The following is a 57,534-nucleotide window of genomic DNA, read 5'->3' on the forward strand; positions in this document are numbered from 1 at the left end:
CATGCAAGGTTCGCCTCAAATGGCCCAAAATGTCCAATCAATCGTCCAGCCGGGATTCGGAACGAATCCTCAGCAGGTGAGACAGGATATCGCCAGGGATTTAGCCTATGGAAGCCAGCAGCAAGGTGGTATGATGGCTGGAGGCTTACAGGGCGGCATGATGGCGGGCGGCTTGGACGGTTCATATCAAATGGCCGGCGGCATGATGGACGGCTCAGCACCGATAAGACGCGGCATGCAAGGTTCAAGTCTGATGGCGCAAAATGCTCAATCAATCGTTCAGCCTGGTTTCGGAACAAATCCTCAGCAGGTGAGACAGGATATCGCCAGGGATTTAGCCTATGGTAGCCAGCAGCAGCAAGGTGGTATGATGGCTGGAGGCTTACAGGGCGGCATGATGGCGGGCGGCTTGGACGGTTCATATCAAATGGCCGGCGGCATGATGGATGGCTCAGCACCGTTAAGACGCGGCATGCAAGGTACATGGCAGATGGGGCAAAATGCTCAATCAATCGTTCAGCCGGGATTCGGAACAAATCCTCAGCAGGTGAGACAGGATATCGCCCGGGATTTAGCCTATGGTAGCCAGCAGCAACAAGGTGCCGGCATGCAGATGTACGGCTTGGGCAGCTTATCGTAGTTTGCCACCCAGTTAGTATTTCTATAGCAGCAGCCCTCTTTGGAGGGCTGTTGTTATTTTATAGGGCATAACGGGAACTAACAGCGAATTGTATATCTGAATTAAATCTATTCGGCTTAATATTTCCCCAGAAAGGCTTACACATTAATAATCAACAGCAAGTGCCTTCCAGCGAACCTGATGGAAGGCACTTTGATTTAAGATTTTCTTGGGATTTATGGATTACTTGTCACGATTTACACTGCTACTCACAATTTGATCATTTCTATATAAGTTGAATTATTGATTTACGGGCTTTGATATTTTAGAAATAGAGAGCTTTTCTCGCCAATTATTAATCTTTCCATATATCGGACTCATAAGGACATTTTTCTCGTATTCCCTATAAGTTTTGGCCTTCACAGCCCTATGAAGACCGCTTTTTCTATTTTCCAAATGAGTTTTGTCCTTCATGAGCCCTATGAAGACCACTTTTCCTATTTTTCAAATGAGTTTTGTCCTTCATGAGCCCTATGAAGACCACTTTTTCTATTTTTCAAATGAGTTTTGTCCTTCATGAGCCCTATGAAGACCGCTTTTTCTATTTTCCAAATGAGTTTTGTCCTTCATAAGCCCTATGAAGACCACTTTTTCTATTTTCCAAATGAGTTTTGTCCTTCATGAGCCCTATGAAGACCACTTTTCCTATTTTCCGAATGAGTTTTGTCCTTCATGAGCAATAAAAGCACCCGCTCTCTTTAGCCCATCTGAAGATAGCTGGAAAATGTTAAATTCAAGTTATATAGCTAAACTTTTATAGGAGTAAATATGCAAGCGGAGTGACAAAAATCAAAGTTAAAATCGTACGCTCCAGCCAAATAACCAGAAGCTGCGGTATACTGATTGGAATTTCGGTAGATAAAATACATGGGATAGTGGCCGAAAAAAATAAAATAGAAGAAACAGATACAACCGCAATAATGAACTTTGTTACCAATGGTGCTTCTACTACTAAGAGAGCCGGTAAAAACATCTCAGCTATTTCAATAGCCGAAGCCTTGGCTGCCAACAGCGGTTCCGGTATTTGTAAAGCCCATGTAACAGGATAAAAGATATAACCAAGCCAATCAAAAAAAGGTGTAAACTCTGCCAGGACTAAACCAATTAGTCCAACAGACAGGATAGATGGCAAAATACTCATCGTCATAATAAAACCATCTCTAAGGTTTTCCCATACATTTCTTCGAAGATTTAACGAGTTGTTTGCCGCTTCCATTGCGCTTTTCCAGGCATTTTGCAGGAATTTTTCCTTAACGATTTCTTCCGGATCGCCTTCTTTTCTATAATAGTCATCACTCATTTTATTAAGAGGATACATACGGACAGTCACAGCTGTCACAAGAAAGGTGACGACAAGGGATACCCAGAAATAAAGATTCCAACGATCCATAATTCCAAGCGTTTTTGCAATAACGATCATGAAAGTCACGGAAACAGTAGAAAATCCAGTTGCGATAATTGCTGCTTCCTTAATTGTATACTTTCCTTCTTTAAAAACACGGTTGGTAATCAGCAAACCGATCGAATAACTGCCGACAAAGGAAGCGACAGCATCAACCGCAGAACGTCCAGGCGTTTTCCAGATCGGACGCATGATGGGCTGGACGAGAACACCAATATATTCCAATAATCCATAACCTACGAGCAATGCTAAAAAGACTGAACCAATTGGTACAAGAAGGCCTACAGGGATAACCAGTTTTTCAAACAGGAACGGTCCCATATTCGGTGCCAATAGCCATGCCGGGCCGGTTTTCGTAAAAATCATCAATGCGACAATGACCCCTAAAACCTTCAAGAAAGAAAAAACTGTGCTTACTTTGTCTTTCTTCCAGCTTTTGGTGACAAATGGGTATACTGCACCAAGTACAATGACGATCAGAACATAGATAGGGACAACAGAAGGTAATGCCAGCCTGAGTGATGTCACCATATGATCAAGCATGATCGATGAAACCCCGTTTATCGTAATCGGGATAAAGAACATAAAAATACCGATAAAACTGAAAACTATAAATTTCAAAGCGTTTGCCATTGAGTATATAGTAGCTTTTTTCGTTTCCAAGTTTGATCCTGAATCTGGAACAATTATGGGCAGTCCTCCCCTAATAGTCTATTGTCCGATACACTAAATATTGATTCTTTGTTTGTAACCTGTTAAAAAGGAAAGCATTGTATGAACTGCTGTTTTCACCGTTATTTCTCCATGATCTTTGTATGGATCGAGACAAACAATGTCGATGACTTTCACTTTAGGACTTTTTCCTGCTAAATAAACAGCCTCAAACAGCTCGGTACTGAGCATACCCCCTGGTGTAGAAGCCGGCACTCCAGGCCCGAAGCCCATATCCAAAACATCCATATCAACAGTCAAATAGATTGTATCGACTTTGCGGCAGAGTTTCTCCAATGCTTCATTGATCGCAGTTTCAATCCCTTGTTTCCGCGCATTTCTCATTGTTGTATAGTTTAATCCGACTTCATCAGCATACTCTTTTAAGGACCTGGCATTAAAAAACCCATGCAGACCGATATTGTACACATCTCCCCCTTTTACAGTACCACTTTCAATCAAATTACGAATCGGAGTGCCGTTGCTCGGTCCGTTGTCTTTCAAATCCCTTAAGTCGAAATGAGTATCGAGCTGAAGAATGCCGATCCGCTCATTAAAATGAACTTCTTTCCACCCTTTCACCAGCATTGCAGTGATTGAGTGGTCACCACCCATCACAATAGGGAGCACTTCTGGATGATGGGTTCGCATACTGATCATTGCTTCTTTTATATTGTTGTGACATACCTCTATATTCGTCACATGCTGGCGGACATCACCAAGATCGACGACGTTTAAGCCGGAAAGGTCCTCATCATGATCGAGATTATAGGTCGTAAAGTATTTCCAGGCTCTGCGCAGTGCGTCCGGATTTTCACTTGCAGCTGATGCGGAGATGGAAGATCTTGATAACGGCACTCCGATAATTGCAGCATCAAAAACGGTCCAGTCCACTTTCTCAGCGTCCTTCGAATGAAGCGTCTTGATCCATTCGTTTACTCCCGGCTCATGACTGACTGTGCTTCTGTCCCAAGAAAACGCCGGCCGTTTTAACTGTGGATACGGGTATTGCTGCAAACCAATCTCCCTCCCTCAACGACCACTTCGCCATTTTTGAGGACAGTATGGACATGGTTGACGCCGTAACGATATTGTAGCGACACATAGTTCGGCACATCAAAAATGGTGATGTCTGCTTTTTTTCCTTTCTCGATACTGCCGATCTCTTTGCTTTTGTTGATCGCATGTGCAGCATTAATTGTGACGGCTGCAAGTACCTCAGCAGGAGTCATACCCATCTTCATGCAGCCAAGATTCATCATAAGAGGCGATGAAACTGTTGGCGATGAACCCGGATTACAATCAGTAGATAAAGCGACAGGCACTCCTGCATCGATCATTTTTCGCCCGTTTGCCGACTCTGCCATCAGGAAGAATGCTGTTCCTGGCAAAAGAACGGCAATCACACCCTTTTCGGCAAGTGCTGCGATCCCTTTATCCGATGCCTTTAACAGATGGTCGGCAGATATCGCACCAATGGAAGCCGCCAATTCTGCGCCTCCGTAAGGTTCAATTTCATCGGCGTGGATTTTGGGAAGCAGACCGTGCTCAAGTCCTGCTTGAAGAATGCGTTTTGACTGCTCGGGTGTAAAAACACCGCGTTCGCAAAATACGTCATTAAACTCTGCAAGCTTTCGCCGCGCCACTTCAGGGATCATGTCGTCAATAATGTGATTGACAAACTCATCAGGGTTTGCCCTGTACTCAGAAGGGACAGCATGTGCCCCCATAAACGTTCGGACAATATCGACCGGATGGCTTTCATGAAGAGCTTTGGCTACTTCCAATTGCTTTATTTCGTGCTCCAGTGACAGTCCGTAACCGCTCTTTGCTTCTATTGTCGTTACACCGTGCAACAAAAATTGATCAAGACGTTTTTTGCTTTCATTAAATAGCGTATCGTGACTTGCTTCCCTTGTGGAGGAGGTCGTGGCATGGATTCCTCCGCCGCTGTTCATAATTTCCATATACGTAGCGCCTTGGAGTCTCATGTTAAACTCATTTTCACGGCTTCCGGCATAAACAAGATGGGTGTGCGGGTCAACTAAGCCCGGGGTGACAAGCTTATCGGCAGCATCGATCAGTTCCGCTTCATTTATCCGGTCATTGTAGATTTGAGCCACTTCTTCATTTTTCCCAACATATTGGATGACGCCGTCCTCAAGCCAAACGCTGCCGTTTTCGATTATATGGAGCTGCTCCACTTGCTTTCCAGTTAACGGCGCCTCACTGCTTCCTGTTAGTGTGACCAGCTGGCTGGCGTTGCGAATAAAAACTGGTTTACTGTTCATGTCGTCTCCCCTCTCACAATGTTGGCCAAACAGGTTAAACTAGCATGCTTGAACTGTTTTTTGGCAAATCGCCTACTTTTTCAACATTGGAATATGGATGCCTGCTTCTTTTGCTGTCTTGATTGCGAGCTGATAGCCAGCATCGGCATGGCGTACAATACCCATTCCTGGATCCGTCGTAAGTACTCGTTCAAGGCGTTTTTCTGCTTCCTTTGTTCCGTCTGCGACAATCACCATACCGGCATGCAGGGAATATCCCATTCCAACACCACCGCCCTGGTGCACCGAAACCCAACTCGCTCCGCCAACGCTGTTGATCAGGGCATTCAAAATGGGCCAATCTGCCACAGCATCACTTCCATCCTTCATGGCTTCTGTTTCACGGTTCGGTGACGCAACAGAGCCTGAATCCAGGTGGTCACGGCCAATCACAATCGGCGCCTTCAACTCGCCACTAGCAACCATATCGTTGATCATTTTTCCGAATCTTGCCCGTTCTCCGTAACCTAACCAGCAAATACGGGCCGGAAGTCCCTGGAACTTGATTCTGTCCCTGGCCATTTTAATCCAGTTGCAAAGATGCGTATTGTAGCTGAATTCGCGAAGAATGACCTCATCTGTTTTGTAAATATCGTCTGGATCCCCGGAGAGCGCAGCCCAGCGGAACGGGCCTTTACCTTCACAAAACTGTGGCCGAATATACTCAGGTACAAAACCAGGGAAATTAAAGGCAGCTTCAATGCCTTCATCCTTTGCGACCTGGCGGATGTTGTTCCCGTAATCAAACGTAACCGCACCCTTTTCTTGCATTTTCAACATCGCACGCACATGCTCAGCAATGCTTGCTTTTGATTTCAGCTCATAAGCTTTAGGGTCTTTATTGCGCAGCACTAAAGCCTCTTCCAGGCTCATGCCAATTGGAATGTATCCGTTAATCGGGTCATGGGCAGATGTTTGGTCGGTCAAAACATCCGGAATAAAACCCTTTTCAAGCATCTCGTTTAACACTTCACCGGCATTGCCCAGCAAACCGATGGAAATTGCTTTTTTATTGTGTTTTGCTTCCAAAGCCAAATTCAGTGCTTCATTAAGGCTTTCTGTCATCACATCAAGGTATTTTGTATCCAGGCGGCGCTGGATACGGCTTTGGTCAACTTCTATAGTGATGCTGACACCGCCGTTTAATGAAACCGCAAGCGGCTGTGCTCCTCCCATACCTCCAAGTCCAGCCGTTACGGTAATCGTTCCTTCAAGAGTACCGTTGAAATGCTTGCGTGCACATTCAGCAAACGTTTCATACGTTCCTTGGACAATTCCCTGGCTGCCAATGTAAATCCAGCTGCCAGCTGTCATTTGTCCATACATCATCAACCCTTTTTTATCAAGCTCGTGAAAGTGATCCCAGTTTGCCCATGCCGGTACGAGGTTGGAGTTGGCAATCAGCACTTTCGGGGCATCTGTGTGCGTTTTAAATACAGCTGCCGGTTTTCCTGACTGAATCAACAGCGTTTCGTCATTTTCGAGGTTTTTCAGCGTTGAGACAATCGCATCAAAGCTCTCCCAATTGCGGGCCGCTTTTCCGATGCCGCCATATACAACCAAGTCTTCCGGGCGCTCTGCGACATCGACATTCAAGTTGTTGAACAACATCCGCAATGCCGCTTCCTGGATCCATCCTTTCGCATGGAGTTCACTACCTGTGTAGTTTTGAACTACTCTTTTTCCTGTTTGCTTTACAGACATGCCCTCACCCGCTCTTTCAGTATTTTTAAGATGCAAAAGGATGGGACATTTTCGGTAAACCCATCCTTTTGTACATTTTTTATACTGTAAGTGTAGACAAAGTAAGCAGCCGGAAATAGAGGTTCATTTTTTGAATTTTTTAAATTTTTTTCGAATTTACTATCTACTTAAAGCGCTTACATAAAAAAGTCTGTAATTATTTTAGTTTTCTATACTTTTTTTCGATCTCTAAATGCGCGGGGGGTTATCCCGGTTTGTTCTTTAAAAATTTTGCTGAAGTAATTTGCATTAATAAATCCCGTTTGCTCCGCTACATCTTGAATGGATATTTTAGTTTCAAGTAAAAGACGCTGTGCTTTCTTTATGCGATTTTTCGTTAATAACTGCCGGAAAGAGATTCCTTGTTTTTTGGTGAGGAGCGAGCTGAAATAAGCCGGGCTTCTGTCTACATGATTCGCGACATCCTCAAGCTTTAAACCGGGATTGTCAAAGTGCTGTTCAATATACTGGATACCCTGTTCGATCACATCTGTACGGGCATGCTCTTGATGAGTGGCAGCACGGTCAAGAACCTCGTAAAGGAATAACAATAACTCCTGGACAATCCGGTACAAAATAGGATTGTAGAGAATAGTTTCAAATATTTGATGATAACGGACCTCAAGCGTTCCTTCGTCAAGGTAAAATGACTTCATAAAGCGGCGCACCTGGGCTAATAAGCTTGTTAATCGCGTCCGTAATAAACCTGGCTCGGGATATGGTTCTTTCATATTTAAAAATTCTTTATACATCCACTGCTTAATCTTTTTCCTGTCATCCTCATTTAGCATATGGATCCATTCCCTCTGTTCTGACGGAGTCAGAAACGGATCGATCATTACCCAGTCCACTTTATCTTCAATGACGGAAAGCTGCCGATATCCTTTAAAAAAACGGAGTTCAAGCCCTTGCTTCGCACGAAGATATTTTTCATTTAATGAAAGAAACGGATCATCGGAGTCATATAAAACAAGCGAGATCGGTTCTGAAAACCGTTCTTCCCACTCTGTTAAAATCCGGTTGCCTGTCTGTTTTAGGTGTGTGAATGGAAGCTTGTTGGCGAATGAAAAAACAGAAACGATCATATCGCTTAGCGGCAGTAAAACCGGCTGGTATTGAAAAGGATATTCCTGCAAAAAAGAAAGCAGCAAAGGCAGTTTTTTCGGGTTTTCCAACTGCATCAGCATCAATCGGTAATTGACGTCTGGCGTTTCTTCATGGACGAATAAACAGCGGTAAGAGATGGAGGATTCTTCGGTTTGAGCCGATGGCTTTTGTTTTTTCTCAACTTCGGAAGCAGCCTTGCAGCAATGGGTTAATACCCGTTTGATATGGTCAGGCGAATGAGGTTTTACCCATAAATCAAAGGCATGTAGTTCAATGCCTTGAAGCGCCCGTTCAAATGTGGCTTCTGCAGTCATGACGATGACCTTGGTCCTGTACCGTTTGATCAGCTCCTTAAAGCTGTCCCAGCTATCCTTTGAAATCATATCGAGTTCAATGCAAATAACATCGGGCAATTCAGCCTCAATAATATCAAATACCTCTGATACAGAGCCTGCCGTAAGTACATGATCAAACGGAATTGAATACGAAGACAACAGCCAGCCAATCCCTGTTCGTTCATTTTGATCACGATCGCCAATTAACAATTTAACCATACAGGCCCTCCTTTATCGCACGTTTTCCATACCTGTATTGTAAACTATATTTAGCTTCCGCTTATTATTTTTCCTGCTTAAAGTCCAGGATTTCAAAAAAAAAGAGCTGCCAAAACGACAGCTCCAATCATGCAAAGTAAATCATTAATTGATTTTTTTATTTTTATAGTCACCCTTGTTAGCAGTAATTTCGTTTAAGTTACTGTTCCTTCGCCCGTATGAAAAATAAATCACTAATCCGATCAATATCCAGGTTCCAAAGCTCATCCATGTCGTTGCCGGAAGCTGGAGGGCCAAATATCCGCAAAACAGAATGGCCAGGATCGGAATCAATGGTACAAACGGGACCTTAAAGCCTTTACTTTGAGAACGCTTTGTTTTACGAAGATAAAGGATTCCCGCTGATACTGTCACAAATGCAAATAATGTGCCGATATTGGTTAACTGCGCCAGCTTGCTGAGCGGAACAACCCCGGCAAAAAAAGATACAACGATACAAGTAATCCATGAATTGGCAATAGGTGTTTGTTTTTCTTTATCCACCCGTGATAATACTTTCGGCAGCAAGCCATCACGGCTGATTGCATACAATAATCTTGTTTGTCCATACATCATCACTAGTAAAACAGTTGTTATGCCAGTGATCGCACCAAGGGAAATGAAACCCGCTACCCAGTCCTGGCCAATATAGCTGAGCGCGAAGGCAACAGGATTTTTTACTCCCAACTGGTCGTAAGGAACGATGCCTGTCAATATCAGTGCAACTACAATATATAACGCTGTACAAATTAAAAGAGAGGCGATGATGCCAATCGGCAGGTTTTTCTGCGGATTCTTTACTTCTTCCGCAGCAGTAGCAACCGCATCAAATCCGATGTAAGCAAAGAATACAGTAGCAGCACCTGCGGTAACGCCGGAAAAACCAAAAGGCATAAATGGTGACCAATTATCCGGTTCAACATACCATACCCCTACCGCAATAAATAGAATGACCACCGCAAGTTTAATAATGACCATGATCGTATTAAAACGGGAAGATTTCTTAACACCCTGAGTCAACAACAGGGTAATTAAAAATACAATCAATATAGCCGGAACATCAACAAACGTACCTTCTGCCGGGTTATAAGCACTTGATAATGCCTTTGGAATTTCTATACCAAACCCCTGCAGCAGCCCTTGAAAATACCCCGACCATCCACTGGCCACAGCAGACGAAGCAAGTCCATACTCCAGTATTAAATCCCAGCCCAGTATCCAGGCAATCAGCTCGCCAAAAGTCGCATAGCTATAAGTATAAGCACTGCCCGCAACCGGAACTGTGGAAGCAAATTCCGCATAACAAAGAGCAGCAAAAACGCAAGCAAGTCCTGATAAAATAAACGAAAGAATAAGCGCAGGGCCTGCGTGTTCCGCAGCAGCCACTCCAGTTAAAACAAAAATCCCGGTACCAATAATGGCCCCAACCCCAAGCATAGTTAAATCAAATGCGCCAAGGTCTTTCTTAAGGGTGACTCCTTTTTTCCCCGTTTCCCTGATGAGCGCATCAATCGATTTTGTCCTAAACAAATTCATAACAAACCCCCGAAAATCAAATATTCTGAATTTATCTCGCAATAAATATATATTAAGATAACATATTTATTATATTGAAAAATAAATAAATTTCAAATTTTATTATTATGCAGTTCTTTCCAATTGCGATTTGCAACAGAGAACTAAAGGTTTTTCTCCCGTGCAAAATTTTGAAAAGATAAAGCTATTATTATCTTATCCGAAATCATCCAAGCTTATCACTTTCCAACCATAGCCACAATCAATTCATTTATGAATTGGCTCCAAAGAAAAAGCATCTATACAAATAGATGCCCGATTTGAATTTGGTTACGTGAAAATATTGGTTTTCGCATGAAGCCAAGCATCTGGTAACGCTACAGAACCATTTTTATAGCCGCCAAAACAACTCCAATCAAAAATCCGCAAACAGCTCCGTTCACCCGAATCCACTGCAGGTCTTTTCCAACATTGTTTTCCATCATGTGGATCAGCGACTCGGTGTCGAGTTTGTCCAAATTTTCTTTCACCAGCTTGCCAATTTTCGAATGGTTGCTTTCAATCAACGCGGCAATTTGCTTTTGCAGCCAATTTTCAATAGCATTAAATTTGGCCGGATCCGTTTTTAAATCGTCGATAACCCGGTTCATCAGCGGGAGCATAAATTGATGATAAAAGGTATCTTCATTGATAAATTTTACTGCTCTCTGCTGCGCCTGTAGCAAGAGTTCTGTTATTTGCCCTGATAACCGCCAATCATGAATGATTTGTTCTTTCCAGTCGTTTATTTCGTTTACCAGTTCCGTTCGATTCTCTACATCCGCCAATTCTTTCCGAATTCGTGCAAGAACTATTTGCCTATACTGGTTATCCGATTCCTTTAAAAGAGGGATTCTTTTCATAAGGAAGCTTTGGATCATTTGGCCGAGCTTTTCTTTGTTGATAAATTGTTTTAAAGACTGAAGGGCAAATTGCATAAAGCCGTCCGATTTGGTGTTTTCAAGCAGCTCCATCGCGATGCTGCCCATCTTTTCTTTCGAATCCTCTTTTGCTGCCCATTTTTCAAACTCGGTCAATAAATAATCAATTGCCTTTTCATCATATTTCTTTGCGATGACCTGGGATGCACCGGCATGAAGAAGTTTTCCGGCATCCATCCTGTAGAGATAGTCTTTGATCGCTTTTTCAAGGTAAGGAGAAATTTTTTCCGCATCCAGGCTGCGGATGATTTGTTCGAGAATAGAAACTGCGCCGTTTCTGATTGGTTCAGAGCGAATTTCAGCTTCTACGATAGCAATAAGCTTTTTGGCAATCTCTATTTCTTTAAGCTTTTCGCGAATGCTCTCTTTTGTGAGCCAATTATTTTCGAGCATATTGATTAGCGCATTTACCATTTTGTCGCGATTTTTCGGAAGCAATGCCGTATGCGGAATCGGCACACCAAGTGGATGGCGAAATAAAGCTGTCACCGCAAACCAATCAGCCAATCCTCCTACTAATCCCGCTTCAAATCCGCCATGTAACAGGCGCCCGATTATATGATCCTGAACAGGAATCGTTGCAAGGAATCCGCTTCCCATCATGATTAGAGAAATAGTTGCTAAATATTTTGACTTCGTGCTGTTTTTGACCATAAAATCTTCCTTATCATATTTGTTGTATATCACTTTAACATCTAATTTTACCATAATAAAAATGATTTGCTAAATGTATGGTACAGTTAAGTTAAGCCATCTGCACCATAGATGATCGAGCAAGGTTTCATTATATTAAAAAACAGACTCCCGGTCGAGAGCCTGTTTTGCGATCCAAAATTAAATTATGATTTTTGAACGTGACTAACTCGAGGTTCGGATTGACCCTGCTCAACATCAAAGGTAGCTTTTCCACAATTTTGTGAGCAGGACTGTTTAATACTGCAGCTTGCACACTTCCCTTGCTTTGATTTATTGATAAATCCAAACAGAGCCCAACCGGCATATCCAAATATTACTCCGGCAATAATCATGTTGGCAATCATGTGATTTCACCCCTTCAGGATAGACCCAGCAATTTGCCGCCCTGAAAAACCAGCAGCGCTAAAGTATAGGCGATAAAAAGCGCGTATAGAATGGAAAACGCTGTCCATTTTTTTGAACCTGTTTCTTTATAAATCGTTGCTGTTGTCGCCAGGCACGGAATATACAGGAGAATAAATACCATAAAGCTGTATGCAGCAAGGGGAGTAAAATACTCTGCAAGTAATCCTTGCAAGCTTGCTTCATCAGGGACAAAATAGATAATATTCATCGTTGAAATAATGGCTTCTTTTGCAAAAAAGCCCGTTAATAAAGATGCGCCTGCCTGCCATGTGCCAAATCCGATTGGATCAAACAGCGGGGCAACGATACCGCCAACCGCTGCCAAATAGCTATCATCCATGGCAACGTTGAAGCCGTCCGGCCCCAAATAAGATAATGTCCATACAAAAACGGAACCTGCAAAAATAAACGTTCCAGCCTTTTTTATAAAGCCTTTCCCCTTATCCCATGTGCTTTTCCATAATGCCTGGAATTGCGGGATCCGATATGGGGGAAGTTCAATCACAAATAACGAAGTTTCCCCTTTTAAAATCGTTGAAGAGAAAATTTTAGCCAATGTGAGGGCTGTCAACACTCCAAGGACATACAAGGATAAAACGACAAATGCTTTATTTTGCACAAAAAATGCCCCGACAAACAAAGCATAGACCGGCAACCGGGCTGAACAGGACATCAATGGCGTCAGCAAAATCGTCAACAATCGTTCTTTAGGTGTTTCAATCGTTCTGGCAGCCATAATGCCGGGGACGTTGCAGCCAAAGCCAATTACCATCGGAATGAATGCTTTTCCGTTCAATCCGACCGTTTCCATTATCCGGTCCATGACAAGAGCCACTCTTGCCATATAACCTGAATCCTCCAATAAGGAAATAAAGAAGAAAAGGATAAAAATTTGCGGCACAAACACGAGTACTCCGCCAACCCCTGCAACGATTCCATCGAGGATTAAGGCATGAATGAAATCCGAGGCGCCTGCAGCAGTGAGCAATACGGCAATTGCATCTGTCAGCGGGCCGGAAATGAATCCATCTAGCAAATCAGATAGTGGAAAACCGACCCAATCAAACGTCAGCATAAACATCAAATACATGAATGTTAAAAAGATGGGAATCCCCAGTACCTTGTTGGTGACAATCGCATCGATCCGCTCCGTTAAAGTCGTTTTCGTTTGGTCTCCCTGTACGACAGCTGCTGCCAAAATGGTATCGATCTTTTCTTGTCTTTTTGCATGAATATACTGCTCAAGCGATTTTGCCCCGTGTAGTTTTTTCAGGTTCATTTCGATTGATTGAACCAGTTCATCCAAAACTTGATTATCAATAAATGCTGTTAAATATTTTTTTACATACTGGTTTCCTTCAAATAGCTGTAAGGCGAGCCATCTAGTTGAGTGGGCCGCTTTTCCTTTCAGCATTTCCCCCAGCTTCAGCACGCCTGCTTCAAGTTCTTTCCCATAATAGACAGGATTGTTTTTGGGACTTGAAGCCGAATTTGTTGTTGCTGTCTTTGTTAAGGAGTCACAACCTTTCCCGCTCCTTGCGATGACGGAAACAACGGGAACACCGAGAAGTTCAGACAACTTTTCCGGGTCGAGCTGAATGCCACGCTGTTTCGCTACATCAATCATATTTAAACCAACGACAAGCGGCTTTCCGTACTCAAGCAACTGAATCGTTAAGTGCAAATTTCTCGGCAACTGTGAAGCATCAACAATGTTGAGCGTCTTGTCAAAGTTTTCTGTTAAAAAGAAATGACTGACAACACCTTCATCCTTGGACAGCGGGTTCAGCGTATAAATACCGGGCAGATCAATTAATTTATCTTTTTTATTCTTAAATAACCCGACTTTTTTCTCAACCGTGACACCACTCCAGTTCCCAACATACTCATATGAACCGGTTAAATGATTAAATAATGATGTTTTTCCGGTATTTGGGTTTCCGAGTAGAGCAATATCCATTATAATCTCTCCACTTCGATGCGGAGTGCTTCATTTCGGCGAATGCCGACACATTGACCGCAAGATTCCAACAAATAAGGTCCGCCAAATGGCATAATGCATTTAATACAAACTTCTGTTCCTTCCGTTATTCCGAGATTCAGGAGCCTGCGGCGCACCAAATGATCTGCCTTTGAAATGTCCAAAATCTTGCCTTTATCGCCTTCTCTTAATTGTCCGAGCATGTTCCCCACCCTATATAAAAGTATTTAATCAGTTTTGTTAGTTGAGAATGATTCTCTTTATCTTTACTTATAACAATTCCATTCATGTTTTGCTGTGAGGAAAATCACATCCTTTTGCTTTTCTCCATGTTTTAATAAAAAATTCACATGTATTTTTAAAACATGATTGTCCCGATTTTAAAAAAGCCCAAAAAAAGAAGCCGTTTGTAAGGCTTCTGATAATTAAATATTTTGATTCTACTGGATTGTTTTCATTCTGAATCATTGGTGATCTGCTGACCGATCGTTCCGTGAGGGTCTGGAACATAATCTAAATGCATCGTTTCCTTTAATGAAACGTCGGTTTCATAAGAATCGGTTTTTAAATCCTTCTCCTTTTGGAACTTAATATTGTCCTTCATTGCGTCACCTCCATTTCCATAATGTTTGGAGAACGCATAGAAAATATACCGGTACCAATACGGTTAGCTAATACCTATCCTCCGATTTATAGCTGCATTGGATGGAAGTGTTCCCAATTTGTCCTTGCCCAACATATAAATAACTAAAAACGAAAAAAAAGACACGTTCCAAGTATAGGAGCGTATCTTAAACGTATGATCCGAGAGGGATTCGAACCCCCGACCCCATCCCTGTCAAGGATGTATTCTCCCACTGAACTATCGGATCGTAATATGAATTGTAACCAGCAAGGTTGTGCTCTCCCTGCCGAGTTAAGGCCTTAAATTGTCGAACCTTTAAAAGGTACATGTTTAATTATATTTATCTTCTAAGAAAAGTCAAGGAGTTTCTATTCTTTCTTATTTCAAAAATCATCTTGCTGTACAGCGCATTAAGCACCCCTTAACAGCTTTCTTTTCATAACGCCCCATAAGACGTCTTGACCTTAACATTATAAAAAGCCTCCCAAATGGAGACTTACTGGTCCAAAAGTTTTTTGCGCAACGAAATTAACGTGCCGGTATGCAGTCCTTCGTGGTAAATCGTTCTTGGAATCACATCACCAATTGTCCGGATCCCGTGTTCTGATTCTTCATTTAACCTTTCATCGAATCTTGCGGCAAACGTCTCTTTTAAAAACGGTATTTGTTCCTTTAAAAGCCGCTTAATTTCCCCGATCGAAGGTGGCTGGTTGTCCTCTGTCCAATCGCGCGGAGAACTTCCATAACTGAAAAAAGGCGCAATTTCTGCTAATGGCATGCTATCATCGATTTTATGGTAAAACCATAAATATTGGTCGAGCAGAATATGGCCTGCATTCCAGCGAACCGAGTTATTAAACCCTTCTGGCACAACATCGGTCAATTCTTCCGGTATTGAATCCAAAATATCGAGCGTATAACCTCTTACGTCCTCAGCCAATTTCCAAACAGCCCTGTCCATGCTTTTCCCCCTTTTTATTCTTTAAGTTTACAAATTAATTCGGAATATTCGTATTATAACATAATTATCAAAATGTCTGGCTGAATAACCAAAAAAGCATTTCTCCTGCTTGATATGATAAAATCGCATAAAAGCCTGTTAAAAGTACGATGGTGGGCAACCTGAGCAAGGGAGGAATCAACAATGGAAATTCCGCGAGGTACAATCAAAGATATGACGATTCCAAGCAAAGAGTTGGGGGAAGAAGTAAATATTCTCGTTTATTTACCAGCTTCTTTCTCATCTCTTTATAAATATTCTCTGTTAATTGCATCTGACGGAAAGGATTATTTTCAGTTTGGCAGAATCGGGCGAATTGCCGATGAATTATTGCATCATAAAGAAATAGAAAATGTCATTATCGTTGGGGTGCCCTACAAGGATGTAAAGGACCGACGTGAAAAATATCATCCGCAGGGTAGTCGCCAGCACAATTATATTCGTTTTCTCGCCCATGAACTTGTCCCATTTTTGGATAAAGAGTTCCCCACCTATCAAATGGGCATGGGCAGAGCACTGATCGGCGACTCGCTGGCAGCGACCGTATCATTAATGACGGCCCTTGAATATCCCAATATATTTGGACGGGTCATTCTCCAGTCTCCGCTTGTAAACGATCGGGTGGTTCAATTAGTGGAAACATTTGAATACCCACCATTATTACATATATATCACGAGGTCGGAAATCAAGAAACCATTGTTATAACTTCAGACAAAAAGGAAATGGATTTCCTCACCCCGAACCGCCATCTGGCGGAAGTTTTCCGGCAAAAACGTTTTCCGTACCATTTTGAAGAATTTGCTGGCAATCATACTTGGACCTATTGGCAGCCCAATTTAAGAGATGCGCTGAAAAAAATGTTTTAATTTTGCCTTAAATATGCTTTTTCGGAGCAGGAAGGGTATAATGATCTTATCAATTCCGAAGATTTGTTATAATCGCATTAAAATTCTTTTTGTAAAACATTCCAATTCCGGCTCCTTTTTTCATTGGCGTCATATTCGAATTTTTACTCCTTCAACTCATAAATCTTAATATTTAACATTGGAGGTCATAATATGAAATTCGGTATCGTTATTTTTCCGACAAAAAAGCTCCAGGATTTTGCTAACTCCTATCGAAAACGCTATGATGCACACTACGCGTTAATTCCGCCACACTTAACGTTAAGAAGCGCTTTTGAAGCAACAGAAGAACAGATCACTGAACTCGCTAAAAAACTTGAAGACATCGCCGGAAAATATGAGCCGTTTAGGCTGAAGGTGTACCGGGTCAGTTCATTTCATCCAGTAAACAATGTGATCTATTTAAAAGTTGAACCTACTGAAGAATTGAAAGGGTTGCATAATGATTTTCTAAAAAGCTTCGATGACGGCCAGCCGGAGTATGCGTTTGTTCCGCACATTACAATCGGGCAAAATCTGTCGGATGCTGAACATTCAGACGTTTATGGTTCTTTAAAAATGCTGAAAGTTGAACATGAAGAAACCGTTGACCGCTTCCACCTCCTTTACCAGCTGGAAAACGGGCAATGGACTGTATATGAAACATTTCGCTTAGGAAAGGATAATAAAAATTGAAAGTAACTACCGTTTCGACCGAAAAAGAATTACAGGATGCCTTTACAGTCCGCAAGAAGGTATTCGTTGAAGAACAACAAGTTCCTGAAGAAGAAGAAATCGACCAGTTCGAATCGAGCGCAGTTCACTTTGTTTTGTATGATGATGAAACTCCGGCTGGAGCCGGCCGTTTCCGGATTGTTGACGGTTTTGGAAAGGTTGAACGCATTTGTGTGCTGCAGGAGTACCGAAAGACCGGAGCCGGTAAAGCGATTATGGCTGCAATTGAAGAATATGCCTCAAATAAAGGGATTACGGCCTTAAAGCTGAACGCGCAGACCCATGCGATTCCTTTTTATAGCCGTTTAGGCTATGAAGTGGCATCCGAAGAATTTTTAGATGCAGGCATCCCCCATAAAACGATGAAAAAATCTCTATAAGAATCGAGCTCCCTCATATAGCGGGAGCTCTTTTTTTTCGATAATTTAAAGGGAATTGGCTAACAATAATAGATATAATTGCACTGGCGGAGGCGAAACAAAATGCACTTTTTTCAAATATTAATGGAGCTTGTAGTTGGCTATATTGCGCTTTTGCTGATGACAAAATTACTGGGGAAAACGCAGATCACCCAAATAACAACTTTTGATTTTATTTCTGCACTCGTACTGGGAGAATTAGTTGGAAATGCATTTTATGATGATAAAGTGGGGCTGAAAGAAATTTTATTTGCGATCGCGATATGGAGCATTCTTATTTTCGGAACAGAAATACTGACACAGAAAAAGATCAGTGTCCGTGGTTTTTTGGAAGGCAATCCGTCGATTGTCGTCCGAAAAGGGCAGATAGATTATAATGAATTGCGCAAAAACCACTTGGATATTAACCAGCTTCAGCATTTGCTTAGAAAAAAAGATATTTTCTCGATCAGAGAGTGCGAGTATGCAATTTTAGAGACTGACGGCTCAATCAGTGTTGTCAAAAAGCCTTCCTTTCAGACGCCTTCTGTTGGGGATTTGAATTTGCCTTTAAGTGAAATTCACTTGCCGGTCACTTTGATTTCGGATGGCGAGGTTCTTTATAAGAACTTGCAGAATATTAATTGGGATGAAAAAGATTTGGAAACGGAATTGGAAAAAGCTGGTGTCCTCTCTCCCAAAAATGTCTTATATGCAGAATGGCTGAAAGGAGAACCTTTACACGTCCAAACATATAAAACACGTTCATAGGCAAAAATGATTCTTAAAGCGCTACACAATCTTATTAAAATTCCGCCCTTTTCCAGATAGCTCTGCGTACGTTCTGTCAATTATTTCTTCATTGCGTTTCACTTTCGGAACAGGAGTGAAAGACATATCGGCGATTTTCCGCGGTGGCACTGCGATATGTTCATGCGTTCGATAAGCTTTATCCAGTTTATTCATTTTTGCCACCGGAATCAGTTTAAAAGGGTCATGATGTACGCCAATATCCCGTTCTGCATACTGAGAATACTGATAGTTTGTTACCGGTAAAATATAGCCCATCTTTCCCACCTCTTTACACACATTATTTCAGTTTCTTTTACCCTTTATTGAATACGGCTAAACCTGTTTCTTAAGACACTTTTGTATTAGCTTCTTGTTTTGGTATATAACTAACTTTTGATTTATATCAAAAAAAGGACTTGCCAAGTCCTTTTATTTTTTGTTGATCATTTTTGAAATCGTATTTAAATCAAGCTTTTGCCCATCTTTTACAATGGAGTTGACGATTTTATCTTCCATCTCTTTTGTTACAGGCTTATTGGCAATCTGCGAGACTTTTTTAATGACGCCTCTGACCGTTTGCTCATCTTTAAAATTTGCATTTTGAAGCGAATTTGCCAAGTCGAAAATATCCTTCATATTGACGCCGGTCTTTTTTTCAACATTCTTAAAAAAACCATTTTCCATGCTACCACACCACGCCTCCTTTATAAACTACTTTATCTTATGAAGAAAGGCGAAAAAGGTGAAATGGATACGGCGGCCCTGATCCAGCACAAAAAAGGGCCGCCCCTTAAGAGACAGCCTTGGCAGTGAAATATATTTATCGCCATTCTTAATTATAGAAGCTGGCACCAACAACAATTAACAAAATAAACAGTACGACGATTAATACAAACGCGGAGCCGCCATATCCACCGCCGTATCCATAGCCACCATAATGGCAGCCATAACCGAAGCCCATGTTCGTCACCTCACTTTAATGTATTCATTCATAGCATATGTTAGGCAACATGAAAGTGTTTGGGCGAGCTCTGGGCCATGGCGGGATAAATGCCTTATGTTAGGCTGAAAGCTAAAAAACAGACTTGCTGCTGTCCATAAATGGGCAAAAAAATCAAGCAATGGTTTAACCCTTAGGTTTAAAAAGCAGGGCGCCGATAAAGCCAAAAACAACAGCGGCTGATATTCCCGAACTTGTTATTTCAAACATCCCGGTCAATACACCGACAAGGCCGTGCTGCTGAGCCTCCTGCAAGGCTCCATCAACCAGGGAATTCCCGAAGCTCGTGATCGGTATTGATGCTCCAGCCCCGGCAAAGTCCAACAGCGGTTCATATAATCCAAACCCGCCCAATATGGCTCCAATCACAACAAATAAGCTTAATGTATGGGCAGGTGTCAATCTGGCAACATCAAATAACAGCTGGCCGACTACACAAATCAGTCCGCCCACGACAAACGCCCAAAAAAACATCACTAGCATTGTTTTATCCTCCTTCATCCGTTCATTTCGATGGAAACGGCATGGGCTATGCATGGAATCGTTTCCTTTTGTTGGTACGAGAGCGGTGAAAGCAAAGCTCCTGTTGCAATAGCAAGAATTCTTTTGTACCGTCCCTGCTTCATTTGCTTCAGCAGATGCCCATATAGTACTATTGCCGAGCAGCCGGCACCGCTTGCCCCTGACTGGACTGGCTGATCTTCCTTGTAAATCATCAAACCGCAATCCTGAAACAGGTTGGTATCGATTTTCAAGCCATCTTTCTTCAATAGTTCCAGAGTCGTTTCCCGGCCGATTTTACCAAGATCACCGGTTACGATTAAATCATAATGTGACGGATCGAGCTGCAAATCTTTAAAATGGGCCGTAATCGTATCTGCAGCCGCAGGTGCCATCGCACCTCCCATATTAAATGGATCAGAAAGCCCCATATCAATTACCTTGCCGATCGTCGCGGTTGTCGTTACAGGAAGCGGTTCTTTTGAATCGTTGTTCTCCTTAACCAGGGCGACTCCTGCTCCGGTCACCGTCCATTGGGCGGTTGGCGGCTTTTGGCTCCCATATTCAGTCGGATAGCGAAACTGTTTTTCCACTGCTGCATTATGGCTTGAAGCTCCGGTCAAAACATATTTTGCTCCTTGATAATTGACAATAAACGAGGCTAAAGCAAGCCCTTCCATCGATGTCGAGCAGGCACCAAACAGGCCGAAATAAGGAATCCTGGCTGTTCGTGCCGCAAAGCTTGATGGCGTAATCTGATTGACTAAATCACCCGTAAGTAAAAATTGAATGTCATCTGTTTTGACCTTGCCTTTTTGCATAGCCGTTTCGATTGCCTCTTCAAGAAGCAAACTGTGGGCTTTTTCATAAGAATCCTTACCCATCCATAGATCATCGTGAAGGATATCAAAATCATCTGCCAGGTTTCCATTGGCTTCAAACGGGCCGCCGGTCACCCCCGAAGCTGCAATGATCGGGCGATTTTTAAATACCCAGGACTGTTTACCCCTCAGCAATTACAAAACCCCCCACATTTTTAATAATGTTTTGATTAAGGCAACGACAAAGGCGGCAAAAACACCAAACAGCACAACAGATCCCGCCAGTTTAAACAGATTTCCCCCGACACCAAGAACATATCCTTCAGTTCGATGTTCAATTGCGGCTGAAATGACGGCATTGCCAAAGCCTGTTACAGGCACAGCACTGCCCGCCCCGCCATATTGGCCAATCCGGTCATAAACACCAAATCCCGTCAGAAGCATTGTAATAAATATCATTGTGGCGACAGTTGGGTTGCTTGCCGTTTGTTCGGTAAAATCAAAAAAATAAATATAGAAATAAGATATCGCTTGTCCAACTAAACAAATCAGGCCTCCGATGAAGAAGGCCCTCAGACAATTTTTCAAGAGTGGGCGCTTTGTTTCATGCTTTTGTTCAAGCTGCTGGTATTGCTTTTGCTGCGGGGTTTTTTTAGGCTTGTTCCCCATTGTGAATGGCTCCTTCCTATGTCTTTTCTTTCTGAAGGCTGATAATCGATTTCAACCTTTTTTCCGCCTGTTTATCCGAGAAATCCGGTTGTTTCATGTCTTCTTTCAACTGGACAGCTTCAAGGAAAATTTTATAATCGCTCGATACAGTAAAATTTTCCTTTGGAAAATCTTTTTCGAGCCGCTTAGTAATATTTTTTTCAATATCCTTCATCCTGAACCGTTCTAAATGCTTGACTTTATAAGCAACAAGAATATCCTTTTTCCCTTTTACAACTGCGACATCGTAAATTTCATCAAAAGCCATCACGTCCTCTTTCACTTTCTGGACAGTGCTTGTATCTTTTGGTTTATCGCCAATCGAAACTGGAGCAGGATTTGTCGCTTGCATAAGGGACATTTGATTGCCCTTTCCTTCATCTGCCTCCTTACAGCCTGCTAAAACAATGGCTAGCAGAAGGAGAAGCTGGCAAATAAAAAATGATGCTGACCATTTGCTTTTCATATTTTTCCCTTCCTATGTAAGAAATGTGTGTTCACGCTAATTTATTGTTTGCACTGTGGTTGATTTTATTACATAAAAAATTTTTTTATAAAAAATATAACCGGGATACATTTGAAAATGATTCGTAACGCATCCTTAAATTCTCTTTTCCATCGATTTTTTGATTGCTCAGTTTTTCATAAAATCCAAAAAAAAATACTGTCTCATCCATCGAGACAGCCTTTTTATTTTTTATTCGTGCTTTTTCTTTTTAAGCATCCACAATCATGCTTTAGTCTCTTAGGTTCCTGTTTTGCGCCAGTTATTCTTGGAGCTTGTTTCCTGATTCTTTTTTGCAAACTGTTAGCCTCCTTGTCTTGGATTCATAATATACTATGAAAGCTTGACAAGTTTGGTAACTGCTAACTGCCTAACGCTTTACTAATAAAAATTTCGATTACCGAACCTACAGCAGCCACTGCCAGAACAAATATGACAGGTACACCGATGACTGGGACAAGAAAGTAAACAACAGTTAACAATAAACTGGACCAAACACCCGTGCACCAAAAACAGCTGAGCAGTTCCCCGATCCAGCTTCTTATTCCGTTTCCCTTTGGGACCAAATATATTTCTTTATTCCCATCCGGATCTTCTTCTATTTGCTCTTCAAAAAAAGGAGCCCTAATGAATTCAGTTATTTTGTCAAAAACAATCAGCCTTGTTAAGCGAAACGAGGCAATCCCGATGATAACTATGAGCCAAAAATCAAGATTCAATCCTTTCACCAACCTATTTCTATAGTTCCGGAATAAGTACCCAGCACCAGCTATGATCTGCAGCGTGATAAAAGGACACCCGGTTTTAGCGGGAAACCAGGGTTTCCATTTTATTCAATTATTTTGATGTCAGTAATTTCGTTTATATAAAACTTTTTCTGATGTCTGCCAATTTTCACTTTCACAAAATTGCCTCTTTTACTGATAACCTGAAATCTGATAGGCTTCCCATCGATAATCGCCTCACATAGTGGTTTTACTATACTATTCCGGTAACGTGCCAAATGAGCGATCTTTTTTCTGATTTCCTGTCTTTTGACCGCCTCTATTTTATCAAGTGCAGTTGTGGGCGTGGATGTTCGCTCATCATTTTGCTGATATGGGACCGAAGCATCCTCGTACAGCATTTCCACCGCTCCATCTGTTTGAATATGATTGTCATTGCTTACCGCATCTTCACCCGTCGAGAGATCATCCAGATGTGCTAATAAATCAGCCTCTGTTTCAGCAGTCAATTTTTCACCAAGTATTTGCTTTAATTTTGATCTTACTTCGTCCTTTGAAGGCTTTTTTATCTGTTCTTTTTTTGGCATTGAGCCAGTTTTTTCAAATTCGAGTTCTTCCAGCCTCAGTTCCAGCCCATATTCTTCAAACTGGGGAATTGGCTGATGATTTTTCGAATGAAAAATATTTTGCATATGGCAGCTTGCCGGTTCAAGATCCAGTTCAACAATATATAATAAAGGTTTAAATGGTGGTTGCGGCTTTTCTTCCGCCAAAAGCCTCCCTCCCCAACAAAAAAAATTTCTCCATTTATTGTATGCAGCAAATATCGGTGTTGATAGTATCGGATCGAGCTTTCAGTTAGATTTGAGGAATTGTGAAGGCGATGAAGGATTGTAATGTGATACAAAAAAGCCCGCTTCACAAGAAGCGGACATTTTTTACAGACTGGGTCGAAGAAAGCCCACGGCTTCAGCCGTGGGTGGTGTCACTTACGCAATAATATGGTAACCTGAATCGACATGAATATTTTCCCCGGTAATTCCGCGCGACATGTTGCTGAATAAGAACACTGCGGTATCACCAACCTCTTCCTGGGTCGTCGTCCGTCTTAGCGGGGCTTTCTCCTCGATTTCTTTAAGAATGGAATTAAAATCACTGATTCCTTTTGCGGAAAGGGTCCTGATTGGTCCGGCAGAAATTGAATTTACACGAATTCCCAGCTTTCCTAAATCATTGGCCAAATACTTCACACTCGCATCAAGCGAAGCTTTGGCAACGCCCATAACATTATAGTTCTGCACAACTTTTTCTCCGCCCAGATACGTTAATGTGACAATGCTTCCGCCTTCTGTCATTACATCCTTTGCTTCTTTCGCCACTGCTGTTAACGAATAGGAGCTGATGTTGTGAGCAAGCAGGAAGCCCTCTCTTGTCGTGTTCATATACTCTCCCTGCAGCTCTTCCTTATTTGCAAAAGCAATACAGTGAGCGATTCCGTGAATCACCCCGGTTTTCTCCTTGATTTCCGCGAAGCACTTTCTTATTTCTTCGTCATTGGTGACATCGCATGGAATGATAAGTGAATTGGCACCTTCAAGTGTTTCTGCAAGTTCACGGACGCTTTTTTCCAATCTCTCTCCTGCATATGTAAAAACCAGGCTGGCTCCAGCTTCGTGAAGTGAGCGGACAATCCCCCAGGCGATACTTCTTTTATTGGCAACTCCCATAACAACATAAGTTTTTCCAGCCAATGATAAACCCATTATATAATCCTCCTATTAATACAAGTTATTAACACCTAGTGCTAATTCTAATACATTTTGAAAAAAATGAAAAGCAAACATTCCACTGTGACGGTATTGTTTAAATAACTTGACTCTTGCAAAAACTTTGTCGGTTTATGAATAGTTTTGAATGATTGCCTAAAATAAGAAGCACATCCCCAATTTTGTGGAAATGGAAGGTTACTACACACAACCAAAATTCATCTGTACTATCTGGGTCATCTACATCTTCGGGATCGGGATCCTTATCATTTTCTCCAATTTTTTTCCACTAATATTTCTTTCTGTTGAACCAGATAATACAATTCGTAAGTCATCAGTTAACAGAAAGAAGGGAATTGGATAATGACTGTAGGATCTCAAGTGAAGCAAACTTTAGCGGGATTGAAAAGTGCACAAGCGAACTTAGAAACATTTTCCTTAGGAACTGAAGATAAGCAAGCAAAACAGCTGTACCAAACTGCCGCCCAACAAACTCAATCGATTATTGACAGTATTGAGCCGCGTCTTCAGCAAATCGAGAAAGAAGAACCCCAATATAAACAGCAATAAATTTTAACCGGGTTGGCTTCTTGCCAACCCTTTACATTATTCATTTTTGCTTAAAAACCCTTATTTTTTTGAAAATTTTTTAAAACAGATGGAAGGATAAAACAAGATGACTGTCTACTCCAACGTTAAACAATGTTTAGCTTCGATCAATGGGATAAAAGCACAATTATCAAGTTTCGCATTAAATTCGCAGGATGAAAAGGCGCAGCAAACGTTTCATCAAGCGATGTTACTAGTGGAAGAAGTCGAAAAGGACCTACAAACACGGATAACGGAACTGGAATTCGAAGAACCGCAATATAAACCATCTTAATGTTCGAGGTGATGAAAATGCCAGAGTGGATCGATATCTTCATTCGTTCACTTTTATTTATGGCCGCCTTATTTTTTATGACAAAATTATTAGGAAAAAAACAGATTTCTCAACTGTCTTTTTTCGAATACGTATCAGGTATTACGATCGGAAGCATTGCTGCTGAAGTGATTATAAATCTGGATAAAAATATATGGAACGGGGTATTCGCGATTATTCTTTTTGGGGGCATCACCTATATAGTCGACGTTCTTTCTTTGAAAAGTAAAAAATTCCGGGATATAGTCGAAGGAAAAGCAACAGTACTGATAAAAGACGGGAAAATCATGGAAGACAGCTTAAAAAAAGAGCTTTATACACTAGATGATTTAAATTCTTTACTAAGGAAAAAAAATGTATTTAATGCCGCCGATGTAGAGTTTGCGGCCTTAGAACCAAACGGAGATCTAAGTGTTTTTTTGAAAAAAGAAAACCAGCCGTTAACTCCAAAAGATCTGCATATCAAAATTGCCAATGAAAAAGTGCCCCAGACGGTCATTATGGATGGACAAATTTTAGATAATTCACTTGCAGCAGCAAAACAGAACCGTCAATGGCTTAAAATTGAATTGGAAAAACTGGGGGTAACCCTTGACAATGTAGTCATGGCCCAAGTGGATTCTTATGGACAATTAACGGTGGACGTTTATGATGATAAAATGAATGTCCCGTCTCCACAGCAACGCCCGCTATTGATGGCGATGGTAAAAAAGTGCCAGGCTGACTTAGAGTCTTTCGCATTGGAGACGGATTCTGAAAAAGCTAAAAAAATGTATGAGAAAAATGCGAAAAAGCTAAAAGAAACGATTAATCTGCTTACCCCTTATTTAAAAAGTTAAAGGGAAGACGGCTTGTGTCCAGCAAATAAAGTAGGGCAACGGCAAGCTTTCGTTCTTTTCCAGTTTCCCGGGGAAATAGCTTTTCAAGTTAAGTAGCTCATAAATAAGGTAGCCATGCCAAAATAAATTAAAATACTGATAATATCATTAATCGTTGTAATAAATGGCCCTGAAGCTACCGCAGGATCGATCTTTAATCTGTGCATCAACAGCGGAACCAGCGTGCCGGCCATTGTTGCAACAAACAACGATGAAAGAATCGACATTCCTACCAAAATACCGAGAAAAATATCACTTTGCCAAATATAGACGACAAGTGCGGATACAATCCCGCATGTAGATCCGGTTATAATACCCGTTCCTGCTTCGCGTAAAACCAATTTTAATTTGCTCTCTTTTTCCAAATCTCCAGTTGCAATCCCCCTGACCGCAACCGCCAGCGCCTGCGTCCCTGTATTTCCGGCCATTCCGGCGATTAAAGGAATGAATACGGCGAGGATGGCAACCTGGTCCAGCGTATCCTCAAACCGCCCGATCAGGCTGGCGGTGAATGTCCCGAGGAACAGCAAAACAATCAGCCAGGGCAGCCGTTTCTTCGCTGCTGACAATGCACTGCGGTCGATCGAATCGAGGTCGGTTATCCCGGCCAGCTTGGAATAATCGTCCGATGCTTCTTCTTCCATAACATCAATGATGTCATCCACGGTAATAATCCCGAGTAAATGGCCCTGAAAATCAACAACCGGAAGAGCAAGCAAATTATAGTCCCGCATTTTTCTTGCGGCTTCTTCCTGGTCCTCCGCGACAGAAACCGATACAACCCGGTCTTGCATAATTTCTGCTAACATCGTGTCGTCAGCACTGATAATCAAATCTCTTAATGAAATAACCCCAACAAGGGTTTTTTGTTCATCAATCACATAAACATAATAAATTGTTTCAGCCTGTGGAGCTTCATTTCTTAAAATATGCATCGCCGACCGAACGGTTTGGTTCGCGGATATGGCAATAAACTCGGTCGTCATAATGCTTCCGGCTGTATATTCTTCATAATGGAGCAGCTCTTTTATTTCATCAGCTGCTTTATCATCCATAATCGTCAAATAGCTGGCAACCTGATCTTTATCCAGCTCATTCAAGACATCCACGGCATCATCGGCATACATATTGGAAAGCATATCCGCAGCATACGCAGGATTCATTTCGGCTAAAACGTCCTGGTATTCTTCTTCTTCAATTTCAAGATTTTCAAATAAGCCGGCCATCTCTTCCGGAGACAGATAATGATAAACGAGCTTTCGCGTTTCTTCGTCCAAGTCCCGGAAAAATGAGGCCTGGTCGTACGGATGCAGCTCTAAAAATTCGTCGCGGAACTTTTGCATATTTTCTTCTTTTAACGCATCAAGCAACAGCTCACTGTTTGTCTGATGAAGTGTCTTTTCCTGTTTTTGATCTGTCATACTCTTTCCTCCTCCCACTGCCAAACAAATCAGTTTTTCCTTTACTTCTGTTATAACAGGAAAATAATCTTGTTGGACGTTCGCTACTATTTTTCCTTAATATTTATTTAAGGTTAACAAAAAATGCTTATGATTGGCACTTCTTTTAAACATACTAATGATATTTTCTCTTGTATGGCTAAAAGAGGCAAATCTATCGCAGAAAAATAAAGGAGTTTTAAAACATGAAGCTCGATATAATTGGTGATATCCATGGCTGCTACAACGAATTTTTTGAGCTGACAACGAAGCTCGGATACGAATGGGGTGATGGATATCCGGTGCATAAGCTGGGAAGAAAGCTGGCATTTGTCGGAGATTTGACGGATCGGGGCCCTGATTCTATTCAAACGGCCGATGTTGTTTGGCAGCTGGCTGTTCGTGAAAAAACTGCCTTTTATGTTCCCGGTAATCATTGCAACAAGCTGTACCGCTATTTGTTGGGGAACAATGTTCAAATATCCCATGGCCTCGAAACAACGGTCGCAGAAATAAAAGCATTATCAAAAGACAAGCAGCAGCAATTCCGGACAAGGTTTATCGAGCTGTACGAACAGGCCCCGCTTTATCACGTACTGGACAATGGCAGACTTGTTATCGTTCATGCCGGGATCCGCGAGGATTTCATCGGCAAACAAGGTCCAAAAGTAAAAACCTTTGCTTTGTACGGGGATATTACTGGAGATAAACACCCGGACGGTTCACCGGTACGCAGGGACTGGGCCAAAAAATACCATGGCAAGGCTATTATCGTATATGGGCACACCCCAGTTAAAGAGGTCCGGAAAATCAATAATACCTTTAACATTGACACAGGCGCTGTTTTTGGAGGAAAACTATCCGCACTTCGATATCCCGAGCTGGAAATCGTTTCTGTTCCATCAACAATGCCTTATGTGGAAGAAAAATTCAGGGAAGTAACATAATTTTTGCATATCTGATTTCCCGGGAGTCCGTTAACTTAAAAACACCACTCCGTGAGCTTTAAAGGAGTGGTTCCTAACCGAACGTATTGATTACGTGTTTCATGTCTTCAGGGAGAGCAGCACAAAAATTCAGCTCCTGCCCAAGAATAGGATGCCAAAGCACAAGGCTGCTGCAATGAAGCGACTGACGTGTGATATATTGTCGGCTTCCTCCGTACAAATCATCCCCTAACAAAGGGTGTCCAAGATGAGAAAGGTGAACCCTGATTTGGTGGGTCCGCCCCGTTTCCAGCTTAAGCTCAACATGTGTAAACCGATCGAACCTGGCAAGAACTTTAAAATGAGTGCAAGCATACTGCCCGGCAGGATTGACTTCCCTTTCAATAATGCTATCGGCTTTTCTTGCGATTGGCTCAACAATCTTCCCGCCATCCTCAGCAATATACCCTTCACAAAGCGCCTGATAAACCCTGTTAACCTGTCCGGATCTTTGCTGCTGGCTGAGGAGATGGTGGACATGCCTGTGCTTTGCAATCAGGACGATTCCTGAAGTATCGCGGTCCAGGCGTGTAACAATATGGGCGGTTGCATCGATGTCCTTTTCCTGATAATAGCCAATCAGTGCGTTGGCCAGGCTTCCGGATGGATGCTCCCGTGACGGGATCGTGCTCATTCCCGCCGGCTTATCAACGACCAACACATATGGATCTTCATAGATGATCGATAAAGGGATTTTTTCTCCCTTCACTCCTTCGCTTCTCTCTTCTTTCGGGAAAATCACTTCGAGGCAATCACCTTCATTCAGAATATGGCGGACCGTCACATCGTCGCCGTTAACCCTGATGTTTCCGCCCTTGAATTTGATGTCGGTTAAAGCTGTTTTTGAAATATGTTTTTCCCGCAAAAATTCGCGAATTAATTTATTGGCATCGCCACTTGCAATTTCCCATTTAAGCTTAAATCGTCCAGGCATCTATTTACCCTCTAATCCTTATCGGTGACAAATGAATCACGGACCCGTTTCCAAAATGGAAACGGCCTGAAACGGGCAAAGCGGATTTTCTCATCGGCAACCCTGAATTGAATTGACTTCACGTCTTTGTGCAGCAATTGAAGATGGTCAATCGTGATTTGATAATCGGCGTCATTTACCGGTTTCAGCATGCAAGTATGATGTGACGGCAAAATGAGCGGTGAACCGATTGTCCTGAACACACGATTGTTGATCGATGCCATTTCCGCCACCTGGATCGCTGATATGGACGGATGGAGGATCGCTCCGCCCAGTGCTTTGTTGTAGGCCGTGCTTCCCGACGGTGTCGAAATGCATAAGCCGTCGCCGCGAAAACGTTCGAAGTGCTGGCCTCTTATTTCGACATCCATGACAAGTGTTTGTTCCGCACCTTTAACTGTCGATTCATTGAGAGCGAGATAACGGGTTTCTTTGCCGCCATGTTGATAACGAATAATCACTTCAAGAAGCGGGTACTCAATAATCTGGTAAGGTGTTTTCGCAATGGCAATCACAAGCTTTTCAATCTCTTCCGGAACCCAATCCGCATAAAAGCCGAGATGTCCTGTATGGACGCCAACAAAAGCCGTTTTATCGAGGCGGCTGCTGTAGCGGTGAAAAGCATATAACAAAGTCCCGTCGCCGCCGACAGAAATGACGATATCCGGCTGTTCTTCATCATAGACCAGTTCAAAATCCAGCAAATACGATCTCATTTTATGCATGAGCGTATTTGACCTTGAATCCCCTTTGGATGTAATCGCAAACTTCATGACTGGATGCTCCTCTTTGATAGGAATAAGCGGGTGTTAGCTTGTTCCACAGTTTAAAATGCCGGCAGTTAATTACTTTTCCCCTTCCTGCAGCTCTTTTTTTCTTGAAAAGAAGGCCTGGGCATCCTGAATTTCCCCGCGGATTTGGGACATTTCTTCATCGAGCCGAAAAGCGGCTTCCGCTGCCCTCTGCAGCCTCATGTTTATATCCTCGGGAAATTGGCCCCGATATTTATAGTTTAAGGAATGTTCCACCGTTGCCCAAAAGTTCATGGCGAGTGTCCGAATTTGAATTTCGGCCAGGATCTTCTTTTCCCCGGTTATTGTTTGAACGGGATACGAAATGACAACATGGTAGGACCGGTAGCCGCTCGATTTTTCATGTGAAATATAATCCCGTTCTTCAACAATTTCGAAATCGTTGCGGTTTCGGAGCAGCTCTACCACCTTCATTATATCGTCGACAAACTGACACATCATCCTGAGGCCTGCAATATCCTGCATTTCTTGCTCCAGCCTGTCTAACGGGATTCCCTTTTGATTTGCCTTATCCAAAATACTCGCAATCGGTTTAACACGGCCTGTGACAAATTCAATCGGAGAATAGGTCGTATCGAGTTCAAACTGGGCCCTCATTCCCTTCAGCTTCACTTTCAACTCTTCAACCGCTTGTTTATAAGGCGCCAGAAATTGATCCCAGTGCTTCATGAATACTCACCTCATCCGGTTTTCTCTGTTTGGATGTTGGAACATTGAAACAGCCTAAAAGGCATTATCGACTTTTTCGACCATTTCCTCTCCATAATTGCTGTTTCCTTTAATATTTTCAATCAGGTACGATAATTCATCATGGAACTGTTCAAGCAGCAGCCTCTCGCCCCCGCCGGCTGCATATACAGGATATTCCGCATCAAGCGCTTTTTTTATTTCCGGCCAGATGCTTTCCGGAAGCTCGATATATGTATAGTCATCATTCATTTCTGTTAAATAAATAAACGCGAATTGATCCGAGTCAACAAGCATTTGACCAACCGCTGTCAGTTCCGATAATGGAGCCGGAAAATCCCCCTCAAGAATTAATTCATTTTCGCTAATAAATGCTTTTTCGATTTTGATCCTTTTTTTCACGATTAAGATACCTCCAAACTCTCTCCTATTTTACCACATTGCCTTCGTATCTCCTAAAAATTGCTGTGGCGTGATAAAAACGTGATAATATGGACAATAACAGGCAGCTGATCCAAACCTGCAAAACCCGGCTCTTTCCGGTGATTTTCCGGGGTACCGAAAATGAAAGGACGAATCGTTTATGTCACAGCATCTTGAAATTGAATGTAAAAATCTTTTAACGGAAGATGAATTCAACCGGTTGAAGGGATACTTTAAAATAGCCGATTCGGCATTCAGAAAACAAGTTAACTACTATTTTGATACACGCGATTTTTTATTAAAAGAGAAAGGGACGGCTTTACGAATCCGTGAAATAGGAGATCATTTTGAATTAACTTTAAAGCAACCCGGCGGGGAAGGGCTGCTCGAAACGAACCAGCCGTTAACCGCCAGGGAAGCTGCGGCAATGATAACGACTGCGGCAATTCCAGAAGGGCAGGTCAAAGAAATCCTTAAGGCGATTCCAGTACCGGTTGATCTCCTTGAAAATTTCGGCGCACTCACCACCTTCAGAGCTGAAATTGATTTCCGCGGCGGTTTGCTCGTATTCGATCACAGTTACTATTTAAATATTGATGATTATGAAGTAGAATATGAAGTAGAGGAAAAAAACAGCGGTGAGAAGATCTTTATCGAACTTCTGTCTGCTCATGATATTCCAGTCAGGGCAACGAAGAATAAAGTCAAAAGATTTTACGATCAAAAATACATACAGCAAAACTCTTAATTCTGCAAATATTAAAAGGAGTTTTTTATGAATATAGACAAATTAAAAATTATGCTTGAACTTCAGGCGCTGCAAAACTTTAATCAACCGGCAGCAAACTCTTCCAACAGCACAATGTTTCAGGACTTGCTGGCAGAATTTCTTTCCGGCCAGGAAACGGTAAATCTTGACCTTCCGGAGAACGAAAGCAGTGAAACAATTAAGCAAATGGCACCGGTCACTATGCCTGCTCTGCCGCCTGTCCATTTGACAAAGCTCCCACACAACCCGTCTGATTATGATGATATCATTAACACAGCGGCTGAGCGCTATGGGCTTCCGGCCAAGTTGATTCAGGCTGTCATTAAACAGGAGTCGAATTTTAATCCGAATGCTGTCAGCCATGCCGGAGCTTCAGGATTGATGCAGCTTATGCCGGCAACTGCCCGCGCTCTTGATGTAAAAAACGTTTTTGATCCGTATGATAATATTATGGGCGGCAGCAAATATCTGCGGAACATGTATGACAAATATAACGGCAATATCGAGCTGACACTTGCGGCTTATAATGCCGGTCCTGGAAATGTGGATAAATATTCGGGAATTCCCCCATTTAAAGAAACACAAAACTATGTGAAAAAGGTGACACAATCGTTTTTCGCATAAATGTAAAATAGTTCCAAACGCCTGTTGCTGGCAACAGGCGTTTTTTTTGTGTAAATTAGTTAAGAAAGCAAAAACTGCCGGGTGTTGTTGTCATCGCAAGGCTTCTCGGTTGAATCGCCAAAAAGGCGCTGTTAAAATAAAGAAAATTAACTAACATTAAAACCTATTCAAAAGGAGTTATAACAATGGTCGAGAAAATGCCGACACCATTCGATGCCATCGGCGAAGAAACGCTGCACCAGCTGGTGGATGCTTTTTATCGCCGCGTTGGACAGCATCCTGATCTCACTCCTATCTTCCCGAATGATCTTTCTGAAACTGCGAGAAAGCAAAAACAGTTTTTAACGCAATATTTGGGAGGCCCGCCCCTTTATACGTCCGAACATGGTCATCCAATGCTGCGGGCGCGCCACACTCCATTTGAAATTACGCCTGCCAGAGCAAAAGCATGGCTTTCCTGCATGAATGACGCAATGGATGAGACAGGTCTGGAAGGCCCATTAAGAAAAGATTTTTATGCAAGGCTTGTCTTAACTGCCCAGCATATGATAAATACGCCAGATGAGATAGAAATAAAGGGTGGGTCCTGAGTGAAATCACAAAAAAAATCGTTCTTATCGTCCCGCTGCCATACTATTGATAAGAAGCCGATCGAGATATATATGTTTGTCGACCCGCTATGCCCCGAATGCTGGGCATTGGAACCAATTATTAAAAAGCTGCAAATTGAATACGGGCGTTATTTTTCAATTAAGCATATTTTAAGCGGACGCCTTGCAACACTTAATCTTGGCAGAAGAAAAAACTATGAGAATATTGCAGAATTGTGGGAGAAAACAGCCAGCAGGTCAGGAATGTCGTGTGACGGCAATGTATGGCTCGAAAATCCGATTTCCTCTCCTTATCTTGCGTCGATGGCAATTAAAGCGGCCGAGCTGCAAGGAAGAAAGTCGGGTATCCGGTTCTTGAGAAAGCTGCAGGAAGTGCTTTTTTTAGAAAAACAAAACGTCTCTAATTTTGACGTTCTAAAACATTGTGCAAGAAGCGTCGGACTTGATGTTGAAGAGTTTATAACCGATATCCATTCTGAAAGTGCTTCAAAAGCTTTTCAATGCGACTTAAAAATAACTGCCGAAATGGATATTCAGGAAATCCCTGCTCTTGTCTTTTTCAATGAACAAGTAGAAGAAGAAGGCATTAAAATTACCGGTTCTTATCCTTATGAGGTTTATGTACAAATTTTAGAGGAAATGCTCCAGGAAAAACCGGAACGCAACAGCCCTCCCCCTCTGGAGGATTTCTTGCAGCATTACAGGCTTGTCGCTTCAAAGGAAATTGCAGTTGTCTATAATTTATCGATAAGCGAAGTCGAGCGGGAAATGAAAAAACTTTTATTAAAACAGCGGGTAGAACAAATCCCCGTTAAACACGGTTTGTTTTGGAGATACAATGATTAACAGAAAAAAGCTCTGCCTCCACATGGGGCAGAGCTTTTTCTTTACGAACAAAGGGGATGGGAGAAATTTTTCACGGTCAAACAAAGGGGTATATGTTTGTTTGTGATCAACTTCACATCTGTAATATATCATGAATTTCGACGGAGTGGCAATGAGTTTGTGTGCTATTTCACAATATTGTCAAAAACAAGTGATGTAACCATGGACAACTGCATATTTATTAAGGGAAGATCCGTTTTCTAATATAAATCCCCGGTATTCACTGTTTTATATAGATGTTGCAAACCATGTCCAATGAGGAGGAACTCGATGTTGCAAAATATAATTATAGTGATTATGCTGCTGTTTATCTTCGTCGCTTTTGGCCTTCATTTTCTCGGCTTGATGAAGTTAATTCCTGTTTTCATTAGCGGTCCGCTCTTATTTATTTCATTGCTTATTTTTTTCTTATACTTAAACGAACGGAATAAATTCAAAGGGTTTTAGTATTCGAAAATAAGAAAAACCGGGCAAAAACCGCCCGGTCCTTTTTTGTTTAGCGAATATCGATATTTTGTATTCGATCCCTTGGCTTCTATGCAAGTGCAGAAGAATTTAATTCTTAATGATCATCGCAAAAGACGAAATCTTTATAGCGGAAGAACGTGACTGGATCAGCCTGTTCAAGGCCAGGTTCCTGAGGATTAAAAATGCTTCCGCCAACGACTGAGATTTCAAGAAGACCGGATATCGGTTGACAACTATTTTGGCAAACCTTGAAATCTCCCTTAGCCGTAACACGATAAACGGCATTTGTTTCGTCTTTTCCAGTCCCGATTGCACCAGGAATATTCCTTTCAATTCTCGTACAAGTATGAGGTTTCAAAACATGCGCGCCTAAATTAATTTCCCTTTCAGGGATGTTTGCGAATACACGAATTTGATTGTTACTGCTGCTTTGAACCTCCGGCTGCAGACACACACCAAGTGTAACAAATGCTTTTAATTTCATATCAGTGGGATTTTTAAGAATAATGATCAGTCTGTCATTGTCCCGGCCTACTTGTATTTCAGAATCAGCCTCTAAAGGTAAATGAAACGGACCGGTCGTTATCGTTACAAAATCATTGTCAGGTTCACAATACTCGTACATCTCTTTTTTTCCCATTTTATAGACTCCTTTGCATTTAGTAATCTTTTTTAAAAAACATTTCTTCTTTTACCCTCATTTGGTTTACGAGGAGGATTTATGATACCGCTTGAGAGCTCGAAACCCTTCTTCAGATATTTCTTGTCCATATATTAAATGCATATCAGTCATAAAATGAACGGGCGAATACAGTAGTTTATTGAACCATTTTCGTTTTATGGACACCGTAAAAATTCAGCGGATAAGAGCCGTTCCCCACTTTTGATAGAATGAATAACCTGAATAAGATTTAAATCCACTGTTTAGCGGCTTTTTGGGAACCGGCAAGGAAAATTGGATGAAGGGGGAAACACATGAGAATCGGAGTAAATCTCTTGAATCTTTCACAGGACAGATTTAATCGAAAAAGGCAAAGAACGGGCAAAAGCATTCTCTTGGGAAAAGAGCGCCCAGGAAACGTTAAATGTATTTCGCAGCGTTTTGCCGGATTAAACCTCAGGAGAGTATAATGATGAAAAAAATACTTGTCCTTAATCATTTTCCAACCGTTTATCCCCCAACAAGCGGAGGCACCTTAAGATATTTCCATATTTATAATGAACTTAGCCGGTATTATGATATTACTCTCTTATCCCAAACTCACGGACATAAAGGGGGACTTTTTCAATTTTCTTCTACATTCAGGGAATATAAAGTAGAGAAAGACCCCCTGCACCAACAGATTATGCAAGCTCTGCAAATTGGCGCAGCCACTTATGAATTTGCATTGGTCATAAATGTTGAACTCTCAAATCACCTCACGTTATACAAAAAATACTTTGATGACTTATATAGAACAAGCGATATGATTATTCATGAATCTCCTTATATGCTTGGATATGATCAGTATTCAGGTTTGGATGATAAACCGAGAATTTATAACAGTCATAATCACGAATACGCGTTGGCGAATCAAATTTGGAAAAATCAAAAGGCAAGAAAATATCTTCCGTCCATCTATGAATTGGAGAAGAAATTAACGGAAGCTGCTGATTTAGTATTTGCGACATCTGAAATAGAAAAAGATAGCTTTATAGCCATGTATAACGTGGATCCTCAAAAAGTAAAGGTAGCGCCAAATGGAATTCACCCAGAGGAATGGCTTCAAAATAAAAAGAAATCGAACATAAATCCAAAAGCTTTTTTCATTGGAGCGGAATATCCTCCCAACATCGAAGCGGTTGGTTATATCATTGATCATCTCGCTGATAAATGTCCGGGTATAGAATTTATGATTGCAGGTGGATGCTGTAACCCTTTTTCAAAGCTAAAAAAATCGAACGTTCATTTATTAGGCCGGGTTCATCATAAACACAAATTAAAACTTTTCGCCGATGCCGATATAGCGATCAATCCCATGTTTACCGGAGCAGGCGTTAATGTGAAAACTCTTGAATTTTTATCGGCCGGAATTCCTTTGTTCTCTACTCATTGTGGTGCCAGAGGGTTAAATCTTATCGATGAAAAACACTACATCCATGCTGAAAAAGAAGATTTCGCAGATAAGCTCAATCAGTTTTGCCATGATAAAAAATATTTACAAGAAATTTCTTCAAGTGGACAAAAATACATTAATGACAATTATTCATGGGGCATTATAGCTAAAAATATACAGAAGGAATTAGAGGAAATCATACCTTTTTAATTTAAGAAATCCATCTGTCCATCCCACCCTCAATAATAGTTAAGCATACTCTTTAATCCAGGATGAACGGCTTATAGTCGTCCGTCTTGCATACGATAGAAGATTTTTTCAAAAGGATTCCATTATTGGTATCCCAGGTATGATGACCCGTTTTCGATGTTCTCAAGCAAACAAAATTTTTTTTATCGGCGGAATAAACTTTAAATTTGTTTTTAATACACTCTCTTATAAAGAAGGTATCTTCACCTAAATTTAATTTTGGAAACAATACTTTTTTAGTAATCTCTTTTTTAAATAGCAGTGTAGCTCCCTTTAATCCTTGTTTTACGAATTTATTTTCTTTACCCGGCTTGTGAATAGCAAGTATTTTCTCATCTTCAAAGTACATGTAGATTGTTCTTTTGCCTACTAGATCTGCATTCGTTTTGTTCATAGCTTCCATCGATTTGGCAAGATAATTGGGTGAATAGTAATCATCATCATCAAATTTTGCAATAAAATCATACCTCGCTTTTTCGATTCCAAAATTTAGGCATTCGCCCAAAGTCGACTCTTCCGGTAATTGATAAACGGATACGTCTTGTGAAAACTTTGCTCTTTTTTCCCACTTACCTATATATATATCATCCCGGTTTAGAATAATAATGAGCTCTTTTTCCTTCCAAACTTGATTTTCGTAGTTTTGAAACACATTTTCCATAAAGTGCTGTCTCATCGTACAACATATGATTGAGACCATTACTATTCCTCCTTATTTACACCCTCTAATTGCTTCTTCCCGTGAAAAGGTCAGCCGAAGGATATCCTTCTCTTCAATTCTGGCCCCCAGCTGTACCTCAATAAATCCAGCTTGGCATTTATTCATATACACAGTTTATTTTCGATTTTGTTTATCCGTTCCTGCAGCAACCTTTTTCCTTTTCTGCCCCGCCTACCGGCAAAACAAGAAAAAAAAACCGAATTTGAAGAGAATATCGTTCAAATCCGGCTTTTTGTGTCCATAAGTTTTACGATAATAATTGTTCCATTTCGGTAAGCTTTTCTTTAAAAACTTTACATGCTTCTTCAATCGGCTTTGAGCTGGTCATGTCAACTCCGGCCTTCTTCAGCACTTCAATCGGGTAGTCCGAGCTGCCCGCTTTCAGGAAGTGAATGTAGCGGTCGACAGCCGGCTGGCCTTGCTCAAGAATTTGCTTGCTTAAAGCGGTTGCCGCACTGAAGCCTGTCGCATATTGATACACGTAATAATTATAGTAAAAGTGAGGGATCCGCGACCATTCAAGGCCGATTTCCTCATCAATTTCAATGTCTTCACGTCCAAAATACTTTTGGTTTAATTCGTAGTAGTCTTTTGTTAACACGTCTGCTGTTAAGGCTTCATTATTTTGTGCTTTTTGATGAATGAGATGCTCATACTCAGCAAACATTGTCTGGCGGAAAACCGTTCCTCTAAAGCCCTCCAGATAATGGTTCAATAAGTACAGGCGCTTTTGCTCATCGTCAATTGTTTTCAAAAGATAGTCATTTAATAGCGCTTCATTGCACGTTGATGCGACCTCTGCAACAAAGATTGAATAGCCGCCATAAGGATATGGTTGATTTTTGCGCGTATAATAGCTGTGCACGGAATGGCCGAACTCATGGGCAAGTGTAAATAAATTGTTGACGTTATCCTGCCAGTTCATTAAAATATAAGGATTTGTTCCGTACGCTCCGGATGAATAGGCTCCGCTCCGCTTTCCTTTATTTTCGTGAACATCAACCCAGCGATTTTCAAAGCCTTCTTTCAAGACGCGCAAATAATCTTCTCCAAGCGGCGCCAGCCCTTTTAATATTAACTCCTTCGCTTCTTCATAGCTGATTTCCATTTTGACGTCCTTCACGAGCGGAGTATACAGGTCATACATATGAAGCTTATCGAGACCAAGTACTTTTTTGCGCAGTTTGATATAGCGATGCAAAAGGTGAAGATTGTCATTGATCGTATTGACTAAATTTTCATAGACGCTCTCGGGAATATTGTTGGCTGCCAGCGCTGCATGGCGGGCAGATTGATAATTCCGGATTCGTGCATTAAAATTATCCTTCTTCACCGTGCCGCCGAGCGTACTCGAAAAAGTATTGCGGTACTGCCCATATGTGTGATATACAGCTTTAAACGCATCCTCGCGAACCCGGCGGTCCCCGCTTTCCAAAAACCTGATATATCGCCCATGGGTAACTTCCACTTCTTCGCCATTCTCATCTTTAATGCTCGGAAATTCCAGGTCAGCATTATTAAGCATGCCAAAGGTCGTACTCGAAACGTTCATAATCTCGGAAGCTTCAGCCAATAAGGCTTCCTGCTCGGCCGAGAGCACATGAGGCCTTTGCAGGTTAATTTCCTCCAATGCATGTTCATAAAGCTTGAGTTCCGGCTTTGCGTCCAAAAACTTTTTCAGCCATTCCTCATCAATTGTCAATATTTCCGGAACGATATAGGCAAGTGCGCTGGCAGCCTGGGAATACAAATTCTTAATTCGGTCATCAAGTGCCTGATAGTGCGAATTGGTTGTATCCTGATCATAGCGCATATGGGCATATGTATACAATTTCCCGAGGCGTTCCATTAATTGATCCTGGCCTGAAAGCGCTTCGAAAAGATGCTCCGCACTCTCACCAAGCGTTCCCTGGTATTTCTTCATCTCTGGAATAAGTTCTTTCACTTGTTGATATTCTTTCTCCCACTCTTCATCCGTTGGAAAAATATCTTCGAGTCTCCATGTATCCTCCACAGCAATTTCATCTCTGGACGGCAGTTTTTTTACCGCTGTTTCATTTGTCATATTCATCATCCTCCATCTATGGAATTCTGACCGTTGCACCAGCATTGTTCAACGTATAAATGTCGCTTGTTCCTTGAGCTTGATCATAAGCTGTATGCTCATAAATTCTCCTTGTGCAGGCCAATCTCCTTCCTTTAAATTATAAAGTACCATACCCTGCATGAAATGCACAAAAACTAAAGCTGGCATAAACATTTCCACTGTCTGATTTGGTTTGAAAAATGCAAATCCCTATTTATTGTATGTTCGCGGAGCCTTTTTCATTATCCATAAATTCCTCGTAATGACAGGCCCGAAATTCAGATACATCGAATCATCCGCTGTTGATTTTTGAATCTGCGTGGCGGGACTGTCAACTTGTTTTAATACCTTTAAGTTGTTTTCATGCTTCCAGGCAAGATAACCGGTATCAACAAGAAGCTTTACATACCCTTCAATAGCTAATAACCAATTCCCTTTTGCCAGGGGCAGGGTTCTCATTTTAATTTGATTCTTTTTTAAGCGCTGTGCCATAGACCGGTAAAATTGCCCGATGGATAGAACGTCGCCGTTTCTGCATTTTTGCAGAACATCCAGGTATAAATAGGTTTGCCAAATAAGCGGGGAGGTCTCAATATACAAATTATTTGCAGTTGGGAGCCCAATAATAGATGGAAGCAGGGAGATGTTTAAGGAATGGCGGTAAATTTCTTTTAAAAAAGAAAGGTTAGTGGATTTAGCGCGGCCGAGGAATGCAAGCTTATAACGATCCAGCTCTTGTCTCCACTTCTGCAGGGAGAAAGAAGGCGTTCTCTCCGCTGCGAGCAGCTGTTGCACATCGGCTTTAATCGGGGATGAAACGCTGAATTGAACGAATGAATGGCGCGGCGAAATTGAAACGGGATGATGGATGGTGATGAATTGATTTGTAGCGGGGCAATAGCAAGGCAAGTTCCATTGTTCGAGGCGGTTTCTGAAAAATAAAAAATGAAACTGGGATAACGAAGCTATATCGGCTGTCTTCCGTTGGATTTGCTTTCCCCCGAGAATCCATAATGGGACCCGGTTGGAGCGGATATAAGCGTTTGTCCTTTCCATAAATTCTTTCGGGCTGATTGGTGAACACTGATATTCAAGCGCGAACCTTTTACCTTTATAATTGTACGAGATGTCAGCCCGCTGGTTAATTTCAGGAATATAGTGTTCCAGCACCGGTTGCAAATTCTGTCGTTTAAGCCACGAATACAGGTTCAGCTTTCCTTCCATATGGTACAGCGATTCTGCTTCAGAGCCAGCAGCAGTACATATGCCGTCATGATAATGGGAAAAGTGATAAACCTTTTTCGTACCGATTTTTAAAATCAATTTCTCATGGCATTGTGGACAATAGAATTCCTCCCTCTTGCGTAAATCTTCCAGGAACTCACGCGGATAATGATCGCCGAGGGAAAAATATTCTCCTGTTTTCGTTTTCGCAGTAAGCATATACTCCTCCTTTCTCCTTCTTAATTCGAGCAAGGAGGATCATTTCCTGCCTTAAAGCAAAAATTCCGCTCTAATCTTGATGAAGATTTCATTAAAAAGGCACAAAAAAACCGACTTCAAATTTGAAATCGGTATATATTAAGAAAAGTATTTGCGCAAGGTAACAAAAACATCTTCCCCGATAATGAGCTTTCCGTATTCCTCAATACGGTGAATGGTCATTTGTGTCTCACTGCCGTATTCAAGAAGAATGCTGAGCAAATTATCAATTTCTTCTTCTTCCAGATCCTCTTCCGGAAATTCCGTATATAGATAATATTTGCCTTCAAATGAATATAGCCTGGCAAGTAAAGAATCAATTCCGGGGCGATGTGACAGCGCAATGACATCCTCAAAATCGCCGAACGACAGAAGGAAATCGAGGCTTTCATCTTCCAATGCCTCATCTTCTATATCCCCTCGAGGGTTAAAATGTTGATCAAGCATTTCTTCAATCCGCTCATCAACGGGAAGATCCTTTATTTTTTCATCCGGTACAGGCAATTCAAACTTTTGGCCGTCCTTGGAAAGCTGGGCTTTGGTAACAAGAACCTCCAGACCTTTATCGAGCGCTTGAACTTGAATCCAGAGAGGCCCTTCAGCGGCAAACTCTTCCTCTTGATGAACTTCATCCATCATTTCCCAGAATAGCTCTTCGCTTCTTTCCCGGTTGTACCAGATCTCTTCCCGGTCGAAACCTCTTTCCTCTATGTCAACATAGGAAATATAAAACTTTACCGTATTCTCATTAATACGTTCTATTTCCATTAGGAAACCTCTCCCTTCTTGCAAGTAATGAAGGGACTAAATACCCCCATACAGAAGCTTATGCTACCCTTTTACCCTTAATTAAACGCAATAACCGTATTTTAGTATCAGGCGGACATCTGTTTTGTACCTTGTACTTTTATTTTATGATAAAACATAAAATAAGGGAAATAAAATCTTATTGTTCATAAAAAACCATTACTTGCCTATTTATTTTATGACGTTTTATCTTCTTAAACGATTACTTCCTTAAAAAAGGATTGATTTATTTTAACAGATCTCATCTTTTAGTACAAATTATCTAAATCGTTTGCTTATATCATGCCCCAATATAAAAAACCTCTTCTCCGTAATAAATGGAAGAAGAGGCGGTGATCGTTAATTTACAAGGCGTTGCGCTTCACGAAGCTGGTAAGTTCGAACTTTTCTGGGAAGGAAACGGCGAATTTCGTCCTCGTTATAGCCTACTTGTAATCTTTTCTCGTCAATAATAATTGGACGGCGAAGCAAGCCGGGATTATCTTTAATTAATTCAAATAAATCTTGTAACGGCATTGTTTCGAGATTAACGTTTAACTTTTGGAAAGTTTTTGAACGAGTGGAAATGATTTCGTCAGTTCCATCTTCTGTCATTCGCAAAATTTCTTTAATTTCATCAATTGATAATGGCTCTGAGAATATATTTCTTTCTCTATATGGAATTTCATGTTCTTCAAGCCATGATTTAGCTTTTCTGCATGATGTGCAACTTGGTGAAGTGTATAAAGTAACCATCAGCATCCACACTCCCTTAACAATATATAATAACGCCATGTAAAGCATTCTTTAATGGAGGTATTTTCTAAAATTAAAATTACTTTAAATAAGTAATTTATATTATGTATTATACACTAATTAAGATTAGTTTGGTACCCTTTTTCAAAGAAAAAATGACTCTTTCTCCGCTAAATTTTATTCCAATCCTCCATTAACCTAATAGATAAGACGAATGAACATCTGAAAAGTTTCATTTTTTTTACGTTTATTTATAAAATCTCTTCACCCCCGGTCGCTGTTTTTAAAAAATCAAAGGAACTCCCCATTCTTATATTCAAATTATGCTAAAAATTATCGTCAATTTTTAATTCTGTTTGTTCATTTACCCTTAAACAAAATACTTAAACCTAAAAATAAAAATTATTTTTTCATTCTCAATTATTCTCCCTGGAATGAAAATGAACAGATCTTCATAGCACATAAATTCATTTGGTTAAATATTTTCCAAAAGGTTTTTTCTGTTGTTTTTTTCGCCAATTGTTAATACTTCGTCAACAGGCTGGTACGATTCTCCATAAAACTGCGTGTCTTTGTAGGTATGAATCATTTCATACGTTTCCTTCATCGCCTCATAAACGGTTTCCTCCGCTTCCTGATTAGGAGCCCAGTAGAGAATTTCCATTTCGTTTATTTCATTTGTAGCGAGTGAACGGCGGCTGTACCCGATCGAACGGGCATGTTTGAAGCCTTCCCGCTTATAAAAACGGAGCCTCTTTTCAGTGTCTGTATCCTCATAATTGATCGGCTCCACTTCAAGAATGATCGGCTTTCCTTTCCTCTTCAGTTTCTCGAGCAATTTACGTCCGATCCCTTCGCCTCTTGCTTCCTTTGAGACAAACAAATAATCAATAAATACGAAGCGCTCGAGTTCAGCATACATTAAAACATGATGCGGCCCTTCGTCTTTATGATAAATATTTGCCTGTTCTTTCAGCAGCGTTTCCATATGCTCTTGTGATTTCATTTCCTCAACGGGAAAATACTGATTCAGTTTTTCATACCAATGCATCGAGATGCTCCTTTCAAGATTGCTGTGTGCATAAAATTAGTCATCTTAAACCGAAGTATTTGTAGATTTTCCCCTTTCAATACCGCTTCACTTCTTTTACAATAAAAGCAGTGGGGATCATTTCATCTTTTTCGCAGTATGTGAAAAAGAAAAGATGGAGGGGTATGATGATGGGTGCTTACATAATGGATTTAACAATCGTCGCATTGCTGATCGTTGCCATTACGGCGTTAATGGGCGTGCTGGTAAACGGGATTGGCGAAAAAGTGTTTGGCGGCAAGCACAGAACGGAATTTGCCGATCAATCCGCCAAAATGCAAACCGGCTGGAAATCAGTGGGCGGCAAGAAAAAATAGCTTTTTGTACAGCAATTTGGTGAAGGAAACGCTCAAGGGGCCCATCAACAGGCTTGAGCGTTTTTCTTATGGCGTATAATCGACATCACCAGTATAATTATTGCCGGAATTCCAAAGCAGAAATTCCTTTACACCATTGTCGTTCAGCGCGCGAATTTGTGCTTCGATCTCGGCCTTACCATAAACCTTATAATTCCCTGCGCCGAGCCACGTTGCCGTGAAATCCTGCAGCCATGGCCGCGACAGTGGTGGTTCCTTCAATTCTGCCAGCTTGGCCTTCTCTACTTGTGTATAGGCAGCTACAATGTTGTACGGCTCGAGATCCGGTTTGTTCACGCCAAAATAAGAGGTCCAATGGCTCGGGTAAATCATCGAAGAAATGACATCAACGTGTTCGGAAATTCTTGAAAAATTTTGGCCGATCCCCGGTGCTTCAGGCAGTGTCGCTGTATAACCGAAAATATCAACAGATACATCAACCCCGTAAGGTTCAAGCTTTTCCTTTGCATACTTGACAAAATCGGTAACGGCACTGACCCGGCTTTGAATATTGTCACTGCCCGATGTTCCATATTCTCCTTTCGAATAGTTCAACGATGTATCGCGGGTTTCAAAACCTTCAGGGAAGCGGACGTAATCAAACTGAATTTCCTGAAAGCCCATTTTTGCCGCCTCAATTGCAATTCCGACATTATAGTCCCACACCTCTTTTAAGTACGGATTAACAAACGATTCATTCCTGCCATTTTTCCAAATTGCATTTCCTTCTTTGAAAGACCATTCCGGCTTTGCCGCAGCCAAAACAGAGTCCTTGAACACAACCACTCTGGCAATCGGGTATATCTGTTTCTCTTCCAAAATTTTTAACATTGCGGCAGGATCCTTTATATAGGGTTTGCCAATACTATGGTAGATTGAACTCTCTTCAGGCATATATGTAAGGTTTCCCCGATCGTCTTTCATATCAATGACCATTGCGTTTAGTTCGGTATCATCCAGCAGCTTTGTTAACTGATTAAATTTTTCGCCTCCGGCCGAATGTCCTGTCACATAAACTCCTTTAACTGTATCAGGGTATGTAAATTTGTATCCTGAATCAAACTTAAATCTCGCCAGCGTCTCCGGGAGTTTCCTTACAAATGATAAATGTTCGCGCCTCGGCTGATTCGTAAGTGATGCAGGATCGTCTTTGATGACAGCGGCCTTGCTGGAACCGGCAAGCAAGAGAGATACAGCTGCAATTTTCAATAACCTCATTCATAAACCCCTCTTTCAAACTGGCCATCTATTATTATTTTAAACTCAAATTCTCCATTTATTCATTTATTTCGTATATTACCCATTATTAAGAAGAATAGACATGAAAATGAGAATCCCGTCGAAATTTTGCGAAAACTGTTTAATAGCCTTGAACACCTTGCTTTTACGACAAGTTTCAGTTATTTTGTATATATGAGAAAATCGCAAATGAATAGGACAGGCTTCGAAAAAGAATAGTACTTTTGCACCCCGTTTTCCAGAGAGTTTGTGGTTGGTGAAAACAAACAACGGAGCGATCGGAATGGACTTTTGAGCCCCATGGAGGAACTCTTTTCCTTTGAAAAGTAAAATATTCCGTGGCGAATCCCTGGCGTTAAAAAGGGCCCCTTGTGATGAGGGGAATTGAGAGACTCTTCATGAGTAATTAGGGTGGCAACGCGGACTTTTCGTCCCTAAAACAGGATGAAGAGTCTTTTTTTATGGATCATTGCTTATTTGCATTTTTTATCGATAAATGCTCAGTTAAAAAGGAGGAAATATAAATGCAAACCATTTTTTCAGGAATACAGCCAAGCGGTACGATTACGCTTGGCAACTATATCGGGGCGATGAAGCAATTTGTTGAACTTCAGCACAATTATCAATGTTACTTTTGTATCGTGGATCAACATGCAATTACAACGCCACAGGATAAGACAGTTCTCAGAAAAAACATTAAAAGCCTCGCTGCACTCTACTTGGCAGTAGGAATCGATCCGAACAAAGCCACATTGTTTATCCAGTCAGAGGTTCCAGCTCATGCCCAGGCCGGATGGATTATGCAATGCGTGTCTTATATCGGTGAACTGGAAAGAATGACGCAATTCAAGGATAAGAGTGCCGGCAAAGAAGCGGTTACGGCCGGACTGCTCACCTATCCGCCGCTGATGGCCGCCGATATTTTACTGTACAGCACAGACCTTGTCCCTGTTGGAGAGGATCAAAAGCAGCACCTCGAATTAACAAGGGATCTGGCGGAAAGATTCAACAAAAAATACAACGACATTTTCACGATTCCCGAGGTCCGCATTTCCGGAGTTGGTGCAAGAATCATGTCCTTGCAGGAGCCGACAAAAAAAATGAGCAAATCCGATCCAAATCAAAAGGCGATGATCACCATGCTGGATGATCCGAAGTTAATTGAAAAGAAAATTAAGAGTGCAGTCACCGACTCGGAAGGAATCATCAAATACGATAAGGAAAACAAGCCTGGAGTTTCAAATCTTTTATCCATTTATTCGATCCTGACAGGAAAAACGGTAGCCGATCTTGAAGAAAAATATGCGGGTAAAGGTTACGGCGAGTTTAAGTCAGATTTAGCCGATGTTGTCGTCAATACCATCGAACCGATTCAAGCAAAGTACTATGACTTAATCGATTCAAGTGAATTGGATCGGATTTTGGATGAAGGCGCTGAAAAAGCGAATAAAGTGGCTAACAAAATGCTCAAAAAAATGGAAAATGCAATGGGTCTTGGACGGAAAAGAAAATAAAAAATAACCAAAAGGAGCTGAAATTTCAGCTCCTTTTTAGTTCACTTTAGGCCCGTGTTCCATTTCCCACAGTTTTTCAAAAAATGGCTGGCCCTTTATCATATTTTCACATAAAACTGCATGCTTGCTTGTCCAGCCTATTTTCGTCTCTTCAAACAACTGCTTCCATGCCTCTTCGAAGTGCATTTGCTGGATTTCGCTATATTTTTCGGGATGCCACTCGGTATACCAGTAGCGGATTTCAGCTTCATTTTGCGATGAATGCAGCTGGTCGAGCGCCATAAATAAAAGTTGCTTTAATTGCCGTTCTTTTCTTGTTAACCCTCTCATTAAATGGGGTTCTGGCGAAAGAATATGAAAGCTTTTTATGGTTGATTGTTCATGAAAATCGTATTCAGCCGTTTCCTGGTTTTCAAGCATTTCATAGACGAGTTGTTCCTGCCTCGGAATCAGCCTGCTTTTTCGGATCGGAATATTATAACCTATTGTATCCACTGCCAAAATTCCTGTGCCATCGGAAACTACAAAGCAATACTCAAGCTGGGTCCGTTCATGGTTTTTCCGCAAATATGCTTTTTGAAAAACATCGTCCAAAAGTTGTTGAGGCAATTCCGATAAATCGTTTTCTATGTAGTTGTATAGCACAGTTTCAACTTTCAAAAGTGGCACTTGATCGAGCAGCTCAACGCCGTCATCTTTTCGCCATTCATGAAAGTGGCAAATATTGTATCCATTCTCTTCTCCTTCAAACCAGTTCACCCAAACATCATGAAGATATAGCATGAATTTAACCCCCGCTTCAACAAACTGTTTATCATTCAGTATGGGCAGATGGAAGTTAATTTATTCCTTTTTTAATCGCGCTAAACCTTTACTTTTCTTGTCGATCATCCGGGTAATAAATGCTTACCGAAACAATGATGATTCCGATGAGCAAAAGATAACATTCAAACCGCGTGCTAATAAAAGACAGGTATTGGGTAAGGCTGAGTCCGGTTGCCAGTAAATTCAAGTAAATGATCATGGTTACTCCCCCGGAAACAGCAAGTCCAAAACCAGTGAGCAGCATAAATAACCTAAAAGCCATTCAAACTAACCCGAATCCCGCTTGAATTTCCTTTTATCCTTAATATATCCATGTTCATCACCCCTGGACTGATCCTTTGCCTTAAATATATGTGATGACAAATAGATATATGTACAAGCCTTGCTTTTAATTGGGATATCATAAATCGTATTTTGTTTTCAGGGAAAATTGCAGATACAGTTGCAGAAACTTGAGGGAATCTATCATCAATTGGATTATTTTACAGCTCTGAGAAAACGCTTTGCAGGCATCACGAGTGATCTCTTAATGGAGAAATTCGCATCTTTTTTGAATTCTGAAATAAGATAGTAACCGATCGCATAACCGAGCAGCCGCGGATAAGGACCCGTGCCGAATAGCAGCATGTCATGTTTTTTATGGTTTCTCGATAAGTCGAGATTATCAGATATATACCTGTCCCAGTAGCGGATTAATTCTTTTTCCGAGTATAAATGGCACCAGTTTCCGATATATTTTTTCCCGCAATAATGATTGACTGCTTGTTCAGCCAACCCCTCCATGATGAGTGAATCGAGCAATGTATATTCGTCGAGTGGTTTTTTTATTTTGTGCATACGACAAACATGATGGTATTCATGGACAAAGAGTGCTTCTATTTCTTTTATGTCTCCTGCGGACGAAAGAAACAGGAATATTTTATCTTTGAAAGAAACCCCGGCTTTACCGCCAGTTTCCTTCATCAATCCCCGGTTTTCTTCGTTGATCGGAAAAATAAATACAGGTACATCCGGGCCCTTCCATAAGTTTCTGTACTTATTGAACAGGCCGCCGACTTTGGTCCATACTTTTCTTTCCACCAGTTTCAGATACGATTTTTTGCATGCTCTGCCTGGCCTGTACATTCCGAACTCCAGCAAGTATTCATAAATCTTTTTTGGATGATCGTTCTCAAAAAGGTCAGCGAATTTACTGCATATTTTTACCGGATTTTCAAAATCGCGCTTCAACCAGGCATCTGTATTAACAATCCCCATTTGTCACCACTCCATAAAAACTAATTGTCCTTTTTCAGTTTATGAGCAAGGGGAATTTTGGTGATTTGTAAAACGCAAAAAAGAGCGGTGCATCTTGAACCACTCTCCTCGTTTTGCAGAAATTGCATCGTTGCCTGCTAGTTTTTTTATGAGTTTTGCAAATAGATGCGGACATATGATTTTTTGGAGTTCACTTACCTCTTTTTGGCCTTCATCGCCTGGATGAAGGACTTTTCCCGGACTCACTTACCTCTTTTTGTCCTTCATCACCCGGATGAAGGACTTTTCCCTCGCTCACGTACACCTTTTTGGCCTTCATCACCCGGATGAAGGACTTTTCCCTAGATCATTTACCTCTTTTTGTCCTTCATCACCCGGATGAAGGACTTTTCCCTCGCTCACGTACACCTTTTTGGCCTTCATCACCCGGATGAAGGACTTTTCCCTAGATCATTTACTTCTTTTTGTCCTTCATTACCTGGATGAAGGACTTTTCCCGGACTCACCTACCTCTTTTTGTCCTTCATCGCCTGGATGAAGGATTTTTCCCCCGCCATCTCTATTAGAAAACTCTTTGTTGATGATGATAAAATATGCATTTTTTAAGACGATCTTTTGATAGGTTTATAAAAGAGTATAAAAGCTTTTACTTCTTTCTCCCTGCAAATCGAACAACTCCAAGCGTACCGGTGTTCATGTCCTCCCTTAGGTTCTCATGGTGTACAATTTGACACATCATTTCATAATCATCTGTAATTGTCTGTAGGCCATTTAACAGGGGTACAGGCTTGTTTTTGACCGTTCCAAAGATGATTGCTTCAACTCCGAATGGATCGTGCAGAAATTCATTTTTTAAATTGGAGGATTTGTTGTGATAATCTTTTTGATAATATTTTTCATAATCACCTGTACAGCCGCAAATTGGACATTCATCCACAAACGGATGCAAGTGACCCGGACGATCTACTTCAAAATGAACACTGGCAGCAACCGGATAATAATTTACGCCTTCAACAAGTAAAGGTTTTTGCTGGCTTAAATAATGAGTATAGAAACGAAGATGAATAGAGTGATCATGAGTCAAATTTCCGTTTTCACCTAACTCGATTAACTGCAGTCCTCTTCGTCTTCCAACCGCGTCGCATCCCTCTGCTGTGTGAAAATAACCGTAGTCGTCCTCCATTTCGATCGTATCTTCAAGAGCACGTACAACGAATTTAAGAGCTTGCCTATAATGATCGGCTAATTTCTCAGAAACCATGATCCAAAGATTAGGATATCTGGGAGCTGAATTTGGGAAGTTTTTAAACTGCGGCAATAAATCAATCAAGATCTTATTCCTCCATGTTCGTTAATTAACAATAAATTCGTCTCTTGAATTTTTTCAATCACTTCAATCAGGGCTTGTTCATTATTTGTTTTTTGGGTGACATAGTGTGAAACAGCTTTTAAATTGGGGATCGCATTTTTTACAGATATCCCCAATCCTGCTGTTTGAATCATTTCGATGTCGTTCTCATTGTCACCGACAGCAACAAGTTTATGCGTTGGAATTTCCAGGTGATCCATTAAAACCTTTACGGCTACCCCTTTATTAACCCCTTTAGCGATGAATTCCAGCAATTCGGGTTCTGAGTTTATTGGACTAAAAATAGAGTAGATCGTTTTCAATTCATTTATTTCTTGTTGATTTCCAATCAGCATGATTTTGACCAATTGTTTCGTAAGCAGTTCATCAATGGTCGTATACTGTGCTGTAATCGAATCTTTTATTAACTGTTGATGTATGAAAGTACTTTCTTCGAGAAAGTAAGCACCTTCATGGTCAAAGGCCAACAAGCTGACATTATACTGATTCCTGATCTTTAAAAATAATGAAAGAATCTCTTTTATTTCATTACTCGCTAAAAATCGGGCATAAATAAACTCACTGGCTATTGGTTCATAAATCATTGCCCCGTTGTATAGAATGACAGGAGTATTAATTCCAACTTCATCAATATAAGGTAAAACACTGTCGAGTGAGCGGCCGGTTGCAAAAGTAAATTTACCTCCTGCTCTCTCAAAACTTTGAATTCTGGATATGACATCTTTTGAGATTCGTTGGTTGTTATCAAGCAAAGTACCATCCAGGTCAGAAATTATGCACCACAAGCTGCTTCAAATCCTTTTCATTTTTTGGAAAAATATTTTGTTGTAATCTGTCTCTTTCAAATAAAAATTGCAGTGTATTAATTTTTATCCAAACATCCGAGTGTACTCTCGGTACAAGAAGGGTTGGACAAATCACTTTTACTTCTTCAAACGTACTTTCTAATCTGACCGTTATCAGAAATTCTCTCCCTGTATGTTCAACGTGTTTGATCATACCCTTTAGAAAATTCTTCTGATCTGGTTTATTAAAAACGACTTCTGCGTCATGAGGCCTAAACCCCAGGATCAGATTTTTCTTTTGATTCAAGCTATGTTCGGGTACGTTATAACTTGATAGACTAATGGTTGTATTTTGTTTTTCCATTATGAGTGAATGATTAGCAACATTGTAGGAGCAGTCTAATCTGTTCATGATCGGCATTCCTAAAAAGCTGGCGACAAACCAGTTAGTCGGATGATTGACGATTTCTAATGGATGATCAAACTGTTGCAGCTCTCCATCTTTCATTACGGCGATCATATCGGACATCGCCATCGCTTCATCTTGATCATGGGTGACCATGATGGTGGTAATTCCCAATTTTTGCTGAAGTTGTTTTATTTCTTCTCTCATTTTCATACGTAATGAAGCATCAAGAGCAGATAACGGTTCATCCAGTATTAATAAATCAGGTTCTTTAGCTATGGCTCTTGCTATGGCCACACGCTGGCGCTGACCACCGGAAAGTTGAGACGGTTTTCTCTCCTCAAATCCTTCCAGATTTACCATTCTTAAAACGCTCTTCACCCGTTCTAGTGCCAGGTTTTTAGGAACTTTTTGATTTCTTAATGGAAACATAATGTTGTCTTTAACTGACATATTCGGATAAAGGGCCGAGTTTTGAAATACCATTCCTATTTTTCTGAATTTCGGCGGAACTGTTGTAACACATGCATGATCGAAGTAGATGTCCCCGTTCGAAGGCTTTTCCAGTCCTGCGATCATTAACATGGTTGTCGTTTTCCCACACCCTGACGGCCCTAGTATCGTAGTCAATTTTCCTGATGGTATTTCTAATTCGATATTTCTGACAGCTGGCTTTTTTGGTTCGTAATATTTATATAGCTGCTTTAAAGAAACTTTCATGAATTTGTCCCTCCACTAAATCTTCATCTTCGAAATATATTTTTGTGAGAACAAATATAATAACATGGCAGGAACCATGTAAAATGTTGCTAAAGTCATAATAAAACCATAATTCACAGACGCAGTAGAATTCATATCCAGTAACGAATTTAAGATAATTGGAAATGTTATTTTACTTGAATCGTACGTGAAGGTGGAGACAAGAATATATTCGCCCCATCCGTTTAAAAAGGCAAAAAGGGTTATGGCTGCAATTCCTGGCCAAATATACGGAACATATATCGCAAAAAACTTTTTAAAATTGGAAGTTCCATCGATTTCGGCAGCCCGATCGATTTCTTTCGGGATTTCGTCAAAGAAACCTTTTATAATCCAAGTGGACAGACCTACTTCTGCTAATCCTTTAATTAAGATCGTGCCAAATAAAGTGTCTAATAAACCAACTGTTTTTAACATATAGAAGCTGGCGATTAATGTTGTAATCGATGGTAGAGCTCTTGTAAACAATGTTGATTGCATTAACAAATCTTTACCGGGGAATCGGCCTTTTGATAAAGCATAACCCGATAATAAGCTCACTCCAACTTCGATCAACATACTGCCCAGTGCGATGACCAGAGTGTTATAAAAAATGGTCCAAACACTCGGAAAAGTAAACGTACCAACCACTAAATTAGGTTCAAATAAAAATTTCCAGTTATTTATGGTGAAACCTGCCGGAAATCCTCCCTTAATGTCACTAAAAGCAAATAGAAACATGCCTAAATAGATACTTAATAGAATTAATGAAAATATCGTAAGGACGGTAACACAGAAAACTTTTAACCAACTGTCAGAAACTCGATTGTAAAAATTCGTCCATCCGCCTGGGTTCATAAATTGTTTCATCATTTATTTATCACTGTCCATTAGCTTTTTTAATCCAAACTGCTTGTAGGCGATGATGATTACTATAAATATTAACGGAAGCATATACATCGAAATAGCTGAACCGTAACCGAAATCCAACGTAGAAAACGCGGTATGAAAAGAATATAATGACCATACTTCAGATTGATAGTTTGGTCCTCCATCAGTCAGTAACAAGATTGATTCATAGGATGTGATAAGGGCTAAGCCTTGCCAAAGTGTTAAAAATGTGAGTGGCCACTTTAAATGTGGAAGGATTAATCTTTTTACAATTATCCAGTCAGAAGCTCCATCCACTTTCGCTACCCTAAATAAGTTTTCATTCATGGACTGAATAGATGAAGATAACATAATTGTTGTAATCGATGTACCCATAACCCCTGCTAAAAGAATGTTAATGAATAGAGGGTATTCAGTCAGCCATGCTACAGGCTCTATTCCATAGAATTTTTGTAATATCATATTGAAGATCCCGCTATCAGTTGGGCTGAATATCCATGTCCAAAGCAAAGCCTCGACTACCCCTGGTGATACTTTTGGTAATAACCAAATCGCTCTAAAGATAGTTCCGCGTCTTGAGTTTTTTATAAAATAAGTAGTTGTAATGGCAACAAACATTCCTAAAAAAATTTTTATAAACAGAGTCATGAATACGAAAATCAGAGTGTTCCAGAAGATTAAACCAATTTTGGGATCAGATAATGCTTTTTGATAATTGGTCCAACCAACAAAATCCCAATTCAAACTGTGGTCCATTGATGTAAACGAGATCAGGATGACGATCAAAGCAGTGATGGGTACGATCAGGAGTTGATTTAAAACAAAGGGGCCCAAAATCAGGCCCCAATATTTATTATCCTTCACTGATTTCCATAGAGATTTCTTTTGGTTGAATTCTCTATTAATAATCTCTTGTTCTAATAAAATTGTTTCATTTGTAAACATAGAAATTCCTCACACACCTTATTTAATGACAGAATTTGCTTTCAGGTTCAGTGCCATTTGTTCTTCAATGTACGATACAGCTTTTTCAGGTGTCATTTCGCCAGACATTACATAGGTTGTAGCATCAATCAGAATTTTGCTGTATTTTGTCTGATCCGGGTGGTTCCCTGCAAAGTGTGAGTAGTTCGTTAAATATTTCACACTGTTTATCCATTCATTTGCTTTAACTTGTTCGTTTTCTTGTCCTTCTTTTGTAAAAGGGATATGCGATGTTTCAACAGCATGTTTTGCTTGTAATTCCGGGGCACTTGCATGTACCAGCAATCTTTTCGCAATGTCCGGATATTTTGTGTTTTTTGAGACGACATAGATATAAGGATTCGACACCGTGATTGGTTTCTTTCCTTTTTTAATTGTTGGCAAATTCATAATCCCAACATTTTGTTTGATCCAATCAGTAGTCACATTTCCTAATTCCTTATGCCACCCTTGATTTCGAAACTTTGCTTCATCCCAAATTCCGCCTTGGGCAAACAACGTTTCCTGGTTTAACATTCTAGCCAATTTTTCCGCTTTATCTGTTGTCATGTTTGCTGCAGGGACGACACCACTATCTTTACTTTCTTTGATCCATTCAAATGTTTTCAAAACTTTTTCTTTATCGAGGATAAATTTTTTGTTTTTCCAATCATACAGCTCCGCTCCAAAATTATAGAAATTCATTGGAACGTCATTTGGGCCGCGGTCAAATTCATACCCATTTTTTACAAGACCCTTTTTTTGTGCTTCTAAAGCGATATCTGTCATATCCTTTAAAGTAAAATCGCCTGTTTCAGCTTTTTTTGGCAATTGGTTAATATCTTCTTCTGACCAACCCATTTTTCGTAAAATTTCTTTATTAAAATACACAGCACGTGCCTCTGTATCTTGAATAACTCCAAAGACTTTACCATCCCATGTTACTGGCTGCCAATAGCCATCCATGATATTTTCAAACACTTTTTCCTTCTTTACATCATCCAGCGGCAGGATATAATTTCCCTCTGCCATCCAGCCGACAGAAGCATAAGAAGTTGTATAGATATCCGCGGCATTGTTTGATTGGGATGCAAAAATAAAATTCTTATCGAACTCTTCGCCACTCATTGGTTTGACAATTGGTTCAATTTTAACCCGATAATCGGCTTTTTCCTTTTCAAGCTCTGCGTTCAATTTTTCTGCTGCACCTTCAAAGTTGGTTACACGTGTAGGAGCTGAAGCATCGTTTGTAAAAACCTTCATCGTCATAATTTTGTTTCCATTTGCATCTTTTGGCAGATCATCTGTTGCAGCAGATGTGGTTGCAGCTTTATTGGATTGGCAGCCTGCTGCAAAACTGATGGATAAAAGCAGTACGAGTGCAAATAGTAAAATTTTTTTCATTTCATATTACCTCCTTTTATTCTCTTATTTCTTTTAACATAAAAACGGATGACGTCGTTCCGCATATAATCGTATGAAAGTAAAATCGGCTTTCCCTCGATCGTATAGTGGGTTTGAACAAATTTTAATAATGGATAATTATTGCCCGAAAAAATTTCCGGTACTTCATCTAAACTCGTTACTGCCTGGATTTCCGTGATCGCTTCTGTGATTTCGTAATCATAGAAGTCTTTCAAAAACTTGGATAACGATCCTTTAAAATAATATTGTTCAAATTCACTTCCTACTAATTTATAAGGTAAAACGTTAATGGAGTATACAACTGGTTCAAGTTTGGCTGTCCGTATTCTGTTTAAAATATACACGTCATCATTCTTTTCAATTTGCAACAGTTCGCTTGCTTCTTCTGAAGGCTTATCTACATATATGTTCGTATCCATATCATCTTCAGCCAAGTTGGCGTTCCGAATCATTTCAGTGATACTGGACAACGTGTTAAGGGAATTCTTTAAAGATAGTGATTCTTGCTTTATGTAATAGCCTGAACCTTGTATACTATAAATTTTCCCCTGTTCGATTAACTCATTTAATGCTTTCCTGATTGTTTCTCTGCTCACACTGTATTGTTCCGATAATTCCTTTTCCCCAGGCAGTCGCTTCGTTGCTCCATCTTTCTTTAAGATGTAGTGTTTATTTATTTTGTGACTGATGTTTAAATACTTAACAGTTCTCATCTACCTCCTCCTTGTTACCTTCATTATAAGTGGCGATTGTTAACCCTAAATTGACGGAAAGTAAGGAAAAAACTATATTTATGTAAATTTGTCTAGACAATTACAAATTTGTCTAGAATAATGCTCCTCTCCATAGACACCATTTGAAGACAAAAATTAAAGGCTGTCGAGTTTCTCGACAGCCTGGCGCGGTATTTGACCGCTCTTTCCTTATTCTATTCGTATTTGCGGAATGCGAGTGTCGCATTATGACCGCCAAAGCCAAGTGAATTGCTGATCGCAGCCGTTATTTCCTGCGTGCGGGCTTTGTTAGGAATGTAATCCAGATCGCATTCAGGGTCCGGATTTTCCAAGTTGATTGTTGGAGGCAGGACTCCTTCTTTTATGGCGAGCACCGTAAAAATCGCTTCGATTCCACCCGCTGCACCGAGCAAGTGGCCAGTCATCGATTTTGTTGAGCTGACCGCCAGCTTATACGCATGGTCTCCGAATACTTCCTTGATTGCCAGCGTTTCAAATTTATCATTATACTCTGTGCTTGTACCATGGGCGTTGATATAATCAATTTCGTCCGGGTTAAGCCCGCCGTTTTCAAGAGCCATTTTCATCGCCCTGGCTCCGCCTTCGCCTGCTGGTGCAGGTGCCGTGATATGGTAGGCATCCCCTGTCGCTCCATAGCCGACAATTTCCGCATAAATTTTAGCGCC

The 57,534-nt window shown here is 40.9% G+C and carries 63 protein-coding genes, 1 tRNA gene and 1 other annotated feature (1 of these 65 only partly in view); of the genes, 17 read left to right on the forward strand and 47 right to left on the reverse strand.

Going from position 1 to position 57,534, the window contains the following annotated elements:
• The coding region (locus tag CU633_RS02995) for a hypothetical protein (RefSeq protein WP_101658250.1) at window positions 1-640 on the forward strand (640 nt) is incomplete at its 5' end.
• A gap of 793 nt (window positions 641-1,433) precedes the next feature.
• Here the strand turns inward: CU633_RS02995 and CU633_RS03000 are convergent.
• The 13 genes from CU633_RS03000 to CU633_RS03060 all read right to left on the reverse strand — a co-directional run bounded on the left by CU633_RS03000 (window position 1,434) and on the right by CU633_RS03060 (window position 15,728).
• Window positions 1,434-2,714 carry a YjiH family protein gene (locus tag CU633_RS03000; protein WP_101658375.1) on the reverse strand — a complete coding sequence of 427 codons (1,281 nt, stop codon included), beginning with the start codon at window positions 2,712-2,714 and terminating at the stop codon, window positions 1,434-1,436.
• 93 nt (window positions 2,715-2,807) lie between these two features.
• Window positions 2,808-3,809: an agmatinase family protein gene (locus CU633_RS03005; protein ID WP_101658251.1), complete on the reverse strand. Its 1,002-nt coding sequence runs from the start codon at window positions 3,807-3,809 to the stop codon at window positions 2,808-2,810.
• Entirely contained in the window at window positions 3,782-5,083 is a 1,302-nt protein-coding gene (hutI, locus tag CU633_RS03010) for an imidazolonepropionase (RefSeq protein ID WP_101658252.1), read from the reverse strand. Before hutI ends, CU633_RS03005 begins: the two co-directional genes overlap by 28 nt.
• A 72-nt stretch (window positions 5,084-5,155) precedes the next feature.
• A complete protein-coding gene (gene hutU / locus CU633_RS03015) occupies window positions 5,156-6,826 on the reverse strand; it encodes a urocanate hydratase (RefSeq protein ID WP_101658253.1) in 1,671 nt (556 codons plus the stop codon).
• 209 nt (window positions 6,827-7,035) lie between these two features.
• Window positions 7,036-8,526, reverse strand: coding sequence for a helix-turn-helix domain-containing protein (locus CU633_RS03020; protein WP_101658254.1), 1,491 nt, complete (start codon window positions 8,524-8,526; stop codon window positions 7,036-7,038).
• Between the two features lie 144 nt (window positions 8,527-8,670).
• Window positions 8,671-10,101: an amino acid permease gene (locus tag CU633_RS03025; RefSeq protein ID WP_101658255.1), complete on the reverse strand. Its 1,431-nt coding sequence runs from the start codon at window positions 10,099-10,101 to the stop codon at window positions 8,671-8,673.
• A 356-nt stretch (window positions 10,102-10,457) separates the two neighbouring features.
• Entirely contained in the window at window positions 10,458-11,714 is a 1,257-nt protein-coding gene (locus tag CU633_RS03030) for a DUF445 domain-containing protein (protein WP_101658256.1), read from the reverse strand.
• 185 nt (window positions 11,715-11,899) lie between these two features.
• Window positions 11,900-12,100, reverse strand: coding sequence for a FeoB-associated Cys-rich membrane protein (locus CU633_RS03035; protein WP_101658257.1), 201 nt, complete (start codon window positions 12,098-12,100; stop codon window positions 11,900-11,902).
• A 14-nt stretch (window positions 12,101-12,114) separates the two neighbouring features.
• The gene (gene feoB, locus CU633_RS03040; RefSeq protein ID WP_101658258.1) at window positions 12,115-14,121 is read right to left on the reverse strand and encodes a ferrous iron transport protein B; all 2,007 of its coding nucleotides are present in this window, start codon (window positions 14,119-14,121) and stop codon (window positions 12,115-12,117) included.
• Window positions 14,121-14,345 carry a FeoA family protein gene (locus CU633_RS03045; RefSeq protein ID WP_101658259.1) on the reverse strand — a complete coding sequence of 75 codons (225 nt, stop codon included), beginning with the start codon at window positions 14,343-14,345 and terminating at the stop codon, window positions 14,121-14,123. The genes feoB and CU633_RS03045 overlap by 1 nt, the downstream gene beginning before the upstream one ends.
• Window positions 14,346-14,596: 251 nt before the next feature.
• Window positions 14,597-14,746, reverse strand: a complete 150-nt coding sequence (locus CU633_RS22680; protein WP_180954837.1) for a hypothetical protein — start codon at window positions 14,744-14,746, stop codon at window positions 14,597-14,599.
• 196 nt (window positions 14,747-14,942) lie between these two features.
• Window positions 14,943-15,014: transfer RNA gene (locus tag CU633_RS03055), tRNA-Val, on the reverse strand.
• A 249-nt stretch (window positions 15,015-15,263) separates the two neighbouring features.
• Window positions 15,264-15,728, reverse strand: a complete 465-nt coding sequence (locus CU633_RS03060; RefSeq protein WP_101658261.1) for a DinB family protein — start codon at window positions 15,726-15,728, stop codon at window positions 15,264-15,266.
• Window positions 15,729-15,911: 183 nt separating this feature from the next.
• Between CU633_RS03060 and CU633_RS03065 the strand changes: the two genes are divergently transcribed.
• The 4 genes from CU633_RS03065 (at window position 15,912) to CU633_RS03080 (ending at window position 18,556) form a co-directional block, all read left to right on the forward strand.
• Window positions 15,912-16,634, forward strand: coding sequence for an alpha/beta hydrolase (locus tag CU633_RS03065; RefSeq protein ID WP_101658262.1), 723 nt, complete (start codon window positions 15,912-15,914; stop codon window positions 16,632-16,634).
• Window positions 16,635-16,826: 192 nt separating this feature from the next.
• Entirely contained in the window at window positions 16,827-17,348 is a 522-nt protein-coding gene (locus CU633_RS03070; RefSeq protein ID WP_101658263.1) for a YjcG family protein, read from the forward strand.
• Entirely contained in the window at window positions 17,345-17,767 is a 423-nt protein-coding gene (locus CU633_RS03075) for a GNAT family N-acetyltransferase (RefSeq protein WP_101658264.1), read from the forward strand. Before CU633_RS03070 ends, CU633_RS03075 begins: the two co-directional genes overlap by 4 nt.
• Before the next feature lie 102 nt (window positions 17,768-17,869).
• Window positions 17,870-18,556 carry a DUF421 domain-containing protein gene (locus CU633_RS03080; protein WP_101658265.1) on the forward strand — a complete coding sequence of 229 codons (687 nt, stop codon included), beginning with the start codon at window positions 17,870-17,872 and terminating at the stop codon, window positions 18,554-18,556.
• 21 nt (window positions 18,557-18,577) lie between these two features.
• Here the strand turns inward: CU633_RS03080 and CU633_RS03085 are convergent, their stop codons facing one another.
• From CU633_RS03085 to fabI, 10 genes are all read right to left on the reverse strand, one after another.
• Entirely contained in the window at window positions 18,578-18,853 is a 276-nt protein-coding gene (locus tag CU633_RS03085) for a hypothetical protein (protein ID WP_101658266.1), read from the reverse strand.
• Between the two features lie 153 nt (window positions 18,854-19,006).
• The gene (locus CU633_RS03090; protein WP_101658267.1) at window positions 19,007-19,261 is read right to left on the reverse strand and encodes a stage VI sporulation protein F; all 255 of its coding nucleotides are present in this window, start codon (window positions 19,259-19,261) and stop codon (window positions 19,007-19,009) included.
• Window positions 19,262-19,409: 148 nt separating this feature from the next.
• Entirely contained in the window at window positions 19,410-19,538 is a 129-nt protein-coding gene (locus CU633_RS03095; RefSeq protein WP_101658268.1) for a YjcZ family sporulation protein, read from the reverse strand.
• Between the two features lie 165 nt (window positions 19,539-19,703).
• The gene (gene spoVAE / locus CU633_RS03100; RefSeq protein WP_101658269.1) at window positions 19,704-20,060 is read right to left on the reverse strand and encodes a stage V sporulation protein AE; all 357 of its coding nucleotides are present in this window, start codon (window positions 20,058-20,060) and stop codon (window positions 19,704-19,706) included.
• Between the two features lie 14 nt (window positions 20,061-20,074).
• Window positions 20,075-21,094: a stage V sporulation protein AD gene (gene spoVAD, locus CU633_RS03105; protein WP_101658270.1), complete on the reverse strand. Its 1,020-nt coding sequence runs from the start codon at window positions 21,092-21,094 to the stop codon at window positions 20,075-20,077.
• Window positions 21,095-21,568, reverse strand: a complete 474-nt coding sequence (gene spoVAC / locus CU633_RS03110; protein ID WP_101658271.1) for a stage V sporulation protein AC — start codon at window positions 21,566-21,568, stop codon at window positions 21,095-21,097.
• Window positions 21,569-21,584: 16 nt separating this feature from the next.
• Window positions 21,585-22,073, reverse strand: a complete 489-nt coding sequence (locus CU633_RS03115; RefSeq protein WP_180954838.1) for a YhcN/YlaJ family sporulation lipoprotein — start codon at window positions 22,071-22,073, stop codon at window positions 21,585-21,587.
• 401 nt (window positions 22,074-22,474) lie between these two features.
• Entirely contained in the window at window positions 22,475-22,831 is a 357-nt protein-coding gene (locus CU633_RS03120; RefSeq protein WP_101658272.1) for a DUF1360 domain-containing protein, read from the reverse strand.
• 110 nt (window positions 22,832-22,941) lie between these two features.
• Entirely contained in the window at window positions 22,942-23,610 is a 669-nt protein-coding gene (locus CU633_RS03125) for a hypothetical protein (protein WP_101658273.1), read from the reverse strand.
• Between the two features lie 216 nt (window positions 23,611-23,826).
• Entirely contained in the window at window positions 23,827-24,600 is a 774-nt protein-coding gene (gene fabI, locus CU633_RS03130) for an enoyl-ACP reductase FabI (RefSeq protein ID WP_101658274.1), read from the reverse strand.
• Between the two features lie 366 nt (window positions 24,601-24,966).
• Between fabI and CU633_RS03135 the strand changes: the two genes are divergently transcribed.
• From CU633_RS03135 to CU633_RS03145, 3 genes are all read left to right on the forward strand, one after another.
• A complete protein-coding gene (locus CU633_RS03135) occupies window positions 24,967-25,173 on the forward strand; it encodes a DUF1657 domain-containing protein (RefSeq protein WP_101658275.1) in 207 nt (68 codons plus the stop codon).
• A 106-nt stretch (window positions 25,174-25,279) separates the two neighbouring features.
• Window positions 25,280-25,486, forward strand: a complete 207-nt coding sequence (locus CU633_RS03140) for a DUF1657 domain-containing protein (protein ID WP_101658276.1) — start codon at window positions 25,280-25,282, stop codon at window positions 25,484-25,486.
• A 17-nt stretch (window positions 25,487-25,503) separates the two neighbouring features.
• Window positions 25,504-26,364, forward strand: a complete 861-nt coding sequence (locus tag CU633_RS03145) for a DUF421 domain-containing protein (protein WP_101658277.1) — start codon at window positions 25,504-25,506, stop codon at window positions 26,362-26,364.
• Window positions 26,365-26,447: 83 nt separating this feature from the next.
• Here the strand turns inward: CU633_RS03145 and mgtE are convergent, their stop codons facing one another.
• On the reverse strand, window positions 26,448-27,824 hold the full coding sequence (mgtE, locus tag CU633_RS03150) for a magnesium transporter (RefSeq protein WP_101658278.1): 1,377 nt from the start codon (window positions 27,822-27,824) through the stop codon (window positions 26,448-26,450).
• A gap of 224 nt (window positions 27,825-28,048) precedes the next feature.
• Here mgtE and prpE point away from each other — a divergent pair, with 224 nt between their 5' ends.
• Window positions 28,049-28,789: a bis(5'-nucleosyl)-tetraphosphatase PrpE gene (gene prpE / locus CU633_RS03155; protein WP_101658279.1), complete on the forward strand. Its 741-nt coding sequence runs from the start codon at window positions 28,049-28,051 to the stop codon at window positions 28,787-28,789.
• Window positions 28,790-28,862: 73 nt separating this feature from the next.
• On the opposite strand, the gene CU633_RS03160 is transcribed toward prpE, so the two are convergent.
• The 4 genes from CU633_RS03160 to CU633_RS03175 all read right to left on the reverse strand — a co-directional run bounded on the left by CU633_RS03160 (window position 28,863) and on the right by CU633_RS03175 (window position 31,702).
• Window positions 28,863-29,762 (reverse strand): RluA family pseudouridine synthase, encoded by a 900-nt coding sequence (locus tag CU633_RS03160; RefSeq protein WP_101658280.1) that lies wholly within the window; start codon window positions 29,760-29,762, stop codon window positions 28,863-28,865.
• Between the two features lie 11 nt (window positions 29,763-29,773).
• On the reverse strand, window positions 29,774-30,574 hold the full coding sequence (locus CU633_RS03165) for an NAD kinase (RefSeq protein ID WP_101658281.1): 801 nt from the start codon (window positions 30,572-30,574) through the stop codon (window positions 29,774-29,776).
• Window positions 30,575-30,646: 72 nt separating this feature from the next.
• Window positions 30,647-31,282, reverse strand: coding sequence for a GTP pyrophosphokinase (locus tag CU633_RS03170; protein ID WP_101658282.1), 636 nt, complete (start codon window positions 31,280-31,282; stop codon window positions 30,647-30,649).
• Window positions 31,283-31,336: 54 nt separating this feature from the next.
• Window positions 31,337-31,702, reverse strand: a complete 366-nt coding sequence (locus CU633_RS03175) for a hypothetical protein (protein WP_101658283.1) — start codon at window positions 31,700-31,702, stop codon at window positions 31,337-31,339.
• A 181-nt stretch (window positions 31,703-31,883) separates the two neighbouring features.
• Between CU633_RS03175 and CU633_RS03180 the strand changes: the two genes are divergently transcribed.
• The 5 genes from CU633_RS03180 to CU633_RS22685 all read left to right on the forward strand — a co-directional run bounded on the left by CU633_RS03180 (window position 31,884) and on the right by CU633_RS22685 (window position 35,059).
• Window positions 31,884-32,471 (forward strand): CYTH domain-containing protein, encoded by a 588-nt coding sequence (locus tag CU633_RS03180; protein ID WP_101658284.1) that lies wholly within the window; start codon window positions 31,884-31,886, stop codon window positions 32,469-32,471.
• 27 nt (window positions 32,472-32,498) lie between these two features.
• Window positions 32,499-33,116, forward strand: a complete 618-nt coding sequence (locus tag CU633_RS03185; protein ID WP_101658285.1) for a lytic transglycosylase domain-containing protein — start codon at window positions 32,499-32,501, stop codon at window positions 33,114-33,116.
• 185 nt (window positions 33,117-33,301) lie between these two features.
• Window positions 33,302-33,706: a globin domain-containing protein gene (locus CU633_RS03190; RefSeq protein ID WP_101658286.1), complete on the forward strand. Its 405-nt coding sequence runs from the start codon at window positions 33,302-33,304 to the stop codon at window positions 33,704-33,706.
• Entirely contained in the window at window positions 33,707-34,573 is an 867-nt protein-coding gene (locus CU633_RS03195; protein ID WP_257958441.1) for a ClpXP adapter SpxH family protein, read from the forward strand.
• Window positions 34,574-34,882: 309 nt separating this feature from the next.
• Window positions 34,883-35,059, forward strand: coding sequence for a hypothetical protein (locus CU633_RS22685; protein WP_180954844.1), 177 nt, complete (start codon window positions 34,883-34,885; stop codon window positions 35,057-35,059).
• 115 nt (window positions 35,060-35,174) lie between these two features.
• Here CU633_RS22685 and CU633_RS03200 read toward each other — a convergent pair whose 3' ends face one another.
• Window positions 35,175-35,720, reverse strand: a complete 546-nt coding sequence (locus tag CU633_RS03200) for a hypothetical protein (protein ID WP_101658287.1) — start codon at window positions 35,718-35,720, stop codon at window positions 35,175-35,177.
• A 493-nt stretch (window positions 35,721-36,213) separates the two neighbouring features.
• On the opposite strand from CU633_RS03200, the gene CU633_RS03205 reads away from it, so the two are divergent.
• Window positions 36,214-37,386 (forward strand): glycosyltransferase family 4 protein, encoded by a 1,173-nt coding sequence (locus tag CU633_RS03205; protein WP_180954839.1) that lies wholly within the window; start codon window positions 36,214-36,216, stop codon window positions 37,384-37,386.
• A gap of 52 nt (window positions 37,387-37,438) precedes the next feature.
• Here the strand turns inward: CU633_RS03205 and CU633_RS03210 are convergent, their stop codons facing one another.
• The 6 genes from CU633_RS03210 to CU633_RS03235 form a co-directional block, all read right to left on the reverse strand.
• Entirely contained in the window at window positions 37,439-38,125 is a 687-nt protein-coding gene (locus CU633_RS03210) for a glycosyltransferase family 2 protein (protein WP_101658289.1), read from the reverse strand.
• A 268-nt stretch (window positions 38,126-38,393) separates the two neighbouring features.
• Window positions 38,394-40,211, reverse strand: coding sequence for an oligoendopeptidase F (pepF, locus tag CU633_RS03215; RefSeq protein WP_101658290.1), 1,818 nt, complete (start codon window positions 40,209-40,211; stop codon window positions 38,394-38,396).
• Between the two features lie 231 nt (window positions 40,212-40,442).
• Window positions 40,443-41,675, reverse strand: a complete 1,233-nt coding sequence (locus tag CU633_RS03220; protein ID WP_101658291.1) for a competence protein CoiA — start codon at window positions 41,673-41,675, stop codon at window positions 40,443-40,445.
• A 138-nt stretch (window positions 41,676-41,813) separates the two neighbouring features.
• Entirely contained in the window at window positions 41,814-42,482 is a 669-nt protein-coding gene (gene mecA / locus CU633_RS03225) for an adaptor protein MecA (protein ID WP_101658292.1), read from the reverse strand.
• A gap of 378 nt (window positions 42,483-42,860) precedes the next feature.
• Entirely contained in the window at window positions 42,861-43,256 is a 396-nt protein-coding gene (gene spxA, locus CU633_RS03230) for a transcriptional regulator SpxA (protein WP_101658378.1), read from the reverse strand.
• A 475-nt stretch (window positions 43,257-43,731) separates the two neighbouring features.
• Window positions 43,732-44,307 carry a GNAT family N-acetyltransferase gene (locus CU633_RS03235; protein WP_101658293.1) on the reverse strand — a complete coding sequence of 192 codons (576 nt, stop codon included), beginning with the start codon at window positions 44,305-44,307 and terminating at the stop codon, window positions 43,732-43,734.
• 170 nt (window positions 44,308-44,477) lie between these two features.
• Here CU633_RS03235 and CU633_RS03240 point away from each other — a divergent pair, with 170 nt between their 5' ends.
• Complete coding sequence (locus tag CU633_RS03240) at window positions 44,478-44,663, forward strand: hypothetical protein (protein ID WP_101658379.1); 186 nt, start codon at window positions 44,478-44,480, stop codon at window positions 44,661-44,663.
• 66 nt (window positions 44,664-44,729) lie between these two features.
• Here CU633_RS03240 and CU633_RS03245 read toward each other — a convergent pair whose 3' ends face one another.
• Window positions 44,730-45,920, reverse strand: a complete 1,191-nt coding sequence (locus tag CU633_RS03245; RefSeq protein WP_101658294.1) for a putative glycoside hydrolase — start codon at window positions 45,918-45,920, stop codon at window positions 44,730-44,732.
• 217 nt (window positions 45,921-46,137) lie between these two features.
• Window positions 46,138-46,380: a binding site (T-box leader), on the forward strand.
• Window positions 46,381-46,465: 85 nt separating this feature from the next.
• Here CU633_RS03245 and trpS point away from each other — a divergent pair.
• Window positions 46,466-47,455: a tryptophan--tRNA ligase gene (gene trpS, locus CU633_RS03250; RefSeq protein ID WP_101658295.1), complete on the forward strand. Its 990-nt coding sequence runs from the start codon at window positions 46,466-46,468 to the stop codon at window positions 47,453-47,455.
• 36 nt (window positions 47,456-47,491) lie between these two features.
• Here the strand turns inward: trpS and CU633_RS03255 are convergent, their stop codons facing one another.
• The 11 genes from CU633_RS03255 to fabF all read right to left on the reverse strand — a co-directional run.
• Entirely contained in the window at window positions 47,492-48,238 is a 747-nt protein-coding gene (locus CU633_RS03255) for a YjbA family protein (RefSeq protein ID WP_101658296.1), read from the reverse strand.
• A gap of 88 nt (window positions 48,239-48,326) precedes the next feature.
• A complete protein-coding gene (locus CU633_RS03260) occupies window positions 48,327-48,542 on the reverse strand; it encodes a hypothetical protein (RefSeq protein ID WP_101658297.1) in 216 nt (71 codons plus the stop codon).
• 215 nt (window positions 48,543-48,757) lie between these two features.
• The gene (locus CU633_RS03265; RefSeq protein ID WP_101658298.1) at window positions 48,758-49,537 is read right to left on the reverse strand and encodes a DUF2268 domain-containing protein; all 780 of its coding nucleotides are present in this window, start codon (window positions 49,535-49,537) and stop codon (window positions 48,758-48,760) included.
• A 646-nt stretch (window positions 49,538-50,183) separates the two neighbouring features.
• Window positions 50,184-50,867, reverse strand: a complete 684-nt coding sequence (locus CU633_RS03275) for a hypothetical protein (protein WP_101658300.1) — start codon at window positions 50,865-50,867, stop codon at window positions 50,184-50,186.
• Window positions 50,864-51,691 (reverse strand): Cof-type HAD-IIB family hydrolase, encoded by an 828-nt coding sequence (locus CU633_RS03280; protein WP_101658301.1) that lies wholly within the window; start codon window positions 51,689-51,691, stop codon window positions 50,864-50,866. Before CU633_RS03280 ends, CU633_RS03275 begins: the two co-directional genes overlap by 4 nt.
• Entirely contained in the window at window positions 51,672-52,817 is a 1,146-nt protein-coding gene (locus CU633_RS03285; protein ID WP_101658302.1) for an ABC transporter ATP-binding protein, read from the reverse strand. Before CU633_RS03285 ends, CU633_RS03280 begins: the two co-directional genes overlap by 20 nt.
• Before the next feature lie 15 nt (window positions 52,818-52,832).
• Window positions 52,833-53,708 (reverse strand): carbohydrate ABC transporter permease, encoded by an 876-nt coding sequence (locus CU633_RS03290; RefSeq protein WP_101658303.1) that lies wholly within the window; start codon window positions 53,706-53,708, stop codon window positions 52,833-52,835.
• Entirely contained in the window at window positions 53,709-54,671 is a 963-nt protein-coding gene (locus tag CU633_RS03295; RefSeq protein WP_101658304.1) for a carbohydrate ABC transporter permease, read from the reverse strand. It lies immediately after the preceding gene.
• Window positions 54,672-54,689: 18 nt separating this feature from the next.
• Window positions 54,690-56,093 (reverse strand): sugar ABC transporter substrate-binding protein, encoded by a 1,404-nt coding sequence (locus tag CU633_RS03300; protein ID WP_101658305.1) that lies wholly within the window; start codon window positions 56,091-56,093, stop codon window positions 54,690-54,692.
• Entirely contained in the window at window positions 56,090-56,827 is a 738-nt protein-coding gene (locus CU633_RS03305; protein ID WP_101658306.1) for a GntR family transcriptional regulator, read from the reverse strand. The genes CU633_RS03300 and CU633_RS03305 overlap by 4 nt, the downstream gene beginning before the upstream one ends.
• A 215-nt stretch (window positions 56,828-57,042) precedes the next feature.
• Window positions 57,043-57,534: the end of a beta-ketoacyl-ACP synthase II gene (gene fabF, locus CU633_RS03310; protein WP_101658307.1), read on the reverse strand. 747 nt of this gene lie beyond the right edge of the window; the window shows 492 of its 1,239 coding nt (coding positions 748-1,239); its start codon lies beyond the right edge, outside the window — the gene reads right to left on this strand; its stop codon occupies window positions 57,043-57,045.

Origin of the sequence: Bacillus sp. V3-13 (assembly GCF_002860165.1) — a bacterium.
Classification (GTDB): Bacteria; Bacillota; Bacilli; order Bacillales; family Cytobacillaceae; genus Bacillus_BJ.

What these genes read in the sequence shown, in the direction of transcription:
- CU633_RS03070 (WP_101658263.1), top strand. Translation starts at nt 16,827, where the DNA reads ATGAAATTCGGTATCGTTATTTTTCCGACAAAAAAGCTCCAGGATTTT.
- CU633_RS03265 (WP_101658298.1), bottom strand. Translation starts at nt 49,537, where the DNA reads ATGGGGATTGTTAATACAGATGCCTGGTTGAAGCGCGATTTTGAAAAT.
- CU633_RS03255 (WP_101658296.1), bottom strand. Translation starts at nt 48,238, where the DNA reads ATGCTATATCTTCATGATGTTTGGGTGAACTGGTTTGAAGGAGAAGAG.
- mgtE (WP_101658278.1), bottom strand. Translation starts at nt 27,824, where the DNA reads ATGACAGATCAAAAACAGGAAAAGACACTTCATCAGACAAACAGTGAG.
- CU633_RS03285 (WP_101658302.1), bottom strand. Translation starts at nt 52,817, where the DNA reads ATGAAAGTTTCTTTAAAGCAGCTATATAAATATTACGAACCAAAAAAG.
- CU633_RS03090 (WP_101658267.1), bottom strand. Translation starts at nt 19,261, where the DNA reads ATGGAAAATGGTTTTTTTAAGAATGTTGAAAAAAAGACCGGCGTCAAT.
- CU633_RS03115 (WP_180954838.1), bottom strand. Translation starts at nt 22,073, where the DNA reads ATGAAAAGCAAATGGTCAGCATCATTTTTTATTTGCCAGCTTCTCCTT.
- CU633_RS03080 (WP_101658265.1), top strand. Translation starts at nt 17,870, where the DNA reads ATGCACTTTTTTCAAATATTAATGGAGCTTGTAGTTGGCTATATTGCG.
- CU633_RS03305 (WP_101658306.1), bottom strand. Translation starts at nt 56,827, where the DNA reads ATGAGAACTGTTAAGTATTTAAACATCAGTCACAAAATAAATAAACAC.
- CU633_RS22685 (WP_180954844.1), top strand. Translation starts at nt 34,883, where the DNA reads ATGTTGCAAAATATAATTATAGTGATTATGCTGCTGTTTATCTTCGTC.
- CU633_RS03065 (WP_101658262.1), top strand. Translation starts at nt 15,912, where the DNA reads ATGGAAATTCCGCGAGGTACAATCAAAGATATGACGATTCCAAGCAAA.
- CU633_RS03160 (WP_101658280.1), bottom strand. Translation starts at nt 29,762, where the DNA reads ATGCCTGGACGATTTAAGCTTAAATGGGAAATTGCAAGTGGCGATGCC.
- CU633_RS03030 (WP_101658256.1), bottom strand. Translation starts at nt 11,714, where the DNA reads ATGGTCAAAAACAGCACGAAGTCAAAATATTTAGCAACTATTTCTCTA.
- CU633_RS03240 (WP_101658379.1), top strand. Translation starts at nt 44,478, where the DNA reads ATGGGTGCTTACATAATGGATTTAACAATCGTCGCATTGCTGATCGTT.
- fabI (WP_101658274.1), bottom strand. Translation starts at nt 24,600, where the DNA reads ATGGGTTTATCATTGGCTGGAAAAACTTATGTTGTTATGGGAGTTGCC.
- CU633_RS03020 (WP_101658254.1), bottom strand. Translation starts at nt 8,526, where the DNA reads ATGGTTAAATTGTTAATTGGCGATCGTGATCAAAATGAACGAACAGGG.
- CU633_RS03295 (WP_101658304.1), bottom strand. Translation starts at nt 54,671, where the DNA reads ATGTTTACAAATGAAACAATTTTATTAGAACAAGAGATTATTAATAGA.
- CU633_RS03185 (WP_101658285.1), top strand. Translation starts at nt 32,499, where the DNA reads ATGAATATAGACAAATTAAAAATTATGCTTGAACTTCAGGCGCTGCAA.
- CU633_RS03060 (WP_101658261.1), bottom strand. Translation starts at nt 15,728, where the DNA reads ATGGACAGGGCTGTTTGGAAATTGGCTGAGGACGTAAGAGGTTATACG.
- CU633_RS03170 (WP_101658282.1), bottom strand. Translation starts at nt 31,282, where the DNA reads ATGAAGCACTGGGATCAATTTCTGGCGCCTTATAAACAAGCGGTTGAA.
- CU633_RS03260 (WP_101658297.1), bottom strand. Translation starts at nt 48,542, where the DNA reads ATGGCTTTTAGGTTATTTATGCTGCTCACTGGTTTTGGACTTGCTGTT.
- spoVAE (WP_101658269.1), bottom strand. Translation starts at nt 20,060, where the DNA reads ATGCTAGTGATGTTTTTTTGGGCGTTTGTCGTGGGCGGACTGATTTGT.
- CU633_RS03035 (WP_101658257.1), bottom strand. Translation starts at nt 12,100, where the DNA reads ATGATTGCCAACATGATTATTGCCGGAGTAATATTTGGATATGCCGGT.
- hutU (WP_101658253.1), bottom strand. Translation starts at nt 6,826, where the DNA reads ATGTCTGTAAAGCAAACAGGAAAAAGAGTAGTTCAAAACTACACAGGT.
- mecA (WP_101658292.1), bottom strand. Translation starts at nt 42,482, where the DNA reads ATGGAAATAGAACGTATTAATGAGAATACGGTAAAGTTTTATATTTCC.
- CU633_RS03210 (WP_101658289.1), bottom strand. Translation starts at nt 38,125, where the DNA reads ATGGTCTCAATCATATGTTGTACGATGAGACAGCACTTTATGGAAAAT.
- CU633_RS03200 (WP_101658287.1), bottom strand. Translation starts at nt 35,720, where the DNA reads ATGGGAAAAAAAGAGATGTACGAGTATTGTGAACCTGACAATGATTTT.
- CU633_RS03180 (WP_101658284.1), top strand. Translation starts at nt 31,884, where the DNA reads ATGTCACAGCATCTTGAAATTGAATGTAAAAATCTTTTAACGGAAGAT.
- prpE (WP_101658279.1), top strand. Translation starts at nt 28,049, where the DNA reads ATGAAGCTCGATATAATTGGTGATATCCATGGCTGCTACAACGAATTT.
- CU633_RS03300 (WP_101658305.1), bottom strand. Translation starts at nt 56,093, where the DNA reads ATGAAAAAAATTTTACTATTTGCACTCGTACTGCTTTTATCCATCAGT.
- CU633_RS03290 (WP_101658303.1), bottom strand. Translation starts at nt 53,708, where the DNA reads ATGATGAAACAATTTATGAACCCAGGCGGATGGACGAATTTTTACAAT.
- CU633_RS03235 (WP_101658293.1), bottom strand. Translation starts at nt 44,307, where the DNA reads ATGCATTGGTATGAAAAACTGAATCAGTATTTTCCCGTTGAGGAAATG.
- CU633_RS22680 (WP_180954837.1), bottom strand. Translation starts at nt 14,746, where the DNA reads ATGAAGGACAATATTAAGTTCCAAAAGGAGAAGGATTTAAAAACCGAT.
- CU633_RS03045 (WP_101658259.1), bottom strand. Translation starts at nt 14,345, where the DNA reads ATGCTCGGACAATTAAGAGAAGGCGATAAAGGCAAGATTTTGGACATT.
- CU633_RS03000 (WP_101658375.1), bottom strand. Translation starts at nt 2,714, where the DNA reads ATGGCAAACGCTTTGAAATTTATAGTTTTCAGTTTTATCGGTATTTTT.
- CU633_RS03245 (WP_101658294.1), bottom strand. Translation starts at nt 45,920, where the DNA reads ATGAGGTTATTGAAAATTGCAGCTGTATCTCTCTTGCTTGCCGGTTCC.
- spxA (WP_101658378.1), bottom strand. Translation starts at nt 43,256, where the DNA reads ATGGTTACTTTATACACTTCACCAAGTTGCACATCATGCAGAAAAGCT.
- CU633_RS03205 (WP_180954839.1), top strand. Translation starts at nt 36,214, where the DNA reads ATGAAAAAAATACTTGTCCTTAATCATTTTCCAACCGTTTATCCCCCA.
- CU633_RS03165 (WP_101658281.1), bottom strand. Translation starts at nt 30,574, where the DNA reads ATGAAGTTTGCGATTACATCCAAAGGGGATTCAAGGTCAAATACGCTC.
- spoVAC (WP_101658271.1), bottom strand. Translation starts at nt 21,568, where the DNA reads ATGGGGAACAAGCCTAAAAAAACCCCGCAGCAAAAGCAATACCAGCAG.
- CU633_RS03135 (WP_101658275.1), top strand. Translation starts at nt 24,967, where the DNA reads ATGACTGTAGGATCTCAAGTGAAGCAAACTTTAGCGGGATTGAAAAGT.
- CU633_RS03085 (WP_101658266.1), bottom strand. Translation starts at nt 18,853, where the DNA reads ATGGGCTATATTTTACCGGTAACAAACTATCAGTATTCTCAGTATGCA.
- CU633_RS03095 (WP_101658268.1), bottom strand. Translation starts at nt 19,538, where the DNA reads ATGGGCTTCGGTTATGGCTGCCATTATGGTGGCTATGGATACGGCGGT.
- CU633_RS03145 (WP_101658277.1), top strand. Translation starts at nt 25,504, where the DNA reads ATGCCAGAGTGGATCGATATCTTCATTCGTTCACTTTTATTTATGGCC.
- CU633_RS03025 (WP_101658255.1), bottom strand. Translation starts at nt 10,101, where the DNA reads ATGAATTTGTTTAGGACAAAATCGATTGATGCGCTCATCAGGGAAACG.
- CU633_RS03140 (WP_101658276.1), top strand. Translation starts at nt 25,280, where the DNA reads ATGACTGTCTACTCCAACGTTAAACAATGTTTAGCTTCGATCAATGGG.
- CU633_RS03220 (WP_101658291.1), bottom strand. Translation starts at nt 41,675, where the DNA reads ATGCTTACTGCGAAAACGAAAACAGGAGAATATTTTTCCCTCGGCGAT.
- hutI (WP_101658252.1), bottom strand. Translation starts at nt 5,083, where the DNA reads ATGAACAGTAAACCAGTTTTTATTCGCAACGCCAGCCAGCTGGTCACA.
- trpS (WP_101658295.1), top strand. Translation starts at nt 46,466, where the DNA reads ATGCAAACCATTTTTTCAGGAATACAGCCAAGCGGTACGATTACGCTT.
- pepF (WP_101658290.1), bottom strand. Translation starts at nt 40,211, where the DNA reads ATGACAAATGAAACAGCGGTAAAAAAACTGCCGTCCAGAGATGAAATT.
- CU633_RS03190 (WP_101658286.1), top strand. Translation starts at nt 33,302, where the DNA reads ATGGTCGAGAAAATGCCGACACCATTCGATGCCATCGGCGAAGAAACG.
- feoB (WP_101658258.1), bottom strand. Translation starts at nt 14,121, where the DNA reads ATGGATATTGCTCTACTCGGAAACCCAAATACCGGAAAAACATCATTA.